Origin of the sequence: Clostridium thailandense (assembly GCF_019207025.1) — a bacterium.
In the GTDB taxonomy this organism is placed as follows: domain Bacteria; phylum Bacillota; class Clostridia; order Clostridiales; family Clostridiaceae; genus Clostridium_AM; species Clostridium_AM thailandense.
The window spans coordinates 1-43,135 of the sequence record NZ_JAEEGC010000070.1 but is presented as its reverse complement, the minus strand read 5'-3'; the positions used below and the strand labels follow the sequence as shown (position 1 = coordinate 43,135).

Annotated in this window: 37 protein-coding genes and 1 pseudogene; 7 read left to right on the top strand and 31 right to left on the bottom strand. The window is 30.7% G+C overall.

Annotated elements, in window-relative coordinates:
• Positions 1-37 precede the first annotated feature (37 nt).
• From I6U48_RS15130 to I6U48_RS15020, 23 genes and pseudogenes are all read right to left on the bottom strand, one after another.
• Positions 38-2,101 carry a methyl-accepting chemotaxis protein gene (locus tag I6U48_RS15130; protein ID WP_218321306.1) on the bottom strand — a complete coding sequence of 688 codons (2,064 nt, stop codon included), beginning with the start codon at positions 2,099-2,101 and terminating at the stop codon, positions 38-40.
• Between the two features lie 230 nt (positions 2,102-2,331).
• A complete protein-coding gene (locus I6U48_RS15125; protein WP_218321305.1) occupies positions 2,332-3,705 on the bottom strand; it encodes an MFS transporter in 1,374 nt (457 codons plus the stop codon).
• A 133-nt stretch (positions 3,706-3,838) separates the two neighbouring features.
• Positions 3,839-4,945: a uroporphyrinogen decarboxylase family protein gene (locus I6U48_RS15120; protein WP_218321304.1), complete on the bottom strand. Its 1,107-nt coding sequence runs from the start codon at positions 4,943-4,945 to the stop codon at positions 3,839-3,841.
• Between the two features lies 1 nt (position 4,946).
• Positions 4,947-5,573: a cobalamin B12-binding domain-containing protein gene (locus I6U48_RS15115; RefSeq protein ID WP_218321303.1), complete on the bottom strand. Its 627-nt coding sequence runs from the start codon at positions 5,571-5,573 to the stop codon at positions 4,947-4,949.
• Positions 5,574-5,855: 282 nt separating this feature from the next.
• A complete protein-coding gene (locus I6U48_RS15110; RefSeq protein WP_218321302.1) occupies positions 5,856-6,962 on the bottom strand; it encodes a uroporphyrinogen decarboxylase family protein in 1,107 nt (368 codons plus the stop codon).
• A 24-nt stretch (positions 6,963-6,986) separates the two neighbouring features.
• Positions 6,987-7,163, bottom strand: a pseudogene (locus tag I6U48_RS15105) (DUF2284 domain-containing protein); the annotation flags it as partial.
• A gap of 15 nt (positions 7,164-7,178) precedes the next feature.
• On the bottom strand, positions 7,179-7,685 hold the full coding sequence (locus I6U48_RS15100) for a hypothetical protein (protein ID WP_246615369.1): 507 nt from the start codon (positions 7,683-7,685) through the stop codon (positions 7,179-7,181).
• Positions 7,678-8,286 (bottom strand): GTP-binding protein, encoded by a 609-nt coding sequence (locus I6U48_RS15095; protein WP_218321301.1) that lies wholly within the window; start codon positions 8,284-8,286, stop codon positions 7,678-7,680. Before I6U48_RS15095 ends, I6U48_RS15100 begins: the two co-directional genes overlap by 8 nt.
• A 21-nt stretch (positions 8,287-8,307) precedes the next feature.
• Positions 8,308-9,021, bottom strand: a complete 714-nt coding sequence (locus I6U48_RS15090) for a DUF1638 domain-containing protein (RefSeq protein ID WP_218321300.1) — start codon at positions 9,019-9,021, stop codon at positions 8,308-8,310.
• Positions 9,014-9,811, bottom strand: coding sequence for a methyltetrahydrofolate cobalamin methyltransferase (locus I6U48_RS15085; protein WP_218321299.1), 798 nt, complete (start codon positions 9,809-9,811; stop codon positions 9,014-9,016). Before I6U48_RS15085 ends, I6U48_RS15090 begins: the two co-directional genes overlap by 8 nt.
• Before the next feature lie 59 nt (positions 9,812-9,870).
• Positions 9,871-10,488, bottom strand: a complete 618-nt coding sequence (locus I6U48_RS15080) for a cobalamin B12-binding domain-containing protein (protein ID WP_218321298.1) — start codon at positions 10,486-10,488, stop codon at positions 9,871-9,873.
• A 272-nt stretch (positions 10,489-10,760) separates the two neighbouring features.
• On the bottom strand, positions 10,761-11,219 hold the full coding sequence (locus I6U48_RS15075; RefSeq protein ID WP_218321297.1) for a YbaK/EbsC family protein: 459 nt from the start codon (positions 11,217-11,219) through the stop codon (positions 10,761-10,763).
• Between the two features lie 361 nt (positions 11,220-11,580).
• Entirely contained in the window at positions 11,581-12,717 is a 1,137-nt protein-coding gene (gene glgD / locus I6U48_RS15070) for a glucose-1-phosphate adenylyltransferase subunit GlgD (protein WP_218321296.1), read from the bottom strand.
• Positions 12,718-12,749: 32 nt separating this feature from the next.
• A complete protein-coding gene (locus tag I6U48_RS15065; RefSeq protein ID WP_218321295.1) occupies positions 12,750-13,901 on the bottom strand; it encodes a glucose-1-phosphate adenylyltransferase in 1,152 nt (383 codons plus the stop codon).
• A 50-nt stretch (positions 13,902-13,951) separates the two neighbouring features.
• The gene (locus tag I6U48_RS15060) at positions 13,952-15,829 is read right to left on the bottom strand and encodes a glycoside hydrolase family 13 protein (protein ID WP_376774566.1); all 1,878 of its coding nucleotides are present in this window, start codon (positions 15,827-15,829) and stop codon (positions 13,952-13,954) included.
• A 72-nt stretch (positions 15,830-15,901) separates the two neighbouring features.
• Positions 15,902-18,340 carry a glycogen/starch/alpha-glucan phosphorylase gene (locus I6U48_RS15055; protein WP_218321293.1) on the bottom strand — a complete coding sequence of 813 codons (2,439 nt, stop codon included), beginning with the start codon at positions 18,338-18,340 and terminating at the stop codon, positions 15,902-15,904.
• A 35-nt stretch (positions 18,341-18,375) separates the two neighbouring features.
• Complete coding sequence (gene glgA / locus I6U48_RS15050) at positions 18,376-19,803, bottom strand: glycogen synthase GlgA (protein ID WP_218321292.1); 1,428 nt, start codon at positions 19,801-19,803, stop codon at positions 18,376-18,378.
• A gap of 22 nt (positions 19,804-19,825) precedes the next feature.
• The gene (gene glgB / locus I6U48_RS15045; RefSeq protein WP_218321291.1) at positions 19,826-21,856 is read right to left on the bottom strand and encodes a 1,4-alpha-glucan branching protein GlgB; all 2,031 of its coding nucleotides are present in this window, start codon (positions 21,854-21,856) and stop codon (positions 19,826-19,828) included.
• 206 nt (positions 21,857-22,062) lie between these two features.
• Positions 22,063-23,436 carry a sensor histidine kinase gene (locus tag I6U48_RS15040; RefSeq protein WP_218321290.1) on the bottom strand — a complete coding sequence of 458 codons (1,374 nt, stop codon included), beginning with the start codon at positions 23,434-23,436 and terminating at the stop codon, positions 22,063-22,065.
• A gap of 5 nt (positions 23,437-23,441) precedes the next feature.
• The gene (locus tag I6U48_RS15035; RefSeq protein ID WP_218321289.1) at positions 23,442-24,146 is read right to left on the bottom strand and encodes a LytR/AlgR family response regulator transcription factor; all 705 of its coding nucleotides are present in this window, start codon (positions 24,144-24,146) and stop codon (positions 23,442-23,444) included.
• Between the two features lie 81 nt (positions 24,147-24,227).
• Positions 24,228-25,106 carry a hypothetical protein gene (locus I6U48_RS15030; protein WP_218321288.1) on the bottom strand — a complete coding sequence of 293 codons (879 nt, stop codon included), beginning with the start codon at positions 25,104-25,106 and terminating at the stop codon, positions 24,228-24,230.
• A gap of 414 nt (positions 25,107-25,520) precedes the next feature.
• Entirely contained in the window at positions 25,521-27,347 is a 1,827-nt protein-coding gene (locus tag I6U48_RS15025; RefSeq protein WP_312891031.1) for an ABC transporter ATP-binding protein, read from the bottom strand.
• Positions 27,348-27,364: 17 nt separating this feature from the next.
• Positions 27,365-29,164 (bottom strand): ABC transporter ATP-binding protein, encoded by a 1,800-nt coding sequence (locus I6U48_RS15020; RefSeq protein WP_218321287.1) that lies wholly within the window; start codon positions 29,162-29,164, stop codon positions 27,365-27,367.
• Positions 29,165-29,867: 703 nt separating this feature from the next.
• Here I6U48_RS15020 and I6U48_RS15015 point away from each other — a divergent pair.
• Complete coding sequence (locus I6U48_RS15015) at positions 29,868-30,830, top strand: 3D domain-containing protein (protein ID WP_218321286.1); 963 nt, start codon at positions 29,868-29,870, stop codon at positions 30,828-30,830.
• 250 nt (positions 30,831-31,080) lie between these two features.
• On the opposite strand, the gene I6U48_RS15010 is transcribed toward I6U48_RS15015, so the two are convergent.
• The 3 genes from I6U48_RS15010 to argB form a co-directional block, all read right to left on the bottom strand.
• Complete coding sequence (locus I6U48_RS15010; RefSeq protein ID WP_246615368.1) at positions 31,081-32,055, bottom strand: polysaccharide deacetylase family protein; 975 nt, start codon at positions 32,053-32,055, stop codon at positions 31,081-31,083.
• Positions 32,056-32,462: 407 nt separating this feature from the next.
• A complete protein-coding gene (locus I6U48_RS15005; RefSeq protein ID WP_218321285.1) occupies positions 32,463-32,921 on the bottom strand; it encodes a DUF441 domain-containing protein in 459 nt (152 codons plus the stop codon).
• 171 nt (positions 32,922-33,092) lie between these two features.
• Positions 33,093-33,983 (bottom strand): acetylglutamate kinase, encoded by an 891-nt coding sequence (argB, locus tag I6U48_RS15000; RefSeq protein WP_218321284.1) that lies wholly within the window; start codon positions 33,981-33,983, stop codon positions 33,093-33,095.
• Between the two features lie 238 nt (positions 33,984-34,221).
• Here argB and I6U48_RS30125 point away from each other — a divergent pair, with 238 nt between their 5' ends.
• On the top strand, positions 34,222-34,347 hold the full coding sequence (locus tag I6U48_RS30125) for a hypothetical protein (RefSeq protein WP_281421828.1): 126 nt from the start codon (positions 34,222-34,224) through the stop codon (positions 34,345-34,347).
• 232 nt (positions 34,348-34,579) lie between these two features.
• Positions 34,580-34,978 carry a SatD family protein gene (locus I6U48_RS14995; RefSeq protein WP_218321283.1) on the top strand — a complete coding sequence of 133 codons (399 nt, stop codon included), beginning with the start codon at positions 34,580-34,582 and terminating at the stop codon, positions 34,976-34,978.
• Here the strand turns inward: I6U48_RS14995 and I6U48_RS14990 are convergent.
• Genes I6U48_RS14990 through I6U48_RS14975 form a run of 4 tightly spaced genes read right to left on the bottom strand, consistent with a single transcriptional unit; the run spans position 34,952 to position 36,567 of the window.
• Positions 34,952-35,647 carry a DUF3307 domain-containing protein gene (locus tag I6U48_RS14990; RefSeq protein ID WP_281421827.1) on the bottom strand — a complete coding sequence of 232 codons (696 nt, stop codon included), beginning with the start codon at positions 35,645-35,647 and terminating at the stop codon, positions 34,952-34,954. The two genes, I6U48_RS14995 and I6U48_RS14990, sit on opposite strands and share 27 nt — an antisense overlap.
• A complete protein-coding gene (locus tag I6U48_RS30500; RefSeq protein ID WP_218321281.1) occupies positions 35,647-35,799 on the bottom strand; it encodes a DUF3307 domain-containing protein in 153 nt (50 codons plus the stop codon). Before I6U48_RS30500 ends, I6U48_RS14990 begins: the two co-directional genes overlap by 1 nt.
• A 1-nt stretch (position 35,800) precedes the next feature.
• A complete protein-coding gene (locus I6U48_RS14980; RefSeq protein ID WP_218321280.1) occupies positions 35,801-36,307 on the bottom strand; it encodes a hypothetical protein in 507 nt (168 codons plus the stop codon).
• 20 nt (positions 36,308-36,327) lie between these two features.
• Positions 36,328-36,567, bottom strand: coding sequence for a SatD family protein (locus I6U48_RS14975; protein WP_218321279.1), 240 nt, complete (start codon positions 36,565-36,567; stop codon positions 36,328-36,330).
• A gap of 264 nt (positions 36,568-36,831) precedes the next feature.
• On the opposite strand from I6U48_RS14975, the gene I6U48_RS14970 reads away from it, so the two are divergent.
• The 4 genes from I6U48_RS14970 (at position 36,832) to I6U48_RS14955 (ending at position 40,806) form a co-directional block, all read left to right on the top strand.
• The gene (locus tag I6U48_RS14970; RefSeq protein WP_218321278.1) at positions 36,832-38,025 is read left to right on the top strand and encodes a nucleotidyl transferase AbiEii/AbiGii toxin family protein; all 1,194 of its coding nucleotides are present in this window, start codon (positions 36,832-36,834) and stop codon (positions 38,023-38,025) included.
• A gap of 132 nt (positions 38,026-38,157) precedes the next feature.
• A complete protein-coding gene (locus I6U48_RS14965) occupies positions 38,158-38,802 on the top strand; it encodes a hypothetical protein (RefSeq protein WP_218321277.1) in 645 nt (214 codons plus the stop codon).
• 122 nt (positions 38,803-38,924) lie between these two features.
• Positions 38,925-40,103, top strand: a complete 1,179-nt coding sequence (locus tag I6U48_RS14960; RefSeq protein ID WP_218321276.1) for a sensor histidine kinase — start codon at positions 38,925-38,927, stop codon at positions 40,101-40,103.
• 16 nt (positions 40,104-40,119) lie between these two features.
• Positions 40,120-40,806 (top strand): response regulator transcription factor, encoded by a 687-nt coding sequence (locus tag I6U48_RS14955; RefSeq protein ID WP_218321275.1) that lies wholly within the window; start codon positions 40,120-40,122, stop codon positions 40,804-40,806.
• A 324-nt stretch (positions 40,807-41,130) separates the two neighbouring features.
• Here I6U48_RS14955 and I6U48_RS14950 read toward each other — a convergent pair whose 3' ends face one another.
• Positions 41,131-42,471 (bottom strand): CCA tRNA nucleotidyltransferase, encoded by a 1,341-nt coding sequence (locus tag I6U48_RS14950; RefSeq protein ID WP_218321274.1) that lies wholly within the window; start codon positions 42,469-42,471, stop codon positions 41,131-41,133.
• Between the last annotated feature and the right edge of the window lie 664 nt (positions 42,472-43,135).

The following is a 43,135-nucleotide window of genomic DNA, read 5'->3' as shown; positions in this document are numbered from 1 at the left end:
TGTCGGCCGTGGATGCCTATACAATAGTTCAATTATTTCAAACAATAAATTTTCCTACAGCATTTTTTAATTCTTCTGAACTTCGTTCAGTTTTTTCTGACTGTTGTGTAACATCATTAGTTTTCTTTAAAATTACAGTGGTTTTTTCTGCTATATTTTGAGAGCCCTCCGCAGTTTCATTGTTAGAAATTGATACTTCGCTAATAGCTCTTACCATATTTTCTATAGAAGAAGATAGCTTTTGAGCTTCGGAACTAAAATTAGCAACCAAATCTTGGACAGACTTTGCATCTTTTGAATAAAGATTTCCAATATCAACCAAAGACTCATAATCTTTAATTACTGTTAAATCAATAAATTCCAACACTTTTTCAGAATTTTGCACTAAGTTTTCTACTGACGGAACCACTATTTTTGTTATGTCCTGTATTTCATTAACAGTTCTTGCGGAGTTTTCTGCTAAGTTTCTTATCTCTTCAGCAACTACAGCAAATCCTTTTCCTGCTTCACCTGCTCTTGCTGCTTCAATTGCGGCGTTTAAAGCAAGAAGATTGGTTTGTGATGTAATTTCTAATATAGATTCTGCTAGTAAATTTATTTTGGCAACTGATTTAGATTTCTCAATAGCATTTCTCAAATTAGTATCTACACTTTCTCTCATATCAGCTGCAGCTTTCTGTGAAACTATAGAATTTTCCTTTAGAGTTTCAGCTCTTTTAGTTATTACTGCTGCTGTGCCTGAACCATCATTAGCTTTTTGAGTAATAGACTCTATAGCTTGTTTAATTTCTATTGAAGTTGAATTCATTTCTTCAGCAGATGCAGCTGTTTCCTGCATTACAGCTGACATTTCCTCTGTAGTAGCTACCACTTCTTCTACTTGAGAATTTAATTCTTCTAATTGTTTATTTGTTTGCAGGGCTGAATCCTCCAGATTTTTTGCTTCATTTATAACAGTATTAACAATATCCTTTATGGATTTTTGCATTACATTCATAGAACGCATCAAAACTCCAGTTTCATCGCTTGTATTCATATAATTTTCCGGCACAGTCTTAGTAAAATCTCCCGTTGAAAAGGTTTGTAAAAGTTCAGCAGCAATACCTATAGGTTTAATGATTTTGCGTGCGAATAAAAATATCATTAGAGAAGCTATAAGTATGCTGATAATTATCACTAAAATTATGTTGTTTCTAGTGGAATTTACTTTTGATATATATTCATTAACAGGCATGTATGTTACTACATACATATTTATAAAATCACTTTTACAATATGCTGCTATATTTTTAGTTCCATTCTTCGTAAAATATCCTATTCCAGAAGTATTTGCTTTTAAAGTGTTATAGAAATCTTTTACATCGCCATTTTGCTTACTAAAATCGTATTTCATTATTTCTGAGGCTTCCTCTGAAACAGCCACTAACCCATTTATATCTACTATTATAGTTTTAACATTATTATTAGAATTTCCTTTAACTATGTTCTTTGCTACTGCTTCAAGGGTTGATGCACTCCCATAAATCCCAAGGACTTTATCTGATTTATTATCAATAACCGCAACATTTACAGTGACAACTGGCTTTCCTGTTACTGGAGAAAGTTTAGTGCTAATTATAGGTTTCTTATCTTTTTTTGCAGCAACCATATTTGAGTACTTAGAATCTGGAAGTGGCATTCCAACTGATTTTCCATCTAGTGCATCATTTATTACAACATTATCTGGACCATAAGAAAAATAAATATTTTCATTTAATCCCTTTGAATCTTTAAGTAACGTTGTTAAATTATTAGAAATTTTCCCAGACGCTATTGAATCTATTTGATTAGTTTGAGAAATATTTTTTAAATAATCAACAACAAATTCATCCTTTGATAAGGCTAAAGCCAAATCAACCTGACCTTTAAAAGCTGTTTCTATTTCGCTTTTTTTATCACTGGCTGTGCTATTTAAATATTTTCGTGCATCTTCTTCCATGTATTTATGTGAAGAGGAAGTTTGGTAAAATAGACTTATAAGCATAGGTATTATAATACACGAAATTGATAGAATAAGCATTTTGCCAAACACACTGTTCAATTTTTGTCGTAATTTTACCATACTAATATCTCCTTTCATTAGTTCACCTATTTAATAGAAAAAAACGTAGTTCAGATTAATCTTTTAATTTAAACTACGTTTTGTACATATCTTTTATACTATACTGTGTGAAAGTGATTCGCACCAAATTAACACTCTGTGTAAGTGACTATCACCAAATCAAAGATTTGGGATATCTACTTAAAATTTGGGCTCTCTGCTTGCACTCTGTGAAAGCGATTCGCACCAAATTATAAATTTGGGCTTTCTGCTTTCCTTTCAGCAATTTCTTTTTGCATTTTTTGTAGACTAGCAGGGGTAATTTTATAGAGTAATACGATAAATATTAAACCTACTACCATTATAAGTGCTGGAATTAATGCTATACCATTTTTTATACCACTTATTAATTGTGCTGTTGGCTTCATATTTGCAACATATCCTGCTCCTACAAGAATAGTGGTTATAATAACACTTCTTAAGAATATAGCAACTTTAATTGGAAAACTTATTAGTGACATAATGAATCCTCTTGCATTCTTTCCTGTTTTCCATTCACCATATTCAACAGTAGAGGAATACATAGCAACACCTAATGCATCAGGAATGCCATATCCTAAATATGCTACAAACATTACTATCATAAATGAAACATAATTCATTGGTAGAGCCCATACTAGAAGCAGTCCAACTATAAACACTATAAGAGATAGAATATAAGTATTTCTTTCCCCAATTTTTTTAGCCAATGGATTTGTAAAAGCAGCTCCAAATAAACATACTACGTTAAGACCTGTCATGAATATAGTGATTGCAGCCAAATTATTTATAACATATTTGAAATAATAAAATGCTAATCCAAAGATAACAAATCTTCCCAAATATCTACCAAGTTCACCTAATAATAATCCTATAAGAGGTGGATTTACTAATATTTGTTTTAACATCTCACCTGTAGACATTTTTTCTTCTTTACCTGTTTGAGTAGCTTCTCCACTATGTGCATAATCTTTTGTCATAGCAAACAATATATAGTAACAAACAATTAGAAAAATACCTGAAAGTATAACAGTTAAAGTATATCCCATTGAAGGATTGCCAGTAGCTTTACCAAGAACCAATATTAATGGCATACCTATCAAAGAAAAACCAATAGCACCTAAGGAATTAAACATTCCTCTGTTTGATGCCATAGCAATTCTTTCTTCTCTAACTTGTGTCATCGAAGAGTTCATTGCTATATGTCCTGCATAAAATATGTTCCAGATTAGATGGCTGACTATAAATCCTATACAAATTATAATTGCATTAATTGAGGCAGAGCCTATCTTAGAAAACTGTAATATGAAAAATAGCACTGCAAAAGGAGGTCCTACCAATAACCATGAACGATATTTACCCCATTTCATGTTGCTCTTTTCCAATATGATACCTGCAGTAGGAACCCATACAATATCAAATATACTTGTAATCATCAATACTGTACCTGCTAAAGCTGCTGGTATCTTTGCATAATCTGTTAAGAATGCTGCAAAATAGAATACCTCCATATTTACAAATAACTGAAATCCAAATGATGGTAATCCATAAAGATTAATAATAGATTTTTTTAAACCTTTTTCCATAATACTCTCCTTTCAAATATTCTATAATATATTTATGATGACAGAGGACAGTGTTTGTCAATTGTCCTCTCATAAAAATTATTACTTAGCATAATTTTTATAGTGCAACAGTCACTATTTGTATTCCTGTCGTTTATTTACCAATTGCAGCCGAAATCATAGCCTTTACATTTTCAACTTTAGCATTTGAAGGTACTGAACATCCACTAGATAAAATGAATCCTTCTCCCATATCCTTAATAAGCTTTGTAGAATAATTATATACTTCCTCCGGATTTGCAAGGCAAAGTTTTGCCGCTGGAACATCTCCTTTAATACAAGCATTGCTTCCAAGTATCTCTTTTACCTTGTAGATATCTGTTGCTCCATCTGTTTCAAGTACAATTTTTCCTTTTGGGAAATCCTTAAAGTAGTTAAGGTCACGTTCCCAGTCTCCATCCATATGTATATTACATACAGCGCCTTCTTCTATAACAGCATCTGCTGTCTCCTTAATATATTTCCATACAAAACGTTCCCATAGCTTAGGTGAGAAGAATTCACTAGCTCCACGTGCTGGAGAAAGGAATACCACTGAAGCTTTAGAGTCTCTAATTTGTTTTCTCATTCCTTCAACTATTTCTTTTTGCATAACTTCTAGTGTTGCTTCAACTTTATCAGGAATCTTAAATAAGTCTCTCATGAACTTAACCATTGAACGTCCGCCACCTAAGTATTCATTTACTGTTAAAGCCGTAGATTGTTTATATACCAAATATCCTTCATCAGTAATATTTTTAGTTGCTTGTGATCCATAAGTCAAGTCTTCCATAAGTTTATCAACATCAATTTTTAATCTATCTCTTAAATAACCTGGTGCAAAATTACTCCAGCCTTTATTTATAATTGTGTCATAGTCCCCTGGAAGCATCATTTCTGCTTCATCAAGCTGCCACATCATATTTTCTGGCAACTCACGTCCTGGAAGTTTAACTCTTGCTAGAAATGTTAATGGAAATATAGGTCCTCCAGAAAAAGATGATTCACTTCCGTCTACATCGCCTAAAGCTTTCAATGATTCCAACATAATTTTATTTGATTCTTTTACACCTTTGCAAAGTTCAGCTAATGTGTATCCCATATGTGTAGCGCAGAAACCATCCATTTGTAATATAACAGGAGGTCTATCAGTTTTTTCTAAAGCTAAAGTTTTATTTAATCTTCCTAAACGTTCATTATATAATTCTTGTTTTGTTTTCATGTTATTGTACTCCTACAAATTGCTTACAATAATCTACAGTGTTTTGTGCATTCTTAGCTACTATATCTGCCTGCACATATTTGCCTGTAGCTTCGTCAACTGGGCCTCCTCCTATTAAAACCTTTACATCATTACGTAATCCTGCATCTTCTATTGCTTGTATACATTCTTTTACATTGTCAAAACATGTAGTTAAAAGACAAGATATACCAACTACTTTGGGTTTATGTTGTTTAATAGCTTCAATAAACTTAGCTGTAGGTACATCAACCCCTAAGTCAACTACTTCAAAACCATTACTTCTCATTACAGTAGTTACTATGTTCTTTCCTATGTCATGGATATCATCATATATTGTTCCTAAAACAAATACTCCATTCTTAGCTTTTCCTGCTTCTCCAATACCCCCAAGTACTTCTGAAGCCTCATTAAACACTTCTGCAGACATGATAAGCTCAGATAAAAAATACTCTTTTTCTTCGAATCTTTTTCCTACAATTTCCATTCCTTCTTGTAAACTAGCAATAATATCTAATGTAGGAACTCCTCCATCCTTTAATGCTTTTACCTCTGCAAGTACTATGTCCTCATCAAGATCTGCCATTGCTTCTACTAACTTTTTATTCATTACAACAAATCCCCCTTCTAGTATTAAAATAGCTTTTTAAATATATAATAATTATCCTTCAACTTTAGAATAGCATATATATTCCAAAAATTCACCTTACATCATGTATAATTTAAACATGTCAATTTGTACATAATGTGTTTTTATATTAATTTATATATACAATATATTTATTATATGTATATATTTTAAAAAATTAGAGATTTTTTGACAACGAAATAAAGGGACTGGTGCAATATAAACAACCGTGGTTATCTATTGAACCAGCCCCCTAATATATCTTTATTTACCAGTTGCAGCACAAAGCATTGCTTTTATATTTTCAATTTTAGCATTTGGAGGTATTGAACATCCACTAGAAAGAATAAGTCCTGGTCCAACATCTTTAATAATTCTTGTACAATAATCATATACTTCGTCTGGAGTACCAAGAACAAGCTTTTGTGATGGAACATCTCCTTTAATACACATACGATCTCCAAGCTTTTCTTTTATCTTATAAATGTCTGTTGTTCCGTCAGTTTCAAATACACATTTTCCCTTAGGGAAAGCCTTAAAGTAGTCAAGATCACGTTCCCAATTTGAATCACAGTGAATATCGCATATAGATCCCTCTTCTATAATCATATCTGCTGTTTCTTTAATATATTTCCATACAAAACGTTCCCATAACTTTGGAGAATAGAATTCACTAGCTCCACGTGCTGGAGAAACAAATACAACTGTAGGTTTTAGTTGTCTAATTTGTTGTCTCAAGCTTTCAAGATTCTCCTTTTGAATAACTTCTAAAACTGCCTCAACTTTATCCGGCATTCTAAATAAATCTCTCATGAACTTTGTCATTGAACGTCCGCCGCCTAAATACTCATTTACTGTTGTTGTAACAACCGGGCTGTATACCACAAATCCAGCATCTTCAACATTCTTCATAGCTTGAGGAATATAAGCCATTTCTTCTGTAAGTGCTCCTAAATCAACTTTTAATTTATCTTCTACAAAGCCAGGCATAAAACTACTCCAGCCCTTATTAATAATTGTATCATAGTCCTCTGGGGTCATCAGTTCTCTTTCATCTAATTGCCAAAGCATATTATCAGGAAGTTCACGTCCAGGTAGTTTAATTCTTGACATAAATATCAAAGGAAATATTCTAGCGACATTAAAAGTAGCAGTTGCTCCATCAAAATCTTGAAAATCCTTTAATGAATCTACAATTACCTTATTTGAATATTCAATACTTTTACAAAAATCAGATAATTTTACTCCTTGCTGTACCGCACAAAAGGAGTCTCCCATCATAACAACTGGCGTTCTATCTGGTTTTTCCAGGTTTAGTGCCTTTTTAAACCTAGTAAAACGCTCATTATATAATTCTTGTGTTGTTTTCATATTACTACACCCCCGAAAATTTTTTTATAATATTTTTTTATTTCCCCTTTGAGCCTTTTTAAATATTAAACCTACATACGAAACCGTATTCAACCCATTGTAATAATGAATTTTTGCGCTTTTTTCTAGTGCCATTACATAAATTCCGTAAGCTTCCACTGATGACAAAGCTTTGTCTGGAAATCTACACTTTTCTCCATCAAGATAAGTACATCATCACTGCTGACTATGCTGTGGGAGCTTTTTATTAAGGATATCTAGTGCTTGTTTCTTTAAAACTCGTTCATCAGTTCCAAAAACTATTGCTGTCATATTAACTGCAATAGTTTTAATACTATCATTTTTACTATTATCGTTATCTTTTATATTGACATTTTTACCAGTTGTGGAGATCCAAAGTTTAAAATGATGATTTTCATCCTCCACAAAAGCCTTTATATGTCCGATAAAATATTTATTTTTAAGAACCCATTCTTTCAGGCTTTCTATCCATTCTATTAGACAACTCTGAAGTTCACTACCATTAATTTCTTTTTCAAACTTAAGTGAAGTAGAATAGGAAAAAACAGCTGGTAACTCTTCCTTTTCTCCATATAATTCATCATGGGAGTGATCACAGTGGTGATGATCATGTTCGTGATTGTGCTCATTACAATTGCAACTTCCATGTGTATGAAGAGGTTTATTTTCACTACCACATAAATACTTCTGGATTTTACTCACAGGTTTTCATCACCTCTTTCCAGATGCTATCGTTCACTTTATTGTTGGCAGATACTTTATACACAATAGCTTTTTCATTAAGCTTTACTACATGTTCTTCTAAATGCTTTAATTCTTCTTCACTTACTAAATCTATCTTATTTACAAGTATTATATCTCCTTGAGAAATTTGATTTTCTATAAGAACGGGTGTTATTGCTGTAAGCTCTTCAAAACGCTCCGAATCAACCACAGCGACGGTTCTTATACTATCTATTCCTTTTCCATACTTATTTAAGTTGCCCAAAATCTTACTAGGATAAGCCAATCCTGTAGTTTCTATAATTACCCACTCTGGCTTTATGGTTTCATTGATCTCATTTAATGTAGTTATCAAATCAGAAGTTAACTGACAACATATACATCCTGCAAACAACTCTTTTACACTATAGCCATCAGATTTGAGCACCTTATCATCAATTCCTATTTCTCCGACCTCGTTTTCAATGATTACCAACTTAGCTTTTGCTTGCACATCACTTTCAACAATAAAATGCGCCAATGAAAGTATTAAGCTTGTTTTTCCAGAACCAAGAAATCCTCCAAAAAGAATCAAATTCATTTGATGTCACCTTCCTTTTCACTAAGCATTATTAAGACTACAGTCACAAGTAGAAGTGCTGCAAACTTGCCCTGAAGCATTACCATAAATATGCTCTAAAGCAATTGTTTCATTTGGGCCAACTGTAACAAATTCTTCATCCCAAGGACCAGTTAAAAGTTTTTTAATATAGCTCAGAGTCCCATCAATGATCTCTTGTTTTAAATTAAGATCGTTTGCAATCTGTTGAGTTTTCTCCAAAAATTCCGCTGTATTACAAACACTTGTTTTAATAATACCCAATCTTTTATAATGTCCAAGAATTACCTTGTATAATCTATCAGCCTTAGCTTTTCCATACCTCTTTACTGTATCCTGATATTCAACCCATATATTTTTCTCGTACTCTAACCAACCTCTAGTAAGAAAATAGGTCCCCATTTCACTTGATACTTTTTTACGTTTTTCACAAGAACCAAGTAACATAGTGATACAATCATCAACTCGTGGAAAAATTATTTGATAGTCTGCTGATTTTAATCCTAGTAATGCATTACCACAGTATCCAAAAGCTAAAATCACCTGATCTATATTTGATATATGATCCAGCTCTTCTTGAATGCGCTTTCTTAAAGATTCTGGGTTTATATGCAAACTAGACTCTATCCATAGTATAGGATATTTGCACCCTACTTCATTAACAACTAAATTCAGTTCATCAGCAATAGTTTTACAAGCTATTATTAATCTATTCATATATTCCTTCACGGAATCCCTTAAGGAATTTTCTAGAGAATCTATCTTGTCCTAAAAGTGCTTGAGATGCAAGCAAGGCACCTCTCATTTCCTTATTTGTTGGATCCAATATATAAGAGTCCATTCCGCGAGCCATAGTTTGTACCATGAATAATCTGTTCAATACTTTTCTTGCAGGCAATGCATAAGATATATTACTTAATCCACAAGTAGTATGCACTCCTGGATGGCTTTCCATAATGGTTTGTATTGCCTGTAATACTTCTATTCCATTCTTTTCCCCTGCGCTTATTGGTTTTATAAGAGGATCTATATATATATCATCTATGTCAATTCCTTCTGCAGTTAACTTTGTTATTATTGAATGTGCAATTCTAATTCTATCTTCATTTGTCTTAGGCATACCATCGTCATCAATACATAATGCTACGATTTTAGCGTTAAACTCTTTTACTAAAGGTAATACTGCATTCCATCTTGGTGTTTCATCAGTTATAGAGTTTATCATTGGTTTAGCATTTACAACTTTCATTAATCCTGCTCTCAAAGCTACTGGATTAGGACTATCTATACATAATGGCAGATTTGTTGCTTGAAGTATATTATCAATTAGCCACTCCATAGTCTCTACTTCAGTTTCTATGCATGTACCACAGTTTACATCTATATATGTTGCTCCAGCTTCTTCTTGAGCCTTTGCAATTTGCTGTATATACTCGCCATCTTTCTTCTCGACAGCTTCACGTATCGCTTTTCTACTTGTGTTTATTAACTCTCCAATAATTAGCATTTAAATTGCCTCCTTAAACTATATAGCAAAACTTTATAAGCTTTCTCGTTCTTGTTATATTATGCAAATTGTTTACAGTAATCTACAGTATTTTGTGCATTTTTAGCTACTATATCTGCTTTCACATATTTACCTGTAGCTTCGTCAACTGGACCCCCGCCTATCAGAACCTTTACATCATTTCTAAGTCCAGCGTCTTCTATTGCTTGTATACATTCTTTAACATTGTCGAAACATGTAGTTAAAAGACATGATATTCCAACTACCTTTGGCTTATGTTGTTTTATAGCTTCGATAAATTTAGCTGTAGGTATGTCAACTCCTAAATCAATAACTTCAAATCCATTACTTCTCATTACTGTAGTTACAATATTTTTTCCTATGTCATGAATATCATCATATATAGTTCCTATAACAAACTTTCCATATTTAGATGTACCTGATGTGTCCATTCCACCTATTAATTCTGAAGCCTCATTAAATACTTCTGCTGACATTATAAGCTCTGATAAAAAATATTCTTTTTCTTCAAATCTTTTTCCTACAGTTTCCATACCTGCTTGTAAGCTTTCAATAATCTCTAATGCTGGTACTCCTTGCTCCTTTAATGCCTTAACCTCTTCTAATACAACATCCTCATCAAGATCAGCCATAGCCTCAACTAATTTTTTACTCATAATATTTTCCTCCTTATTTATATATTCAATAAATTAATAGAAGTTTTATTACAAACATTTATTTATATAATAAAAAATGATAAATTTATATCCTATAAATAGAATAACATAAATATTATGACAATTCATCTTACATAATGTATAAATTCATTATACTAATTTTCGCATAATGTAATCCTTTTTAACTATCCTTTCTGACATCTAGCTTAAATTTTCAAAAATAGAAATTATAAGTTAAATTCCTCTTATAACTTCCATCAATTACCATTTAGCTATTTACATACATCTATCCATTCACCATTAGTAATCTCCTCAAGTTTATCTAATGTCACTTTTACTGCCGCATGTGGTGAACCTGCTGCTGGATAAACGTAATCATATTGCTTTAGCGACACATCTAAATATACTTCTAAAGGATTCTTTAACCCAAAGGGACAAACGCCTCCTACTGGATGCCCTGTTATTTCTAATACTTCATCAACATTTAACATTTTAGCCTTTGTACTAAAACAATCTTTATATTTTCTGTTGTCTACTTTTGCATCACCTTTAGATACTATAAGTATATCTTTATCCTTTAGTCCAAATGCCATAGTTTTAGCAATCTGGCCAGGCTCTACTCCAATAGCTTTAGCTGCTAGTTCCACAGTAGCCGTACTTTCTTTAAGTTCCAATACTTCTAAGCCTAACTTTTCCTCACTAAATTGTTTTCTTACGCTTTCTATACTCATTTTGAATCCTCCCGTATGTCAAACTTTATCCATTTAACCCATTATAGTACTAAAGTTTTTAAATTTCAACATATGTGAAGCAATATCTCTTAAAGCGGGTTTATAGATAACCAAAACAGAAAGTTGATTTATACGCAGAGATACGTTTCCAAAGCCTCGGCACATATAAAAACTTTTTAGTCAATCTTAGAGAAATATTTCGGAAAATCTTGGAATTTTTTATATATTTGAGGTACGAGTTTATAAAAGGTTCTTAGATTTTCAAAATGTTGAGCTTTAGATTAACAAAAAGTTTTTATAGTGCCGAGGCTTGGAAACATATCCCGGAGTGTAAATCAACTTTCGGCTGTGCTTCTCTTCTCTATATAAACAACGGATGATCCATATTGGTGCTAATTACGTTTTTTTCTACTACCAAAGGAATATTAACATCACCTTTAAGTTCCTTATCTGCACCTATATCCACAAACTTATCCGTTATTATATTACAAAGCTTTGCGTTCTCTCCAATTATACAATTTTGAAGAATTATACAATTTTTAAGTACTGCTCCCTTTGAAATATGCACCCTTCTAAATATTATACTGTTTTCTACTGTGCCATCGATTGAACATCCGTTACCTAGTATAGAATTTCTAACAACACAGTCATTTCCATATCTAACTGGTATTTCATCATTGGTTTTTGTATATATAGGTCTTTCCTTTGAGAAAAGCTCCTTATTTATCTTTGGATCTAGAAGCTCCATACTTGCTTTATAATAAGCTTTCAATGAGTTTAAACAAGCCAAATATCCAGTAAACTCATAGCTTTCCACTTTTAGCTTATCCAAAGAGTTATATATGTAGGATTTTACTTTTCTGTAGCGTCCTGTACCTACACATTCGTTAATTATATGAATTAGAAATTCCTTTTTCATTATATATATGCCCATACCTACATTGGCATTTTTTCTATTCCCTATATTTTTTCCAACACTTAGTATTTTTCCTTTTTCATCTATGTTTAAAACATCGCAATCACCAAAACTTTCATCTGCATTGCTAACCTTCTTATACACCATTGTTACATCACAATTAGACTCTATGTGCTTCCTTAAAATATCTTTAAAATCAATATTACATATCATATATGAGGAAGCAAATATCACATATTCTTGCCCTGCTCTATATAAATACTCTACGTTATTTGAAAAGTTAGTTATATCATCTATGTATGGATCTGTTGTTGTAAAATTAAACAACCTAAGCCCATCTATTTTTCTATTTAAATCCCAAGGACGTCCATTGCCTAAATGGTCCATTAAGGATCTAGATTGCATTTTAGAGAATATTCCTATACTCTTAACTCCTGCATTAGTTAGATTTGATATTATAAAATCAATAATTCTATATCTTCCAGCTATCGGAATAGATGCTAAAGGCCTATTTCGTGTAAGTTCTCTCAATCTATCTTCATTTTCATCTAAATTAATTATACCTAAGCAACTTTTTAACATAACGAACCCTCCTCGTAAATATCCCAGTAAATTTATTTTCCTATAACAATAGATCCTGCTTTTATATCCTCATGACCGCCTATTACTGTAACTTTTTTTCCATCTCCAATTATACAATCTCGTCTTATTGTCACATTACTTCCTACAATTGCCTTATTTATTATTACATTGTCTCCAATTTTTGTATCTGGCATTATAACAGAATTTATTATTTTAGAATTTTTTCCTATTGTCACTCCTGAGAATAATACGGAATTATTTACTTCTCCATAGACTTCGCAGCCGTCTACAGAAAGGCTGTTTTTTACTTGCGCATTAGCTCCTATATATTGTGCAGGTCTAACATGATTTTCAGAATATATTCTCCAATTTCTATCCTGCATATTAAGTTCATTATCTTCTCTAAGCAAGTCCATATTTGCTTCCCAAAGACTTTCTATAGTACCTACATCCTTCCAATATCCTTTGAAAGCATAAGCATACATTTTTTCATTTTGTTCCAGCATCCTTGGAATTATATTTTTTCCAAAATCATTGCTAGATTCCTTATTGTTTTGATCCTCTTTCAAAAATTTCTTCAAAAGCTTCCAATTAAAAATATATATTCCCATGGATGCTTTTGTGCTTTTAGGTTTCTTAGGTTTTTCTTCAAATTCGCATATTGACCCGTCATCATTAACATTCATGATTCCAAATCTGCTTGCCTCTGCTAAAGGTACATCTATAACGGCTATTGTAGCATCCGCTTTTTTTTCTTTATGGTACTTTAACATATTTTCATAGTTCATTTTGTATATATGGTCTCCAGATAGTACCAGAACATACTCAGGGCTATAACTATCTATAAAAGAAATATTTTGAAATATGGCGTCTGCAGTACCTTTATACCAATTTCCTCCACTTTCCTCTTGATAAGGTGGTAAAATATATACCCCTCCATCTCTTCTATCAAGATCCCAAGGGCTTCCTATACCTATATGCGAATTAAGTGCCAAAGGTTTGTACTGTGTTAACACTCCTACAGTATCAATATTGGAATTAGAACAATTGCTCAAGGTGAAGTCAATTATTCTATACCTTCCCCCAAAAGGAACCGCAGGCTTTGCAAGCCTTTTTGTAAGTATTCCCAATCTAGATCCTTGTCCCCCAGCCAATATCATTGCTACAATTTCCTTTTTTAACATATAATATCCTCTCCTCATGCTCCACAATTTATTAGAGTAAATTTGAATATTTATATTTTGTATATTTTAATTTCTAAAGGATTAATTTTTATCTGCTTAAAATTTAACTTTTCTTCAATTTTACTTGTATCTAATATAGATTTAATATTCCAGCTTAATTCTTCAATATTTTCATGATCTTTAAAATCTAGAGATTCTAAATCAATGCTATAGGAAAGGTCCATGGATTTATTTATAATTATTAAAGCTTTTTCGTTATTTAAAGTTCTTTCATAGCAAATTATATCTTCATTTATACTGTGAAATCTTAAATTTCCCTCTATAAAAACTTTATAATTTTTTCTCAATTTTATTAAAGCTTTATAAATACTATAGATAGTTATATTTTCTTTTCCCCAAGGGTAAGGCTTTCTATTTAAAGGATCTTTTCCTCCAGTAAGACCAGCTTCATCTCCATAATAGATAAGAGGTACTCCTGGCATGGTCATCTGTATAGCTAAAGCCATAATAAGCTTATATATAGTTTTCCCATCACCTTTGTCTATTAAAGTTAAAAGTCTCTCTGTATCATGAGTATCTAATACATTTAAATTACAATAGAAGTTCTCCCTAGGATAATTTTCATAAATACTCATTATTCTTCTGCTAAAAGTGGTGGAATTAATTTCTGAGTTTACGAAACTAATTACAGAATTTTTAAAAGGATAGTTTGTTACAGAATCCAATTCCTCACCAAACAAATATTGTCTCTTACTAGAATAACTTATTTTATTGGATGCATCTTCCCAAACTTCTCCTATTAATATGGAGTCTTTTTTTATATCTTTAATCTGAGTTTTTAACAATTTTATAAACTCATCAGGAAGCTCATCTGCTACATCCAGTCTCCATCCACTGGCACCTAGGCTCATCCACTTTTTAATTACAGAGTCTTCGCCACTTATTATATAATTTATATAGTCCTCATTCATCTCATCTATATTCGGCTGATTATCTATTCCCCACCAGCATTCATATTTATCTGGATACTCACTAAATTTGTACCAGTTATAATAGCTAGAAGACTTTGATTTATAAGCACCTACAGAAGGGTAATTTCCAAACTTATTAAAATATATACTATCTGCTCCAGTGTGACTAAAAACTCCATCTAGCACTACTTTAATTCCAAACTTCTCAGCCTTACTGCAAAGCTCTTTAAATATATCTTCGTTACCAAACATTGAATCTATAGCCTTATAATTAGCAGTATCATATTTATGATTGCTTGAAGCTTCAAAAATTGGATTTAGATAGATTACATCTATGCCAAGATCTTTCAAATATCCTAGTTTTTCAATAACACCTTTAAGATTTCCTCCATAAAAATCCCATCTCATTATTCTTCCATCAGCAGTTTTTATATACATTGGTTCATCTTCCCAGGTTCCATATATAAAACTATTTTTCTTAGGATTATCTATTATTCCGTTACTGTTACCATTTCTAAACCTATCTACAAATATCTGATAAACAATACCCTCTTTAAACCATTTAGGAGTAATAAAGGACTTATATACCGTTATTTGATAACTTTTAGGATTATCATAATAAATTGTGCCTTCTCCTCCTAATCCATCTAAGTTATTTCCATAGTACAGAGTTTGAAAACCTTTGTATAATCTAAAATAATAATTTATTAAACCTTTATATTCTTCTTTTATATCTATTTGAGCAGAATACATATAAAGCTTTTCATCAATTTTGCTCATGGGAAGTTCTATGCTTTCTGTACTTCCATTAAAATAAGATAGTATTAGTTCCACTTTATTAAAATGTTCTCCCTCTATAGCTATATATACTTCTTCACCTAAGCTCACTGCACCAAAGGGTTTTCTGAATTTTTCTTCCCAGGAATTATGTCTCACGTAGCACTCCAAAAAATTCACCTCTCAATTTAAGTATACTCTTGAATTCTCTTGTAGAATCCGCAAGAGAATTCAAGGTAAATAATAGTCTAGTTAAAGATTCTTATATAAATATCCAGAGCCCCATATACCAGTAGCATATTCCTGTATGGTTCTATCACTAGAAAATATACCAGAGTGGGCTATATTTACTGCACACATAGATTGCCACTTTGGAAAGTTTTTATACAGGTTATCTGCTCTCTCTTGTGCCTTTAAATAAGAATCAAAATCCTTTAGTACAAAAAACTCGTCATTATAGGTAACTAAGTTTTCATAAATCGCTCTGAATCTTTCCTTGTCACTGCAATAGAAACCATTTATTGTATCTTCTGTAACCTGCTTTATTCTATAATCTCTATTTACCATATCCCATGCACTGTAACCGCCCTTATGATAGTAATCTAAGACTTCTCTTTCAGTTAAACCGAAAATAATTATATTGTCGTCTCCAACCTCATCTCTAATTTCAATATTAGCGCCATCTAAGGTAGCTATAGTAACAGCTCCGTTCATCATGAACTTCATATTACTTGTGCCTGAGGCTTCCTTAGTGGTAGTAGATATTTGCTCACTTAAATCTGCTGCTGGAACTATAAGTTCAGCTACAGAAACTTTATAATTTTCTACAAACACCACTTTTATTTTTTCATTTACTCTTGGATCATTATTTATCTTATTGGCAACTGCATTTATAAGCTCTATGGTTTTCTTTGCAAGATGATATCCAGGTGCTGCTTTACCTGCAAATATAAAAGTTTTAGGAACTATATCTAAATTAGGATTTTCTATTAGTTTTCTATAAAGCTCCATAATCCTTAAGCAATTTAATATCTGCCTTTTATATGCATGAATTCTTTTTACCTGAACATCAAATAGTGAATCTGGATTTATAGAAATATCTTGCTTTTCTTTTAAATATTCAGCAAACCTTTTTTTATTAGAAATTTTTATTTCATGCAATCTTTGCTGTACTTCCTTATCGCTGGCATACCGTTCAAAGGCCTCCATGTCTGTTGGATGCTTTATAAAGCTATCTCCTATTGTATCCTTTATAAGAGTTGTAAGCTGCGGATTTGCCTTTATAAGCCATCTTCTATGAGTTATTCCATTGGTTTTATTATTGAACTTGTTAGGATAAAAATAATAGAAATCCTTCATCTCCTGCTTTTTAAGTATCTCTGTATGGAGCTTCGCTACTCCATTTACACTGTGACTTCCTACTATCGCTAAGTGAGCCATTTTAACATATCCATCTGCTATAATAGCCATTTTGCTAATTTTATCCCACTGTCCAATGTATTTATTCCAAAGTTCTTCACAAAATCTCCTGTTTATTTCTTCAATTATCATATAAATTCTAGGTAATAATTTTTTAAACATATCTATAGGCCATTTCTCCAAGGCCTCTGATAGTATGGTATGATTTGTATAAGACATTGTATTTGTGGTTATTCTCCATGCCTCATCCCATCCATATCCTTCCTCATCCATGAGAATTCTCATTAACTCTGGTATAGCTAAAGTAGGATGGGTATCATTTATGTGTATAGCTATCTTCTCATCTAAATCATTTAAAGGTGCTTTTCCATAAACCTTAAAGTGTCTTATAATACTTTGAATGCCAGCAGATACAAAGAAATACTGCTGCTTTAACCTAAGCCTTTTCCCTTCATATACACTATCATCTGGATATAGAACCTGAGATATAGCCTCTACAGAATTTTTATATTCTAGTGCCTTTAAATACTCTCCTCTACTAAAAGAAGAAAAATCAAATTCATCATATAAAGGTTCTGCACTCCAAAGTCTTAAATTATTTACTATATTGTTTTCATAACCTATGATAGGTACATCATAGGGCACCGCTAAAACCGCTTCATACCCTGTATGGACAAATTTTAGATTTCCATTTTCACTTATTGTATTCACCTGTCCACCAAATTTGACTATCTGAGCTTTATCTGGCTTTTTTATTTCCCATACATTATTATTTTTAAGCCAATCATCCTGAGTTTCTATTTGCATACCATTGATTATTTTTTGTTCAAAAAATCCATATTTGTATCTTATACCACATCCGTGTCCTGGTATATTTAATGAAGCCATAGAATCTAAAAAGCAAGCAGCTAATCTTCCAAGTCCTCCATTTCCAAGCCCCTGGTCTTGTTCTAAAGCTTCCAATTTATTTAGATCTATATTAAAATCACTAAGAGCTTCCTTGCATACATCCCTTATTCCTAAATTTAACAAAGCATTTCCAAGTAACCTTCCTAACAAAAATTCCATAGAAAAATAGTATACCTGCTTTTCTCCTGTGAAATTATAATTTTTGTTAGTACTAATCCACATCTTAACTACATAATCTCTAGTAAGGCTTGCTAATGCTTCATATTTATTGTAATCTGTTCCATCTGATAAATCTTTTCCATGAATTTCTATAAACTTTTCTTCATAATCTTTCTTAAAAGTCTCTTTATCTACTTTTAACATATTCACTCCTCCTACTAGCTCCGTGTTAAGGTATTCTAAAACATACTTTCATATAATTCTTTATACCTCTTAGCAGATTTGTTCCAACTATTGTCACTTTCCATAGCTTTGATAACTATTGTTTTCCAAAGATATTTATTCTTATAGTATTGCAGGGTCATTTCCATTACATAAAACAAATCATGTGCATTATAGTAGGTAAAACTAAAGCCATTTCCTTCTCCTGTAAACCTATTGTATGGCTTAATAGTATCTCTTAACCCACCAGTTTCTCTTACTATAGGCAATGTTCCATATCTAAGTGCTATGAGCTGACCTAGTCCGCAAGGTTCGAACAAAGATGGCATTAGGAATATGTCCGAAGCTGCATATATCTTATGCGACAGTGAATTATCAAAAAATATATTTGCAGACACTTTGTCTGGATATTTTTTCCCAAGATATCTAAAATAATCTTCGTATTCACTGTCACCAGTACCTAATACAACTAACTGTATATCTCTCTTTAAAAATTCCTCTCCTATCTCCTTCACTAAATCCATTCCTTTTTGTGGAGTTAGTCTTGAAACTATTCCAATCATAGGAGTATTTTCACTTACTCTAAGTCCAAGTTCCATCTGGAGCTTCCTTTTATTAAATCCCTTGTCCTTTAAGTTATACTTACTGTATTTTTTATATATTAAATCGTCTTTTTCTGGGTTGAAAATATCATAATCTATTCCATTTACTATTCCTGAAAGATCGGCTGCTCTTCTTCGCAGTAGACCATCTAATTTTTCTCCAAATTGAGGAGTTTGAAGTTCCTTAGCATAGGTAGTGCTAACAGTGGATATTTTATCACTATAATTTATTCCACCCTTCATAAAGCTTACTGCGCCATTCAACTCTACACTACCATTTTTGTATATATCTTCGCTATATCCGAAAAGTTCACCAAGTATCTTTGGATCATAATTTCCTTGGAATAATATATTATGTATGCTATATAGCACCCTTATGTTCTTATAAAAATCTTCTTTTTCATATTGAAGTTTATATAATACAGGTATCATTCCCGTATGCCAGTCATTACAATGTATAACATCTGGCTTCCAATCTAGTTCCTTTAGCATCATAAGCACTGCTCTATCAAAAAATGCAAATCTCTCTCCATCATCATAGTGTCCGTATAAAGTATCCCTCAGGAAGTAATACTCGTTATCTATAAAATAGTATTTAACTTCCTCCACTTCAGCTTCAAATACTCCACAGTATTGATTTCTCCAACCTACAGGTACTGTAAAACTCTTTTTAAAGCTCACCGTATATTTAGGATCATATTTTATATTTTTGTATTTTGGTATTACAACTCTGACTTCTATGTCCAAATTTTCAAGGTATTTAGGAAGTGCCTGGGCTACATCTGCCAAACCACCTGTTTTTATAAAAGGCTCCGCTTCTGACGCTACAAATAATATTTTCATTTGCTCAATCCTCCTTCACTTTTTAATACCGCTGTTTATCTTTTTCTTCACTTCTATTTATCTTCATTTCATGAATTTTATTAGCTTTAAATATAATTGCTGCCATTGGTGGTATATCAATTTTCATATTATAAAGCTGGTTATGCCAAGGTTCATCTTTTGATTGAATTATGCTTTTCGTTAACTGTCCAGATCCTGCATATTCTTTACTGTCTGTATTAAAAATCTCCTCATATTCTCCTAAATATGGAACACCAACTTTATAATTTGAATAACTAACAGGAGTAAAATTACACATAACTATTAAAGTTTCTTTTGGTTTGTTTGTCTTTCTTATAAAAACTATAATACTTTGATTAGAGTTATCTGCGTCTATCCACTGAAATCCTTCTGGTTTGTGATCATATATCCATAGAGCCTTCTCTTCTCTATATAGTCTATTCAAGTTTTTAAAGAAACTATGGGTTATTCTGTTCATTTCAACCTCTTCAATAAGGTTCCACTCCAATTCTTCATAATGTCTCCATTCTATAAATTGGGCAAACTCCGTTCCCATAAATGTAGTTTTTTTGCCAGGATGGGTAAACATATAAGTCATAAACACCCTTAAACCCGAGAACTTATCCTTATAATTCCCCCACATTTTATTTACTAAAGATTTCTTGCCATGTACTACCTCGTCATGAGATATTGGCAATATAAAATTTTCAGAGTAGTTATACATCATAGAAAAAGTTACATAATTATGATTATACTTTCTATACAATGGATCCATACTTATATATTCTAAGACATCATTCATCCATCCCATATTCCATTTAAAATTAAAGCCTAAACCACCTATATTAGATGGTTTAGTTATCATAGGCCATGAAGTGGATTCTTCTGCAATCATTAATAGGTTTGGGAATTCTCTAAATAGAGCAGTATTTAATTCTTTGAAGAATTGTATAGCTTCAAGATTTTCATTGCCGCCGTATTTGTTTGGTGTCCATTCACCCTGTTTTCTATCATAATCAAGATAAAGCATATTTGCTACTGCATCCACTCTTAATCCATCAACATGATATTCCCTAAGCCAAAATAGTGCATTTGATATAAGAAAACTTTTTACTTCTGGTCTTCCTAAATCGAAATTTGCAGCTCCCCACCCCCTGTTTTCTGATTTATTCATATCTGAATATTCATAGGTAGGTGTCCCATCAAATCTATAAAGTCCATGTTCATCCTTACAAAAATGTCCTGGAACCCAATCCAGTATGACTCCTATACCTGCCTTATGCAGAATATTTACTAAGTATTTAAAATCATATATGTCTCCGTATCTGCTGGTAACAGAATAATATCCAGTTAGCTGATATCCCCACGAATCATCTAAAGGGTGTTCCATTATTGGCATTAACTCTACATGAGTATATCCCATACTTTTAGCATAAGAAGCTAATGCTTCTCCTATTTCTTTATAATTTAAAAACTCTCCATCTTTGTTTCTTCTCCATGAACCTAAATGTACTTCATAAATGTTTATTGGGCTTTCATACATATTTTGGAATTTTCTATGTTCTAACCATTTTTTATCTTTCCATATAAAGCTTAATTTTTTTAAAAATCTAGAGGCCGTATTGGGTCTTTTCTCACTATAGGTCCCATAAGGATCTGCCTTTAAGACCTTTTTTTCATTCTCATGAGTTATTTCATATTTATAAATAAAATTTTCTTTTAATCCTGGAACAAATAAACTCCATAAACCTTCCTTAGTCAATCTTTTAAAAGAGTGTTTTTCTTTAGATTCCCAGTTGTTAAATTCACCTACAACCCTCACTTCTTTGGCCTTCGGAGCCCATGTAGTAAATCTTACTCCCCATAGTATTCCTTCTCTTACATAATGTGCTCCCATAAAACTATAGCACTTATAGTGGGTCCCTTCATGGAAAAGGTGAATATCATAATTTGATATAAAAGGTTTATTGCTTTTAATTTTACGCTTACTGATTCTATCACTTGTTTCCTTAATTCTTAAACCACTTGCCTTTACCTTATTTTTTACCCTCATACCTTTTACCCCTTAAAAAAATAATAAAAATATTGCTATTTATTCATTAATTCTACAAAACTTTCCTTTTACCTTCTAGAATTATTAATAATATTCATAATTGCAGGATAGTTACGTAATTTTAAGATGAAAATGTTTCCTCTTATACAATTCACCTTAATTTGTTATGTATTCTATAGAAAAACTGCATTATATCTCGTTATTTATTATCTTATCCTAAACATAATATTAATAACAAATTTGTTGTTTTCTTCCACTACATCTACTGTTCCATTATATTTACTGGCGGCCGTTTTAATATTAGATATACCAATGCCATGATTAAGTTTATCTTGCTTTGTACTAATGATAGTGCCTTCAACATAATGAAGCCTATCTATATTGGTATTAGAAATTTCCATTATCAAATACCTATTCCTAATAAAAGATTTTATGCATATTTTTTTAGAAATATTGTTATCCTTGACTTTTCTGCAAGCCTCAATTGCATTATCTAAAGCATTGCTTAAAACAATACATAAATCCATGGGTTCTATTAAACTCTCTTTAGGCATAATAAAATCACATTTAAACCCTATCCCTTCATTTCTTGCTATGTTACATTTTTCATTTATAACCGCATCTGCTATAGGGTTACCTGTTTTTATTGTAAAATCAAGCCTTTCTACTGTTTTTCCAATATTATGAAGATATCGCTTTACAGCCTCCATATTATTAGCCTCCGCTAAACTTCTTAAGCATGCAAGATGATTATTCGTATCATGTATTACACTTCTTATTTCACTATAAATGTCCTCAATATTTTTGCTATGTGCAAGTTGCAATTTAAATTGTTGATTCATAAGAATATTTTCTTGCTGTTCTTCTTCTCCTTCAAGCATCTTTTTAAAGGTATAGGCTACAATCAGTATTGCCATTAGTAGAGCAGCACTTACAAAAGGAAGTGCATAATAAAGCTTAGGAAAAATGTATGGCAGATAATACTTCTTATTTTCAATTCTAATTGATTGAATATAATAAAAAATAAGTGAAAAGCTATAAATTGCTAAGCATGGTATTAATAAATACAAACTCTCATATAAATTTAATACTTTTTCTTTTAAATTTAATAATTTAGAAATGCTTTTTAAAAATAGAAACAATATTATAATATGTATAAGATCTATAGCAATAATGTCTACAATATTAACAATCATATGACTTTCAAAGGACATATTGAAATTATGCGCTCTTGGTAAAGCCCAAAAATCAAAGGTTAAAAAAGTTAAACTAATAAGTACAGATATTGTGTTTATAACAATAACTGCATAAAACTTGATCAAAAAACTTCCATAACACAAAAAAGATATAATTGCGATCCAGATTATATCAGCTGTAATTATTCTAGATATTTCAAATGTTGTTTTCATCATAATATAATCGATAATTGTCATTAATAAAGCACTTAAGATAAATGTCCAAACTTTATTTTTAAAGCCTAAAAATCTCCTATAAAAATAGTATTCAACCGCATATTGAATAGGTAATGTAGAATATGATGATAAAAAAATGACTATCTCGTTAATCTGTTGTTTTTCCATTTTCATTATGCCTCGTCTTTTAAATAATACATAAAAGCTTTGGAGAAATCACCTAATTTATATTTAGAAATGTATATTTTATCCGAATTTTTCAGCACTACAGAAGTATTATCATAGCTGTCAACATACTTCAAATTCACAATGTAGCTTTTGTGACATCTAAAAAAATTACACTCACAAAGCTTCTGCTCAAGTTCAGATAACTTATGATAGTACTCAATTACATCATTAACAGTATGTACTTTTAACTTTCTTCCTTCTGATTCAATGTACATTATATCCCTAAGAAAGATTTTATTTGTCTGTTTTATTGTTTTAGCTATGATAAATTTGTCTTCCTTATCAAACTGTTTTAATGCTAAATGTAAAATCTCTTTAAGCTTTTTTTCATCCACTGGTTTTAGAATATAATGAAAAGCTCTTACATCAAAAGCATCAAACACATAATCCTTAATGCCTGTTATAAATATAATAATTGCATTTTCATTTTCTCTTCTAATTTTTTTTGCTATTTCTATTCCATTTAGATTGTCCATTTGTATATCTAAAAAATATATATCAAAATCTAACAGCGACACCGCCAGCTGTTCCCCATTTATAAATTGGAATATTTTATAACTTTTGTAATCTAAATTTAAAACTTTATCAATCATACTCGCTATTTCTTTTCTTTGAGTATCTTCATCATCACAAACAGCTATTTTCAACATAAAATCACCTCAAAAATGATTATAACATACATTTATTCTTTGGATAAGGTTCCCAAAGAACAAATGTATGTTATAAAAGTTCTACGCAGTTACATCTATTTTTTCCCCATCTTCTTTATCTTTGCCATCTTTGTTATCATCATATTGTTTAATATTATGCGAATCTTTCTTCTGTTTTATAAGTGCTTTATTTGATAGTTTGCTATTTCCATTATTTTTTGTACTTTGAGTCTTTTCATTCTCATTAACATCAGTATTTTTACTGTCACTTTCTATATTTTCTTTAATTTTATTATTTACCTTTCCTAAAGATTTACCAATTTTTCCATCAAGGTTTTCAATGCTTTCCTTCAATTCAGAAGAACGTTTTTCTTTTTTTGTAGTATCACGTCCTCTTGACCTATCTAAACTTATTTCAGCTTCTAAAACATTTAATTCCCCTGTCCTTAATTTTTTTTGTGAATTTATGGTTGCAACCTCTGCTAAACTACCTGATAAGCTTAAAATGTTATTCAATTCTTCTGATGATTTATTTGCCTCTGCATCACTTGAAGGACTTTTATTAGACTTCTTTTTAGCTTTTTTATCTTTATCCTTATCTTCAGTTCCAAGAGCCTTACGCTGATCTTCAATCTGAATTTTACTTATTTGTTTATCAATTTCTTCAATTTGCTTATCAACTTCTTCAATTTTATCCTTTGTAGTTCTTGGATCTTCATTGATTTTTGAAGCGTTTTCCATTATACTTTTTTTTCTATCCATCAAATTAGATTTTTGTTCCATCAAGTTTTCCAAAATCTTATTTTTCTTTATTTTCAAAGAATTACCTATAGTTTTTTTAACACCCTTTCCTGAACGTTTTTCATTTTTATTTAAATTGTTTTCATTTAACTTAGCTTTAGTTTGATAACTTGACTTTGATGGTCCAATACTATTTTGCGATGAACTAGCTATATTCATGTACATATCTCCTCCTCTTTATTAAAATTTCTCTATGTCTTTTATATCGTAATCTATCTTTTTAAATTAATTAAATTGTAGCAACTGGTCTTTAAAATGTAATAAATGGATTAAAAAAGAACTGTCTCACTATAGAAAACAGCACCAGAAAGTTAACTCATAGGCAAGGAGATGTTCTTAAAGCTGAAGGCACATATAAAAACTTTTTAGTCAATCTTAGCGAAACATTTTAGAAAATCTTAAAAGTATTTATATATTTGAGGTACGAGTTTATAAATACTTCTTAGATTTTCTAAATGTTGAGCTTTAGATTGATAAAAGATTTTTATAGTGCTGAAGCTTAGAAACATCTCTCTGCCTATGAGTCAACTTTCGGTGGTGAAAATCTATAGTGCGACAGCTTCTATAATCTAATTATATTCTTTTACTCTCTAATTCTTTCTCCTGAAGTAATTGATTAGTATACAGCCTATAATAATATCCCTTTCTTCTTAAAAGTTCCTTATGATTTCCATTCTCTACTATTTTTCCTTTTCTTATAACCAGAATTTTGTCTGCTGATACTATAGTAGACAACCTATGAGCAATTATAAAGCTTGTTCTTCCTGATAAAGTTTTTTCTATAGCATTTTCTATCATTTTTTCTGTTTCTGTATCTATAGAGGAAGTTGCTTCATCCAATACAAAAATAGCTGGATTTGCTATAATTGCTCTAGCAAAAGAAATAAGTTGTTTTTCTCCGGTAGATAAGTTTCCTCCTCCTTCACCTACCTCTGTATCATATCCTTTTTCCATATTCATAATAAATTCATGAGCATTTACTAATTTTGCTGCTTTTTCAATCTCTTCTTGCTTAGCATCAAGTTTTCCATATCTAATGTTATCCTTAATAGTTCCGCTGAATAAATGTGGACTTTGAAGAACGTAACCTAAATTTGATTGAAGCCATAAAAGAGATCTCTTCCTATAATCTTTTCCATCGATTAATATTTCTCCACTATTCGGCTCGTAAAATCTACATAGCAGATTTACAATAGTACTCTTTCCTGATCCTGTTTCTCCAACTAACGCTATAGTATCTCCTTTTTTAATCTTTAAATTAAAATTTTGAAGTACTCTTTCTCCATTTTTATAAGAGAAACTTACATTTCTAAATTCTATATCTCCATGAATCTCTTCCCAGTTTTCCTTTTTAGCGTTAAATAAATCACCATACTTTTCTATTACACTCTTCTCATCCCATATATCTGGCTCAGTTTCTATAAGAGTTATTACCCTTTCTGCGGAAGCTTGAGCATTTTGCATTTCTGCTAAAGTTTCTGCTAATCTGCTTAGAGGATCAAAAAACTGTATAGTATAGGAAATAAACATTACAAAGGTACCATAAGTTAAAGCTTCTGTAATTACTTTATTGCCGCCAAACCAAAGTGCTAAACCTGTTCCAATACTTCCCATAGATATAACTATAGGTAGAAATAATGATGAAAATATCACTGCTCTAACTGATGAGTATCTCATGCTATCTGCATCTTTTTTAAACTCTCTTAAATTTTCATCTTCCCGCACTAAAGTCTTAGTGGTCTTTGCAGCTGCTACCTCTTCACTAAAATCCGCTGTTATCTGTGAATTTAATTTTCTAACCTTCCTATAGGATTTTAAAATTTTTCTTTGAAAAAACATCCCTATAAAAAATAATACAGGAACTACACCCATACTTATAAGTGTTAATTCTACGTTGTTATATAACATTATAGCTACAAACCCTATCATCATTGCTACAGCCCAAACCATATCAATTAATCCCCAGGAAACTATTTCACTAAGTCTTGTTACATCTGAGGTCATTCTTGACATTAACCATCCCACTGAAGCGTTATCATAGTACGAAAAGGATAGTTGCTGCAATCTTTTAAAGCCTAATTGTCTTATATGATAGGCTAAATCTGTCTCTATTTTTCCTGCTTGCATTATAAAAAATTTAACATTCAACGCTTGAAAAGCAAATATTCCAAAATAAACTATAGCAAAAGTATTTAAGCCCTCAGTAGTATTCTTTGCAATAAAATTGTCTATAGCGTATCTAGTTAAAAGGGGCAGCACAGCATCTATACCTGCAACTATAATCATAAGAAAAGCCATTATAAAAAGACCTTTTTTAAACTCATACAGATATTTAAAGAAATTTTTCCAAATACTCAAATTAAATTTTTCTGTTATTTTATATTCATCGATTCTTTCCACTAAAATCACCTCCTAAGTTATTCATTACAAGCTGCATCTTCCTCTTCAAGATCTATAGAATTTTGTATTTCCCAAATTCTCTTGTATACTCCATCTTTATTTATCAATTCCTCATGGGTACCTATGGCTTCAATCCTTCCTTTATTTAAAACTATAATTTTATCTGCATCCATAACAGTTGATATTCTATGAGATATTATAAAAGTAGTAACTCCTTTGCTTTTTTCTCTAAGCTTCTGCCTTATTATTTTATCTGTTTCTGCATCTACTGCACTTAAAGAATCATCAAAGATTAGTATAGGAAGGTTCTTTATTAGTGTCCTTGCTATAGAAACCCTCTGTCTCTGACCTCCGGATAAAGTTACTCCATTTTCTCCTACTATGGTGTCATATCCTTTTTCAAAGGAAGTTATTACGCCGTGAACTGCTGCCATAGACGCTGCAGTTTTTACTTCTGCATCATCTGCATCTAACTTGGATATTTTTATATTATCCCTAATGGTTCTTGAGTAGAGAAAAGATTCTTGAAGAACCATTCCTACTTTACTTCTTACCCATTTTCTATCTATATCCATAAGTTCTATTCCATCTATTTTTATAGATCCCTTATCATAATCATAAAGTCTTAATAGAAGGTGTACTAATGAAGATTTTCCTGAACCAGTTGGTCCTACTACTGCTACAGTTTCTCCTTTGTTTATCTTGAAGCTTATATCTTTAACCACAGGAGTTCCTTGCTCATACTCAAAAGTAACATTTTCAAAGCATATTTCTCCTCTAATTTCAGGCTTTAGCGCCTTACCTGTTTCTTTCTCTTCCGGTTCTTGTAGTATCTCCCATATCCTTCCTATAGAAACTGTCATCTTTCCCATATCTGATAAAATTCTACCAAGCTGTCTTACTGGCCAAAGAAGCATAGTTTCATAAGTTATAAATACTACTAAGGTTCCAAGACTCATTTCTCCACTGACTGTAAAATATATGCCGCATATAAGCACTAAACCTATTTGAATAGTACAAAGAAAATCTGATGTTGCCCAGTAATTTGACAACAAATGAATTATCTTATAAATATAATCTCTATATTTTTTGTTTTCTCTTTCGTACTTCTCTATTTCAAGGTTTTGCCTTCCAAAAGCTTTTACTACCCTAACTCCAGTTAAATTTTCTCTTAGCACAGAAGTAAGTGCACCTTCCTGCTCATCGGCTCTAATGAAGTTATGCTGAATTTTATTAAAGAATATTAAAGAAAATATAAATATTATAGGTACAACAGACATAGCAATTAATGTCATTTTTTTATTTAATGAGCTCATCATAACTATAGCAAAAGTTACAATGAAAACTGCTCTTCCTATTTCAACCATCTGAATCGCAAAGAATTTTCTCACTGTATCTATATCTGATGTACATCTTTGAATTAAGTCTCCTGACTCTGACTTTACATGATATCCATAAGGAAGCTTTTGAATATGGTCATATAATTTAACTCTCATACTTCTTGCCATATTTTCAGCAGCCTGTGCTGAAAGCTTGCCTTTTAAGTAGAGAAAAACTCCTCTAACACAAGTTAAGCTTACTAGAGCTAAAGAACATATCCATAGATTTCTTCCTAGTATCTCTCTTCCCCCTATACTTTGCAGTAGTCTTTCAACACTTGGGGGGACATTTATAGGTTTATTTCCAATAACCGAGTCTATAGTGACCCTAATTATCATAGGTTCTAACATTGCTATAAAAGAAGCAATTCCAATAGCTATTATTGCTACCATATATAAAATTCTGCTTCCTTTAGTAAGCTCTATAACTTTCCTCATTATATATCTCCTTTCAACTGTGTATATAAGTTAACTGTCAACCGTTGGTATCTATATTGCTCTGTCAGGTGTAAAATGTAAAATTCAAGCCTTTATTTTTTTCATTAATCTCTTTTTTTCTCATAACAATCACTCCTTTTATAATATAAAAAGCCGCAGAAAAATTTTTCTACGGCTTTTAAAAACACATTTTCATATACCTTTAGAGCAGAATTTCCCCAGTATATGATAATCTAAATCATTATAAAAACCATAGGCACAAACCCATGGCTTTTTTCTTCAATCACTGTTTATTCTATCAAAAACTAATTTCACCAAGGTCGTACATATTTACTTTATATAGTTTTACATCTAAATCCACAGCTAAAAATATTGTTTTTCTAAACATATTGACGACCTCCTTATTTTTAATAGTTTAGGTAAGAACCTACTATCCATTTTATACCTTAACTGAAAAAAGTTCAATATACTATTTTATTTTTTTATTACTCTTTTTGCACTAATTAGAATTGTTCCCTTAAAACCTTGCAAGTTTTAAATACTTTTCCGTTTTAAAATGCTGCAATTTATATTACTTATAATGGAATACATTCCAAGTTTTATTGCAAATTTGAAATTGCCTATACTTTAATGGTATAATAAAATATATTATTAAGTTTAATACATAAAATAACTTAATAACTATCTTAAGGAGGAAGTGAAATTGAATAAAAAAAGACTATGCGCTATTATGGTAATAACTTTAGTTATTATTGTAAGCGGCAACGTTTTTGCAGCATCAGGTAATACATTGGATGCATTAAAACAAGTTCAAGATAATAAAAAGCAATTACAATCAAAAGTTGCAAACTTGGACAAGCAAATAGATGAAGTAATTACAAAAGTAGATATTAATAAAAAAAGTATGAACAAAATTGCTAAAGACATTAAGGATAATCAAGTCAAACTTGATGCTGCAGAAAAAGATTCTCAAGCTCAAAGTGAATTATTTAAAAAAAGAGCAAGGGCTATGTACATAAATGGTGTAGATAGCTATCTAGGAGTAATTCTTAGTTCGAACAGTTTAAGTGATTTCATGTCAAAAACAGATATGGTTTCAAAAGTAGTGAGTTTTGATAATAAAATGCTAAACAAGCTAAGAGACAAACAGCAAGCTATATCTAATCAAAAAGATGCCTTAAGTTATGAAAATAGCAAATTAGAAGCTTTAAAGGCAATTAACGAAAGAACTTTATCTAAATTGAATAAGGAAATAAAAGAACAAAAAGAACTTCTCAGTAAGGCAAATGAAAAAGAACAGCAATTAATGGCCTCGTCTGCTGCCCGTGATAGCAGAAGTTCTAAAGGTGTGACATTATCTCGTGGTATGTCAAGTTCTTCTTCATATTCAAGAGTATTATCTATGGAAGCAACCGCTTATTCAGGTGATGGAGTTACAGCATCTGGTACCGCAACTAAAAGAAATTCTGGCGGATATAGTACAATAGCTGTTGATCCTAGAGTTATTCCTCTTGGTTCCACAGTTTACGTAGAAGGCTATGGCTATGCTGTTGCAGAAGATACTGGTGGAGCGATTAAAGGAAACTTAATCGATGTATTCTTCCATTCTGAATCTGAAGCTCAAGGTTGGGGAAGAAGGTCCGTCAAGGTTTATATAATCAATTAAAGCTTAGGGCAGTAATTTTATAGATACCCACACCAGAAAGTAAACTTATACGCAGGGGGATGTTACCAAAGCTGAAGGCACATATAAAAACTTTTTTATCATTCTTAGCGAAGTATTTTAGAAAATCTTAGAAGCTTTTATAGTGCTGAAGCTTGATAACATCTCCCGGAGCATAAGTTTACTTTCGGCCGTGGGATCTAGATACTTCCCTAAGCTTTTTAATATATACTTGCTTTTGCATGCTTTAAAGTTATTTCAAGGTTTTAAATTCATACCCTTGATTTTTTAAATATTCTATGATTTTAGGAAGTGCCTTGGCTGTTTCCTCCTTGCCATAAGTATCATGCATTAGTATAACAACTTTTTGTTTATCTCCTACACTTGATTTTACCTCTTCTAATAATTGCTCTGAATTTTTCCACTTGCCCTCTGAATCAAAATCATATGCGTTCCAATCTATATAACACATATTTTTCTCTTTGAGCTTAGCATTAAATGCAGATAAATTAGGATCTTTATAATATTGTCTAGATATATATCCACCAGGCATTCTTATAATTCTCGTATTAAAATCTTGTCCAAGAACATTTTGTAGTGATTTGTTTGTCTTGTCCAATTCCTCCATAAAATAATCCACATTAACTCTATTATGAGGATATAACTTTTTTAAATTGTGGGTATAGCTGTGATTACCTATTGAATTCCCCTCTTCAAAAGTTCGCTTCAATACTTCTTTACTTTCTTCACCTTGTTCTATATTAGAGCCAAGTACAAAAAAAGTACCATTAATTTTATACTGCTTTAATGTATCCAATATTTTAGGAGTTACAGTAACAGATGGTCCATCATCAAAAGTTAAATAAGCAGTTTTTTTGCCATCTTCAACAAGGGCTTGTTCAACATTAACCCCCTGATTATTAACTTCACTTTTCACTTCAGCTTTATCTTGAGTACTATTACTACTTGTTGCTTGCTTTACTGAATTTGATTCAGCTTCATTTTTAGTTCCTGCTACATTAACCTGATTCTCTTTAGATTTATCTACGGAACTTGTTACTGCATTATTATTTTTTATATTATTCGAATTCTTAGATTTATATATCATTTTTATGGACACTGCTGCACAAGCTATACAAGCTATAATGAACATACTTGTCCTTATTCTACGCTTTCTAATTTTATTTTTTCTTCTTTTAATGTTTCTCCTTCGAATTATATCTTGCATCGCTCATTCTCCAATCCTAAGTTAACTTTATTTCTTTATAAAAGTGGTCTATATCTTATAATTTCCTATATAAATATTATATCAAATTAAATACGTCAAGATGTTACAAAATTGATAACTGTTGTTACAAAATTGTTACAATATTATTACAACAGTTTCGAATTCACTTTTAAAAAAAATCTAATAAATGAACTATTTCTACATAATTATAAAAATTTTTCAAAACAAACAATTCTTATTTTTATCCATTTTATGAGTATTTATCCTTAAAACTTGTATATTTCTTTTACTAGCGCTGAATTAGAAATCCATATATTTTTCTAGTGATTCAACAAAAAAGCCCTTCCCTATATTGAATATAGGGAAAGACTTTATAAATAACCACACCAAAAAGTAGTTTATACTTATTACAACCTGTGAAATAATTTTATACCTAATGCAAGAATTCCTGAAGTAATTAAAGGTCCTACTGGAACTCCCCCTAAAAAAGCCGCCGCAATTACTGCTCCTAAAATCATAGCTGGCATTACATCACCATGTCCCTGAACAGTTAGATATTGTAATCCTAGTCCACTCAAGTAGGTAGTGAAAAGGGAAAGTAGCAAAGCACTCATTCCAACCCAAGATGTAAAAATACTTTTAATATTGTTAAAAGTAACCTTTCCATTTGCAATTGGAATTAAAATAGCAGCAGTAAGTAATACTAACCCCCAAAACACTCCGTTAGCTTCAATTTTAGGAAAAGTATATTTATCAATATTTAAAAGCTTAAGCATTAAAAGTACACAGGTTGCAACTGCCACAGAATTAGCCTTTCCTAAAACTGCAGCAACTAGCACCGCCAGCAATATAATAGTAGATTCCAATTTAACTCCCCCCAGAATAAGATAACTTTCCTATGCTAACCAATGTTAGCATATAATCTTCAATTTAAATTTTATTATTCTACATAAAATATTATTCTTATATACCTAATAATAAAACAAAATTTTCCTAATTTCCAGAGGGGCTCAAGATTCTATCTTATTAATCCTTGTCTATACTTCTTCATTAGTTATCATAGTTCCTACGCCTTCTTCTGAAAACAATTCTAAAAGTATAGAATGAGGGAGTCTTCCATCAATAATGTGTGTTTTAATTACTCCTCCTCTTATGGCTTCTAAGCAACATTCTATCTTAGGAATCATTCCTCCGCTTACTATTTTTCTATCTATAAGTTGAGCTATATCATCTGCATTTATTTCAGATATTAGACTTTCTGGATCAGTAACATCTCTGAGTATACCTGGAACATCTGTAAGAAGTATTAATTTTTCTGCATTAAGTTCAATACTTATTCTTGCAGCGGCATAATCGGCATTTATATTATACACTTGTCCATCTTCCTTGTTTAGAGCTACAGTCGATATAACTGGTATATATCCACCATTAAAATTATGTTCTATTATATCTTTGTTTACACCAGTTATCTGACCTACATATCCAAGGTCTATTTCATCAGTTTTCTCAAGCTTCTCTGCCATAAGCAAGTTTCCATCTATACCTGATAAACCAATAGCTTTGCCTCCCATCTTATTGATTAGTGCTACTATATCTTTGTTAACTTTTCCTGCTAGCACCATCTGTACAACATCGATAGTTTCTCTATCTGTTACTCTAAGTCCATTTATAAACTGTCCTTCTTTCCCCATCTTATTTAGGACATTATTAATTTCTGGGCCTCCTCCATGGACTACTACTACTTTTATTCCAACGCAATTTAACATAACTATATCCTTAATTACAGAGTTTTTTAATTCATCATTTATCATTGCATTTCCACCATACTTAACAACTATTGTCTTACCATAAAACTCTTGAATATATGGCAATGCCTGTACTAATATCTCTGCCTTTTTAATATTTTTTTCTCCAATTCCGTTAAACATATTTCTGCACCTCTTACTAAATATATTTTTATTTATAAATATACATATATTCATTGCTGCTTTCTCTTTAAACTATCGAAATTTCAATAATCAAAAACAAACCATATGTATATATATACTTTTTTACTAATATATATTATACTACATTAATAAAAAAAATCCATGCATTAATTAAAATATTTTTTATATAATTCATAAATTAAGACATTATACAAAAATAGGTTTGAAGTGATTATTCATGAGAGAAAGAAAATTAAAGAGCACAATAGTTGGTGTCGGAAAAAATGCTGATGAACCTCAAGCAATAAGAGAAGCTCTTGACTATCTTCCAATGGAATACCTAAAGGAATCAATTCAGTTTTAGCTTCCTCTGACCCTGTAGCTTGCGATACTATAGGTGCCAGACTTTTAGGCCTTAAACCACGGTATATTAACATTTTTCTGAGACAATAAAAGCTATCACACTTATTTACATTATTCATATTATAATTAATGAAACATCCTATTATGATATGAGTAATATGCAAGTAAAGGTTTAATCTTTAACTTCTACAGAGTTAAGTTTAAAACATTTACTCATTAAATTGGAGGTGCTTATGTTATATTGTACCTTAATTTGTGATATTAAATCCTCTAGAAAACTTAAAAATAGAGAGGAATTGCAATACAAACTTATCGATATGCTAAAAAAGACTAATATGAAATTTGAAAATGTAATTGCGTCTCCATTTTTGATAACAACAGGTGATGAATGGCAAGGGCTCTTAAAATATCCTTGTAACTATAAAAGACTACTAGATTTTTTTAAACAGTTCCTACCCGATATACAGTTTTATGCTGGAATAGGCATCGGAGAAATATGCATTCATAATTTTGAACTAACAGTAAATCAATTAGACGGTCCATCTTTCTATAGAGCTAGAGAGGCACTAAAATATGCTAAACGAAACAATTTACCTTTAGTAGTTCTATTTGATAACTGGAATAACTTGTAGTGTTTTTATTATTATTCCGCCAAAAATTGCAAAAATAAAACTTATGAAGGTACCGATGATAAAATACTCGGCAAAACCACTATCATCCATTTTTTTAAATCTTGCAATTGATTTTGCGGTAAGCACAAAGCCTGCCATAGATGGTTGTCCAATTGCCATAACCAAAAGTATAAAAACTCTTTCTAACATTCCGATTATAAATCCACCATTTGGACTTCCAATATCTACTTCTTTTGAGGTTTTAACTATTACAAATTTTTTATCTATAAGCTTTTTATATATCTTTAGATTTATAGCTTGAATATATTGACGTATGAAAACTCCAGCACCAAAAGTACATGATAAAAAAATAATTCCTACTATAAGCCACCTATCTAAAATGCTAATATTATAGGGATAACTTTTCATGACCTTATACAGTGAATTTAAAACATATTTTAAATTTAAATTAAATGAAAATAAAATTATTATGTAAATATGAACTAACTGATCTATTATAAATAGACCGGTACTATTTTCAAAAGATGGTTTTATTCTAACTATATAGCTTTTCACTTCATCTATTATGAAATGCAAAAATGTTATATAAGCAAATATTTTATAATAATATATATAATCGTGCTTTAAAGGTTCGTGTAAGCTGCAATATATTATATAAATAAGCGACATTAAAAAAAATGAACAAAGCTATGCATTAAATTACCAACTATGCTATATTTAAAACTTTTACTAAATCTCATATTTATTATATATTGATTTTGAAAAACAAAATCACCAATTAAATGACTTATAATAAGCAGTAAAACAATCCTTAAATACATTTTAACTACCTTTCCTCATTCTGCAGTATGAAGCGATTAAATTTTCGATAATAAAATTATTATTATTAATTACAAAGTAATTAGAAACATTTAGCTTTTGACTTATGTCTGCTTTCGATATCTCTGACCTCTGTTTTATTATATTATTATATGAGCCAAATTCTTCATATAATTCTATTATTTCTAGCTGTTTATCTGTTATCTTATCTTTTAGTACTTCATTATTCTCAATTATAGTATTAATAACCTTGTTTATGGATAAATCATATTCTTTTTCGCAACTAGTAGTAAATGCTACCTCGCTAAACATAGATGCTTTTTTCATAAATTCATTCTCAAAAGAAATTTCTTCAGCATTAAAATATATATTATTTTTCTTGCTATTTAATTCTCTATTATAATATCTATTTTTATTTTTTGATACATTTAAAGCTTCTCTTGCTTTAATGAAACACTCACCGTCCATAGATGCTGTATTATCATATACATTAGTGCTAATATCACCCATTCCAATTCCAGCATATATGCTTATATTTTTTTCCTTAAATGGCTTTGAAATCTATTTATAATATAATAACTTTTATTAGGCTCCTTTAAAACAACCTGCCACTCATCTCCTAACGTAATTCTCATAGGCGTTAGCAATATGTCCTTAAGTTCTAAATTTAGCTTTTGTATATAAGCCCTTAAATCCTCTTGTAAAACCTTTCTATCCTTTAACTTTCTTGATCCAGCTATATCTATATTTACAACAGCAAATACTCCCATCGTAACCTCACCTTGAAATATTTTATATATTAATATAATTTTACCTATAAAAATTATACCACATTAATTAATATAATTACCATTTTCTATCCTACCTAAACGCTATCTGAAAAAGATTATGTAATCCAGATACCTAAATTGACATTATTACCTAACAGTAGTAATATTTATATATTATTTCATATCGGTTAAGTTATAATTAATTTGTAACAATAATTATATATATTTTTTAACAATTGAACTTTTGATGAGGAGGCTAACATTTTGGCGAGAAATAAAAAAACTATACTTTCTCATCCCTCAAATAATTTTACAAGAGGATATATTAAATCAGTATCAAGAAATCTTGGTATATTGAATAACTACGCTCTTGAAGATCATATCTGGGTATACGAACTTCATTCTCAGATACAAAAAAGAATAAAAAACAGATGTATTCTAAAAGGTGGTGCCTCAACACAATTACACCTTCCTCTGGAGTTTCAAAGGCTAACTGCCGATATAGATTGTGCTACAAATTTATCTAGAAGAGAACTTGAAAAAGTCATGTATTCAATCAAAGATGATTTTAATAAAGTTGGAATTCATTGCAGTTATAAGGAATATATTCCAAAGGATGTAAGACTTCATGGCAGAACTCTACCTATAATGACTTTTATTTTTTATATGCCCTTTGTATTTAGTTCTTGGAAAAGAAAACGCTATCCAGGACTTAAACTAGATTTTTTATTTTTAGATATAGAGAAACTTCATACCACCAAGCTCTCTAAGCTTGAAACATTAGGACTTGAGTTATCTTATTCACCTATTGTAATTGATGAGTATTCAACCATTAGTGATAAATTTCTAACCTTGTCTCCTAACCTTTCAGGACTTCAAAGAGAACAGCTGGACAAAATTTACAAAAACATATACGATTTATATTGCCTTATAAATACTTATAGTGATCTCAAAAGTTTTAAAATAGTTTCGGAGAGATTTAAAGAAAGCTTAGACGCTGAAATAAACATGAAGAATGCTAAGCCTATTGATATAGATACACTTTTAGATGACATACTACGCACTACATATGATGTGGCTACTCTTAGCTTAATGAATAACTGCTCAGAACTTCCAATACAAATTCTTAGGTTTCAGGAAGTCTCAATGACAAAAGAGAATAGACAACTTCTTAATACCGACATGTGGAGTATAATGGCATTATATATATACATATGGGTATTCTCTCTAAAGGATTATATATCTAAGAAAAATTACTCTAAACTAGAAGGAATAAATGTAGTTATTAGCGAGTTTGACTATTACAAATCTTTAGGTAAAAAAGAAAGGCGTTCCTTTAAAAGATCCTTAAAGTCACGAATTAATTCAAAAGCTCCTTTTCTTAATTTAGAAGGCACGGGGCATCCATTAAGACTTATTTATTTGGATTATATCTTAACTAATATGAAACCTTTTTAAAATTATTTTATAATTCTTTATAAAATTTTTAAAATTACTTTAAAAGATTTTTAATCTCTGTTTTTATAATGAACTCATAACAGATAAGGATATGTAAACATCATATCCCTGAAATTTAAGGAGGTCATTTTAATGAACAAGATTAAAGTTTTATATGATGTATTCAAAACTATGAAAGAAAAGGAATTATTCAATGGCAGCATTAATGTAGAAGCAGTAAAAATCGGAACAAAAGTATTATCCTTTTCCAATGAATTCTCTGCTAATACAGCTACTGGAGAAACAAAAATTAAAATAAACAGTGAATCAAATTTTGATGAAAACAAAAGTAAACATGAAAGTACTACAGAATTTAATGTAAAAAACTGTAAGCACCACAAATTTCACCATCATATGCACCCACATCACCATGGAATGAGCTGCGATCATGGCAGTATAAAAGCAAAACTTTCAAAAGTCACTTTTATGCTTAATATTTTAAACAGTCTTAAAATTGAGGAACAGAATGATAAATCAATATTATCATTAGAACTAAAAGAAATAATTAGAGAATTTAAAGAACAACATAAGGATTGGGATAAACACCATAAAGACTTTTGTGAGCAAAATATGGGTGAGCATCATAAGCATTGCGCTTGCATAAAAGATTTCATATTTAATGCAAATAATGATGCTGTATTAAATGTATGCGTTAATAAGAATAATGAAGTTGAAAAAATAGAAATTGTAGCTAAGGGAGAAAATAGTCTTAATGCTTCTCTAAACTTAGCTTGGTAACTATATTTTTATGGGGCTGTCACACTTTCTACTGGGGGTATCTGTAGTTCGACGGCCCCATTGTTTTAAGTATTATGCTATTATGTTAATATTAATATAACTACATTTTAAAGGTGATATTTATGAGTATTAGGAAAGAGCATAACAATAGAAACCACAAAGATCCGCATGAATTTCATAGAAAAATTCATGGACTTCATGTTATAAAACATAAAGTTCATCATAAAATTCATGAAAAACATCATAAACATAGAAATGAATTTCGACTATGTCACAAATATTTAATATGGCTTCGTCCTGCTGCTTTATTTATCAATATATTTATAATCTACTTAATCTTTAAGGTAGTAGGTGTTAAAGCCATAACTTTATTTTTTGCAATAATATTTACAGCCAAAGAAATAGCACATCTTTATATATACTGGCGGTTAGAAAAGAGAATATTAAAGCCTATTGAAAGTCTAAAAATTGGAGTTGAACAAATTTCTCAAGGAAATTACGAAGTAAGAGTTAAAAAAGATGTTTATAATGAAATTGGAATTTTAATTGATGAATTTAATAAAATGGCTGAGAAATTACAGCAAGGCGAAAATTTGAAAAGGGAATATGAGGAAAACAGAAAAGCTCTTATAGCAAATATATCTCATGACTTAAAAACTCCCATAACTTCAATAAATGGGTATGTAGAAGCCTTACTAGACGGAGTAGCTACCTCACCTGCTACAGTAGACAATTATCTTAAAACTATTCGTAATAATATAGAATATATAAATAGGCTTATTGATGATTTATTTCTATTTTCAAAATTAGATATGCAAAAACTTGATTTAAAATTTGAAGAAGTAAGTATAAAACCCTTTATGCAGGATATGATGGAAGAGTTTAGTTTTATTTTAAAAGAAAAAAATATTAATTTTAGTTTTATTGATAAAGTCGAAGAAAATCTAAAAGTTAACATAGACGGTAAAAGGATATACCAAACTATAAGAAATATCATAGGAAATGCAGTAAAGTATGGCTGTGAAAAAAATTTAATTATTTCTATAGAATTAACACGTGAAGAAAACCACATAAGAATTGATATTAGTGATAATGGTCCTGGCATATCAGAGGATAAACTTCCTTATGTATTTGACAGATTTTATCGTATAGATAAGGAAAGAACAAAAGATTTAATGAGTACAGGTCTTGGCCTGGCAATTGCTAAAGAACTCATAGAAGCTCATGGTGGGAATATATCTGTTTCAAGCACCTTTGGAAAAGGAAGTACTTTTACTCTAAAGCTTCCTATCGCAATTTAAGAAAGGAATGATTTTTGTGAAGCAGGTTTTAATAATTGAAGATGACAATAACATAGCAGAATTAGAAAGAGATTATCTTAAACTAAATGGCTACAAGGTTGACGTAGAATCTGATGGATTATCCGGTTTTAAAAAAGCCTTGCTTGGTGTTTACGATGTTGTTGTGGTGGATCTTATGCTGCCTGGTAAAGATGGATATGAAATAGTCAAAGAAATCAGAGACAAATTCGAAATTCCAATTATAATTGTATCTGCAAAAAATGACGATATAGATAAAATAAGAGGGTTAGGCTTTGGCGCAGATGATTATTTGACCAAACCCTTCAGCCCTGCTGAATTAGTTGCAAGGATAAAATCTCATATACTAAGATATGAACGTCTTTCTGGGAAGAAAACTACTACAGGAGTTATTACTCATAAAGCAATGGAAATAAGAACAGATTCTCATAAGGTTTTTATTAACGGTAAGGAAGTTATTCTAACAACTAAAGAGTATGAACTGCTAGTTTTTTTAGCTTCAAATCCTAATATTGTTTTCACTAAGGACCAGATATTTAGCACTATCTGGAGTGAAGACTACTGCGGCGATACAGCTACTGTAGCAGTGCATATACAAAAACTTAGAAAAAAAATAGAAAAAGACCCTGGAAACCCTGAGTATATTGAAACTATTTGGGGTACAGGATACAGATTTAACTCATAAGAAATCTAGGGGCTGTATCATAATGTATATAGATATACACCGCCGAAAGTAGACTTACACTCCGGAAGATGCTTCCAAGCTTCAGCACTATCAAAATTTTATTTAATGTCTAATTGCTTAACTACCTCAAAGCTTCCTTTAATACAATGTTCAGGATAGGATTGAAACTCTGGAGAAGCCTCAGTGTGACTGTCAGCAAAAGCAATCTTTGAAACCCCTAGTTTATCACAGATTCTTGATAACTCTGCTATTGCTGGAATAACACTTTCAACTCTCGGGCTATTTAGCGTTCCTTTTCTTTAAAAATTCTTCTTTCAAAATATTTTAATTCATTTCATTTTCTCTTACCAAATTCAATAAAATTTTCTTATTATTCATTGCTGGATTTTCTAAAACTACTGACAATAATTTATTTAATACTATTCCTACCTCTTTTCCTTCTTTCATTCCTAAATCTGATAAATCCTTACCATTAACAGCTAAATCTTTTATTGTAAAACACTGCTTAGATCTAATTATATCATTAAATTTGCTTTCGATTTGTAATAACTTACTATGATTCTCTTCATAATAAATAGGATTTTGAGCCATCATATCTGCTTCTTTTATCTTTAGCAATTCCCTAAAGTTATCCTCTCCTATTAAGCTCAATAAGTTTCTTATAGACTTATTGCCTTCCATTCGCCTATCATGATACTTAACTAAAGTAGTAACTTTTTCAATTGTTTTGTTATCATATTTCATTCTTTTAAGTATTTCTTCTGCTTTTATAGAGGATACCTCATCATGATTGTAAAAATGACCTATACCTTTATCATCAACAGTTTTACATTGGGGCTTACATATATCATGAAGAAACATAGTAAGTCTTAAGGATAACTTTTTTTCAATACTTTCAACAGTTTTAATTATATGTTCTCCCACGGTATAAATATGATGTGGGTTATCTTGGCTAGTCTTTTCACAAATATCAAACTCTGGTATAAAATGTCCTAATAATCCACAAGCACTAATATTATGAATTTCTTTAGGATTATCTGACAAAAGTATTTTATTAAATTCCTCTCTAATACGTTCTATTGACACAATTCTAATAGTGCTGCTTAACTTTTCAATCCATTCTCCTGTATGCTTTTCTATATTAAAATTTAGTTCTGCTGAAAATCTATAGGCTCTTAACATTCGTAATGGGTCTTCTGAGAATCTGTCCAAAGGGCTTTCTACACATTTAATTACCTTATTATCAATATTTTCTAAGCCACTAAAATAATCAATTAACCCATCCTCATCGTTATATGCCATAGCATTTATAGTAAAATCCCGCTTACACAAATCTTCCTTCAAAGAATTAGTAAAACTTTCTTTTTCATTAGAATTACGACTTCTATATGTAGTTATTTCAAAATTTTCTTTGTCAATTACAACTGTTACTGTTCCATACTGAATGCCTATGGGAACTACCTTAAATCCTAAATCTTTAAATATCTCTACAACATAATGTGGTAATGCATTAGTAGTTATATCCCAATCCTTAGGCTCTTTTTCTAACAAGCTGTCTCTTACGCACCCTCCCACAATATAAGCTTCATATTTACTACTTTGCAAAGTACTAATAATATATTGAACCTGTTTCGGTAAATATATTTTAATGTTTTTATTTCCCATTGATAATACCTCCGTTAACTTACATTATTAACTTGTTTATGCCACTATATTCTCAATTGGAATAAACTTTGTTTACCTTAAATATATTCCATATATTTTTCATAGGTATATTTTCAGCATCCCTATTGTCTATTTTTTTCTTACATTTTATTACACTTATATTTTCATTATAACTCATATTTTCTAATAACAATACTAAAATTAATTACTCTCCTCTGTACAATATTAATTTTATATAGATAAACACACTAATGATTTTTTCACATAATTATAAAATAAGCAGAAATAAAAAGCCCATAGAAACATTTATAAAAATATCTCCCGAGCCTTTATCCTTATTAAACCCATGTTGGAATTTATCGTTCCCGTTTCAAGTATACCATATCAACAAGCTGTTTCCCATCTTTAAACATAGAATGATCATAATTGTCAAATTTTTTTCAATAACAGCTTTCCATTCTTCTTCATTAGTCATAATAATTATACCTTAATGCTTATCAATATAGTCTTTATTTATCTTATAGTAAATTATTTAGTTTTTATGCTTAAGTCATTAACTATAAAGTTTATGTAAATCACATTATAATAAAGTTTCCTCAATATCTTTTTTACAATTCTTACTGAATATATAAAAACATTATTCATCAAATGCTGATAACGCAAT

Bases quoted from the DNA above. Each gene is read 5' to 3' on its own strand.
- I6U48_RS30500 (WP_218321281.1), bottom strand. From the start codon at position 35,799: ATGTATTTAAGGATTGTTTTACTGCTTATTATAAGTCATTTAATTGGT.
- I6U48_RS15110 (WP_218321302.1), bottom strand. From the start codon at position 6,962: ATGAAAACAACACAAGAATTATATAATGAGCGTTTTACTAGGTTTAAA.
- I6U48_RS14965 (WP_218321277.1), top strand. From the start codon at position 38,158: ATGAACAAGATTAAAGTTTTATATGATGTATTCAAAACTATGAAAGAA.
- I6U48_RS15080 (WP_218321298.1), bottom strand. From the start codon at position 10,488: ATGAGTAAAAAATTAGTTGAGGCTATGGCTGATCTTGATGAGGATGTT.
- I6U48_RS14950 (WP_218321274.1), bottom strand. From the start codon at position 42,471: ATGGGAAATAAAAACATTAAAATATATTTACCGAAACAGGTTCAATAT.
- glgB (WP_218321291.1), bottom strand. From the start codon at position 21,856: ATGAGGGTAAAAAATAAGGTAAAGGCAAGTGGTTTAAGAATTAAGGAA.
- I6U48_RS15115 (WP_218321303.1), bottom strand. From the start codon at position 5,573: ATGAATAAAAAGTTAGTAGAAGCAATGGCAGATCTTGATGAGGACATA.
- I6U48_RS14975 (WP_218321279.1), bottom strand. From the start codon at position 36,567: ATGGGAGTATTTGCTGTTGTAAATATAGATATAGCTGGATCAAGAAAG.
- glgD (WP_218321296.1), bottom strand. From the start codon at position 12,717: ATGTTAAAAAGTTGCTTAGGTATAATTAATTTAGATGAAAATGAAGAT.
- argB (WP_218321284.1), bottom strand. From the start codon at position 33,983: ATGTTTAACGGAATTGGAGAAAAAAATATTAAAAAGGCAGAGATATTA.
- I6U48_RS14960 (WP_218321276.1), top strand. From the start codon at position 38,925: ATGAGTATTAGGAAAGAGCATAACAATAGAAACCACAAAGATCCGCAT.
- I6U48_RS15095 (WP_218321301.1), bottom strand. From the start codon at position 8,286: ATGAATTTGATTCTTTTTGGAGGATTTCTTGGTTCTGGAAAAACAAGC.
- I6U48_RS15010 (WP_246615368.1), bottom strand. From the start codon at position 32,055: ATGCAAGATATAATTCGAAGGAGAAACATTAAAAGAAGAAAAAATAAA.
- I6U48_RS14980 (WP_218321280.1), bottom strand. From the start codon at position 36,307: ATGGGTGATATTAGCACTAATGTATATGATAATACAGCATCTATGGAC.
- I6U48_RS15125 (WP_218321305.1), bottom strand. From the start codon at position 3,705: ATGGAAAAAGGTTTAAAAAAATCTATTATTAATCTTTATGGATTACCA.
- I6U48_RS14990 (WP_281421827.1), bottom strand. From the start codon at position 35,647: ATGTCGCTTATTTATATAATATATTGCAGCTTACACGAACCTTTAAAG.
- I6U48_RS15030 (WP_218321288.1), bottom strand. From the start codon at position 25,106: ATGAATATAGCTAGTTCATCGCAAAATAGTATTGGACCATCAAAGTCA.
- I6U48_RS15090 (WP_218321300.1), bottom strand. From the start codon at position 9,021: ATGAATAGATTAATAATAGCTTGTAAAACTATTGCTGATGAACTGAAT.
- I6U48_RS14995 (WP_218321283.1), top strand. From the start codon at position 34,580: ATGTTATATTGTACCTTAATTTGTGATATTAAATCCTCTAGAAAACTT.
- I6U48_RS15055 (WP_218321293.1), bottom strand. From the start codon at position 18,340: ATGTTAAAAGTAGATAAAGAGACTTTTAAGAAAGATTATGAAGAAAAG.
- I6U48_RS15035 (WP_218321289.1), bottom strand. From the start codon at position 24,146: ATGTTGAAAATAGCTGTTTGTGATGATGAAGATACTCAAAGAAAAGAA.
- I6U48_RS15075 (WP_218321297.1), bottom strand. From the start codon at position 11,219: ATGAGTATAGAAAGCGTAAGAAAACAATTTAGTGAGGAAAAGTTAGGC.
- I6U48_RS15085 (WP_218321299.1), bottom strand. From the start codon at position 9,811: ATGCTAATTATTGGAGAGTTAATAAACACAAGTAGAAAAGCGATACGT.
- I6U48_RS15130 (WP_218321306.1), bottom strand. From the start codon at position 2,101: ATGGTAAAATTACGACAAAAATTGAACAGTGTGTTTGGCAAAATGCTT.
- I6U48_RS15040 (WP_218321290.1), bottom strand. From the start codon at position 23,436: ATGGAAAAACAACAGATTAACGAGATAGTCATTTTTTTATCATCATAT.
- glgA (WP_218321292.1), bottom strand. From the start codon at position 19,803: ATGAAAATATTATTTGTAGCGTCAGAAGCGGAGCCTTTTATAAAAACA.
- I6U48_RS15020 (WP_218321287.1), bottom strand. From the start codon at position 29,164: ATGAGGAAAGTTATAGAGCTTACTAAAGGAAGCAGAATTTTATATATG.
- I6U48_RS15120 (WP_218321304.1), bottom strand. From the start codon at position 4,945: ATGAAAACAAAACAAGAATTATATAATGAACGTTTAGGAAGATTAAAT.
- I6U48_RS15065 (WP_218321295.1), bottom strand. From the start codon at position 13,901: ATGTTAAAAAAGGAAATTGTAGCAATGATATTGGCTGGGGGACAAGGA.
- I6U48_RS30125 (WP_281421828.1), top strand. From the start codon at position 34,222: ATGAGAGAAAGAAAATTAAAGAGCACAATAGTTGGTGTCGGAAAAAAT.